At 69.7% G+C, this 57,671-nt stretch carries 44 protein-coding genes (1 of these 44 running past the window's edge); 22 read left to right on the top strand and 22 right to left on the bottom strand.

The features are described 5' to 3' along the window. On the bottom strand, positions 1-1,019 hold the 5' portion of the coding sequence (locus EER30_RS41675; RefSeq protein WP_127507538.1) for a sensor domain-containing diguanylate cyclase. 496 nt of this gene lie to the left of the window's left edge; only the first 1,019 of its 1,515 coding nucleotides appear in the window; it begins with the start codon at positions 1,017-1,019; the stop codon falls past the left edge of the window. A 17-nt stretch (positions 1,020-1,036) separates the two neighbouring features. Next, positions 1,037-3,466: a beta-galactosidase gene (locus tag EER30_RS41670; protein WP_240670650.1), complete on the bottom strand. Its 2,430-nt coding sequence runs from the start codon at positions 3,464-3,466 to the stop codon at positions 1,037-1,039. Between the two features lie 161 nt (positions 3,467-3,627). Here EER30_RS41670 and EER30_RS41665 point away from each other — a divergent pair, with 161 nt between their 5' ends. The 6 genes from EER30_RS41665 to EER30_RS41640 all read left to right on the top strand — a co-directional run bounded on the left by EER30_RS41665 (position 3,628) and on the right by EER30_RS41640 (position 10,741). Continuing rightward, on the top strand, positions 3,628-4,923 hold the full coding sequence (locus tag EER30_RS41665) for an ABC transporter substrate-binding protein (protein ID WP_127507536.1): 1,296 nt from the start codon (positions 3,628-3,630) through the stop codon (positions 4,921-4,923). Positions 4,924-4,925: 2 nt separating this feature from the next. Then, on the top strand, positions 4,926-5,837 hold the full coding sequence (locus EER30_RS41660; RefSeq protein WP_127507534.1) for a carbohydrate ABC transporter permease: 912 nt from the start codon (positions 4,926-4,928) through the stop codon (positions 5,835-5,837). Between the two features lie 2 nt (positions 5,838-5,839). Further along, positions 5,840-6,733: a carbohydrate ABC transporter permease gene (locus EER30_RS41655; RefSeq protein ID WP_127507532.1), complete on the top strand. Its 894-nt coding sequence runs from the start codon at positions 5,840-5,842 to the stop codon at positions 6,731-6,733. Between the two features lie 85 nt (positions 6,734-6,818). Further along, positions 6,819-7,844 (top strand): LacI family DNA-binding transcriptional regulator, encoded by a 1,026-nt coding sequence (locus EER30_RS41650; protein ID WP_240670649.1) that lies wholly within the window; start codon positions 6,819-6,821, stop codon positions 7,842-7,844. Positions 7,845-7,927: 83 nt separating this feature from the next. After that, positions 7,928-9,025 carry a glycoside hydrolase family 53 protein gene (locus EER30_RS41645; RefSeq protein ID WP_127507528.1) on the top strand — a complete coding sequence of 366 codons (1,098 nt, stop codon included), beginning with the start codon at positions 7,928-7,930 and terminating at the stop codon, positions 9,023-9,025. A 294-nt stretch (positions 9,026-9,319) separates the two neighbouring features. Further along, positions 9,320-10,741, top strand: a complete 1,422-nt coding sequence (locus EER30_RS41640) for an NAD(P)/FAD-dependent oxidoreductase (RefSeq protein WP_127507526.1) — start codon at positions 9,320-9,322, stop codon at positions 10,739-10,741. A gap of 74 nt (positions 10,742-10,815) precedes the next feature. On the opposite strand, the gene EER30_RS41635 is transcribed toward EER30_RS41640, so the two are convergent. After that, positions 10,816-15,588: a DUF4011 domain-containing protein gene (locus EER30_RS41635; protein WP_127507524.1), complete on the bottom strand. Its 4,773-nt coding sequence runs from the start codon at positions 15,586-15,588 to the stop codon at positions 10,816-10,818. Between the two features lie 376 nt (positions 15,589-15,964). Here EER30_RS41635 and EER30_RS41630 point away from each other — a divergent pair, with 376 nt between their 5' ends. Next, complete coding sequence (locus tag EER30_RS41630) at positions 15,965-16,531, top strand: Uma2 family endonuclease (RefSeq protein ID WP_127507522.1); 567 nt, start codon at positions 15,965-15,967, stop codon at positions 16,529-16,531. A gap of 66 nt (positions 16,532-16,597) precedes the next feature. Here EER30_RS41630 and EER30_RS41625 read toward each other — a convergent pair whose 3' ends face one another. The 3 genes from EER30_RS41625 to EER30_RS41615 all read right to left on the bottom strand — a co-directional run bounded on the left by EER30_RS41625 (position 16,598) and on the right by EER30_RS41615 (position 20,269). After that, positions 16,598-18,778 (bottom strand): MMPL family transporter, encoded by a 2,181-nt coding sequence (locus tag EER30_RS41625; RefSeq protein ID WP_127507521.1) that lies wholly within the window; start codon positions 18,776-18,778, stop codon positions 16,598-16,600. Between the two features lie 16 nt (positions 18,779-18,794). Next, a complete protein-coding gene (locus EER30_RS41620; protein ID WP_127507519.1) occupies positions 18,795-19,352 on the bottom strand; it encodes a TetR/AcrR family transcriptional regulator in 558 nt (185 codons plus the stop codon). 149 nt (positions 19,353-19,501) lie between these two features. Beyond that, a complete protein-coding gene (locus EER30_RS41615) occupies positions 19,502-20,269 on the bottom strand; it encodes a S1 family peptidase (protein WP_127507516.1) in 768 nt (255 codons plus the stop codon). 238 nt (positions 20,270-20,507) lie between these two features. Between EER30_RS41615 and EER30_RS41610 the strand changes: the two genes are divergently transcribed. Both EER30_RS41610 and EER30_RS41605 read left to right on the top strand, forming a co-directional pair. Continuing rightward, positions 20,508-22,715, top strand: coding sequence for an MMPL family transporter (locus tag EER30_RS41610; protein ID WP_127507514.1), 2,208 nt, complete (start codon positions 20,508-20,510; stop codon positions 22,713-22,715). A gap of 437 nt (positions 22,716-23,152) precedes the next feature. Beyond that, the gene (locus EER30_RS41605) at positions 23,153-25,678 is read left to right on the top strand and encodes an NB-ARC domain-containing protein (RefSeq protein ID WP_164842685.1); all 2,526 of its coding nucleotides are present in this window, start codon (positions 23,153-23,155) and stop codon (positions 25,676-25,678) included. A 203-nt stretch (positions 25,679-25,881) separates the two neighbouring features. Here EER30_RS41605 and EER30_RS41600 read toward each other — a convergent pair whose 3' ends face one another. From EER30_RS41600 to EER30_RS41585, 4 genes are all read right to left on the bottom strand, one after another. Beyond that, positions 25,882-26,706 (bottom strand): PHP domain-containing protein, encoded by an 825-nt coding sequence (locus tag EER30_RS41600; protein WP_205650647.1) that lies wholly within the window; start codon positions 26,704-26,706, stop codon positions 25,882-25,884. 292 nt (positions 26,707-26,998) lie between these two features. Next, entirely contained in the window at positions 26,999-29,062 is a 2,064-nt protein-coding gene (gene ftsH, locus EER30_RS41595) for an ATP-dependent zinc metalloprotease FtsH (protein WP_205650646.1), read from the bottom strand. 163 nt (positions 29,063-29,225) lie between these two features. Further along, positions 29,226-30,194, bottom strand: a complete 969-nt coding sequence (locus EER30_RS41590) for a hypothetical protein (RefSeq protein ID WP_127507509.1) — start codon at positions 30,192-30,194, stop codon at positions 29,226-29,228. Between the two features lie 136 nt (positions 30,195-30,330). Further along, positions 30,331-31,572: an FAD-binding protein gene (locus tag EER30_RS41585; RefSeq protein ID WP_127507507.1), complete on the bottom strand. Its 1,242-nt coding sequence runs from the start codon at positions 31,570-31,572 to the stop codon at positions 30,331-30,333. Between the two features lie 94 nt (positions 31,573-31,666). Between EER30_RS41585 and EER30_RS41580 the strand changes: the two genes are divergently transcribed. Further along, positions 31,667-32,053 (top strand): STAS domain-containing protein, encoded by a 387-nt coding sequence (locus EER30_RS41580; RefSeq protein ID WP_127507505.1) that lies wholly within the window; start codon positions 31,667-31,669, stop codon positions 32,051-32,053. Here EER30_RS41580 and EER30_RS41575 read toward each other — a convergent pair. Next, complete coding sequence (locus EER30_RS41575; protein WP_127507503.1) at positions 31,958-32,926, bottom strand: sigma-70 family RNA polymerase sigma factor; 969 nt, start codon at positions 32,924-32,926, stop codon at positions 31,958-31,960. The two genes, EER30_RS41580 and EER30_RS41575, sit on opposite strands and share 96 nt — an antisense overlap. Before the next feature lie 108 nt (positions 32,927-33,034). Between EER30_RS41575 and EER30_RS41570 the strand changes: the two genes are divergently transcribed. Next, positions 33,035-33,859, top strand: a complete 825-nt coding sequence (locus EER30_RS41570; protein WP_127507498.1) for an alpha/beta fold hydrolase — start codon at positions 33,035-33,037, stop codon at positions 33,857-33,859. 70 nt (positions 33,860-33,929) lie between these two features. On the opposite strand, the gene EER30_RS41565 is transcribed toward EER30_RS41570, so the two are convergent. The 5 genes from EER30_RS41565 to EER30_RS41545 all read right to left on the bottom strand — a co-directional run bounded on the left by EER30_RS41565 (position 33,930) and on the right by EER30_RS41545 (position 38,752). Further along, positions 33,930-34,589 (bottom strand): hypothetical protein, encoded by a 660-nt coding sequence (locus EER30_RS41565; RefSeq protein WP_127507496.1) that lies wholly within the window; start codon positions 34,587-34,589, stop codon positions 33,930-33,932. 7 nt (positions 34,590-34,596) lie between these two features. Beyond that, positions 34,597-35,421, bottom strand: coding sequence for a carbohydrate ABC transporter permease (locus tag EER30_RS41560; protein ID WP_127507494.1), 825 nt, complete (start codon positions 35,419-35,421; stop codon positions 34,597-34,599). Then, on the bottom strand, positions 35,421-36,302 hold the full coding sequence (locus tag EER30_RS41555; RefSeq protein ID WP_240670652.1) for a carbohydrate ABC transporter permease: 882 nt from the start codon (positions 36,300-36,302) through the stop codon (positions 35,421-35,423). Before EER30_RS41555 ends, EER30_RS41560 begins: the two co-directional genes overlap by 1 nt. Before the next feature lie 80 nt (positions 36,303-36,382). Then, on the bottom strand, positions 36,383-37,705 hold the full coding sequence (locus EER30_RS41550; RefSeq protein WP_127507490.1) for an ABC transporter substrate-binding protein: 1,323 nt from the start codon (positions 37,703-37,705) through the stop codon (positions 36,383-36,385). Positions 37,706-37,717: 12 nt separating this feature from the next. Continuing rightward, positions 37,718-38,752, bottom strand: a complete 1,035-nt coding sequence (locus EER30_RS41545) for a LacI family DNA-binding transcriptional regulator (RefSeq protein WP_127507488.1) — start codon at positions 38,750-38,752, stop codon at positions 37,718-37,720. 212 nt (positions 38,753-38,964) lie between these two features. Here EER30_RS41545 and EER30_RS41540 point away from each other — a divergent pair, with 212 nt between their 5' ends. From EER30_RS41540 to EER30_RS41520, 5 genes are all read left to right on the top strand, one after another. Next, complete coding sequence (locus tag EER30_RS41540) at positions 38,965-40,248, top strand: Gfo/Idh/MocA family protein (protein WP_127507486.1); 1,284 nt, start codon at positions 38,965-38,967, stop codon at positions 40,246-40,248. Then, positions 40,248-41,645, top strand: a complete 1,398-nt coding sequence (gene uxaC / locus EER30_RS41535; protein ID WP_240670648.1) for a glucuronate isomerase — start codon at positions 40,248-40,250, stop codon at positions 41,643-41,645. The genes EER30_RS41540 and uxaC overlap by 1 nt, the downstream gene beginning before the upstream one ends. Continuing rightward, positions 41,642-42,928, top strand: a complete 1,287-nt coding sequence (locus EER30_RS41530; protein ID WP_127507482.1) for an enolase C-terminal domain-like protein — start codon at positions 41,642-41,644, stop codon at positions 42,926-42,928. Before uxaC ends, EER30_RS41530 begins: the two co-directional genes overlap by 4 nt. After that, positions 42,919-44,370 carry a mannitol dehydrogenase family protein gene (locus EER30_RS41525; protein WP_127507480.1) on the top strand — a complete coding sequence of 484 codons (1,452 nt, stop codon included), beginning with the start codon at positions 42,919-42,921 and terminating at the stop codon, positions 44,368-44,370. The genes EER30_RS41530 and EER30_RS41525 overlap by 10 nt, the downstream gene beginning before the upstream one ends. 136 nt (positions 44,371-44,506) lie before the next feature. Beyond that, on the top strand, positions 44,507-45,649 hold the full coding sequence (locus EER30_RS41520; RefSeq protein ID WP_127507478.1) for a Gfo/Idh/MocA family protein: 1,143 nt from the start codon (positions 44,507-44,509) through the stop codon (positions 45,647-45,649). Between the two features lie 91 nt (positions 45,650-45,740). Here EER30_RS41520 and EER30_RS41515 read toward each other — a convergent pair whose 3' ends face one another. Both EER30_RS41515 and EER30_RS41510 read right to left on the bottom strand, forming a co-directional pair. After that, on the bottom strand, positions 45,741-46,970 hold the full coding sequence (locus EER30_RS41515; protein ID WP_164842684.1) for an MFS transporter: 1,230 nt from the start codon (positions 46,968-46,970) through the stop codon (positions 45,741-45,743). Positions 46,971-47,023: 53 nt separating this feature from the next. Further along, a complete protein-coding gene (locus tag EER30_RS41510; RefSeq protein ID WP_164842683.1) occupies positions 47,024-48,916 on the bottom strand; it encodes a S41 family peptidase in 1,893 nt (630 codons plus the stop codon). 91 nt (positions 48,917-49,007) lie between these two features. On the opposite strand from EER30_RS41510, the gene EER30_RS41505 reads away from it, so the two are divergent. Together EER30_RS41505 and EER30_RS41500 are read left to right on the top strand one after the other, a co-directional pair. Further along, positions 49,008-49,871, top strand: a complete 864-nt coding sequence (locus EER30_RS41505) for an endonuclease/exonuclease/phosphatase family protein (RefSeq protein WP_127507472.1) — start codon at positions 49,008-49,010, stop codon at positions 49,869-49,871. A gap of 102 nt (positions 49,872-49,973) precedes the next feature. Further along, the gene (locus EER30_RS41500) at positions 49,974-50,645 is read left to right on the top strand and encodes a PilZ domain-containing protein (RefSeq protein ID WP_127507470.1); all 672 of its coding nucleotides are present in this window, start codon (positions 49,974-49,976) and stop codon (positions 50,643-50,645) included. Here EER30_RS41500 and EER30_RS41495 read toward each other — a convergent pair. The 4 genes from EER30_RS41495 to EER30_RS41480 are packed head-to-tail and all read right to left on the bottom strand — an operon-like array spanning position 50,627 to position 54,400. Beyond that, a complete protein-coding gene (locus tag EER30_RS41495; RefSeq protein WP_127507468.1) occupies positions 50,627-51,349 on the bottom strand; it encodes a DUF6807 domain-containing protein in 723 nt (240 codons plus the stop codon). The two genes, EER30_RS41500 and EER30_RS41495, sit on opposite strands and share 19 nt — an antisense overlap. Then, entirely contained in the window at positions 51,346-52,149 is an 804-nt protein-coding gene (locus EER30_RS41490) for a sugar phosphate isomerase/epimerase family protein (RefSeq protein WP_127507466.1), read from the bottom strand. Before EER30_RS41490 ends, EER30_RS41495 begins: the two co-directional genes overlap by 4 nt. Continuing rightward, positions 52,146-53,246, bottom strand: a complete 1,101-nt coding sequence (locus tag EER30_RS41485) for a DUF993 family protein (protein ID WP_127507464.1) — start codon at positions 53,244-53,246, stop codon at positions 52,146-52,148. Before EER30_RS41485 ends, EER30_RS41490 begins: the two co-directional genes overlap by 4 nt. After that, complete coding sequence (locus EER30_RS41480; RefSeq protein ID WP_432417596.1) at positions 53,243-54,400, bottom strand: Gfo/Idh/MocA family protein; 1,158 nt, start codon at positions 54,398-54,400, stop codon at positions 53,243-53,245. Before EER30_RS41480 ends, EER30_RS41485 begins: the two co-directional genes overlap by 4 nt. 125 nt (positions 54,401-54,525) lie before the next feature. Between EER30_RS41480 and EER30_RS41475 the strand changes: the two genes are divergently transcribed. The 4 genes from EER30_RS41475 (at position 54,526) to EER30_RS41460 (ending at position 57,531) form a co-directional block, all read left to right on the top strand. Continuing rightward, the gene (locus EER30_RS41475) at positions 54,526-55,533 is read left to right on the top strand and encodes a LacI family DNA-binding transcriptional regulator (RefSeq protein WP_127507462.1); all 1,008 of its coding nucleotides are present in this window, start codon (positions 54,526-54,528) and stop codon (positions 55,531-55,533) included. A 314-nt stretch (positions 55,534-55,847) separates the two neighbouring features. After that, positions 55,848-56,330: a YfbM family protein gene (locus EER30_RS41470; RefSeq protein WP_164842682.1), complete on the top strand. Its 483-nt coding sequence runs from the start codon at positions 55,848-55,850 to the stop codon at positions 56,328-56,330. Between the two features lie 59 nt (positions 56,331-56,389). Continuing rightward, entirely contained in the window at positions 56,390-56,644 is a 255-nt protein-coding gene (locus tag EER30_RS41465; RefSeq protein WP_127507459.1) for a hypothetical protein, read from the top strand. A 248-nt stretch (positions 56,645-56,892) separates the two neighbouring features. After that, on the top strand, positions 56,893-57,531 hold the full coding sequence (locus EER30_RS41460) for an NADPH-dependent F420 reductase (protein WP_127507457.1): 639 nt from the start codon (positions 56,893-56,895) through the stop codon (positions 57,529-57,531). Positions 57,532-57,671 lie beyond the last annotated feature (140 nt).

Below are 57,671 nucleotides of genomic sequence, written 5' to 3'. Positions count from 1 at the left end.
GTGAGCACGTCGTGAGCGGCCTCGTGCTGCAGCAGGTCCTGGAATTCGCGCCGCTCGGTCACGTCGCGGTGACTGATGACGATGCCGCCGACCGCGGGTTGGCCGGTCAGGTCGCGCATGGTCACGTCGTGCCAGTGCCAGCTTCCGTCGGCGTGGCGCGTGCGGACCTCCGTACGCTGTTCGGACTGGCCGCTGTCGTGGAAGGCGCGGAGGGCATACACGTCGTCGGGGTGGATCAGGTCGTAGTAGTTCGTGCCGGTCAGGTCGTAGGAGTGGTAACCCATCACGGCCTGGACGGCGGGGCTGACCGAGTCGAGGACTCCGTTGCGGTCCACCACGTTGATGACGTCGCACGAGTCCTGCACCAGGGCGCGGTAACGCTCCTCGCGACGGCGCAGCTCGGCGGCCGCCTCCTCCTGCATGCTGTGCATCTCGATCTGCGCGCGGCGGATGAACCGCCAGTAGGCGAGCTGGACCGCGCACATCGCGAGGACGAAACCGGCGTGCAGCAGCGCGAAGAACACCGGGTGCTCCCAGGCCCGGGGGTCGGAGAAGACCAGCCCGGGGATGACCAGACCGACCAGCATGTGGTGGGCCGCGACCAGCGCCACGGACAGCAGCAGGGTCAGCCACTCCTGGTAGAGGCTGATCAGGCCGAGGACGACGAAGAACGCGAAGTGCAGGTCGGTCAGGCCGCCACCCGCGTGGACCAGCGCCCCGGAACCGAGCAGCAGCCCCAGGGACACCACGAGCGAACCGGCCCGCCGCTTTTCGACGAAGGTGGCCACGGCGGCGCAGAAGCCGGTCGCCACCACCATTCCCCACATGACGGCGATGCCGTTGGCGTGCCCGCCGTGCGGCTGACCCAGCAGGACGTCGATCTGGGGCCGGAACGCGGCCACTCCGACGAGCGCCGGGAACAGCAACGACAGGACGACGCGCAGGGTGCGGTGGCGGGCAGCGAACGCCGCCTCCGACAGCCGAATGTCCGGTATCGCCCGGCTGATCCAAGTCGTCACATAAACCTGATCGGCCGCTACGACTGCCGATCTGAGGGGAAAACTTCCCGGTAGGTCGCCCGGGCAAGCAGCCGCACCCTGTCTAGGGCCAGGAGCTGACCGTCGACGGGGTGCAGGCGGTCGTGGGCGTCGGGCGGCAGCGACACCGTGGAGCCGGCGGCCAGGGGCAGCAGGTGCAGGGTCACGTCGGCGCCGGGGTGCCAGCCGGCGTCGCGCAGGTCGACCGTCCAGGCCGAGCCGTCCCAGAACCGGTCGGTGGCGGGGTGGCCGTCGACGCGGAGTTCGCCGACGTCACCGGCCCATTCGATGTGCAGCACCGCGTCGACATCGTCCGGGACCTGGGGGACGGTGATCCGGTAGACCGCGGCCAGCTCGTCGAACGTCGCGGGTGCGGGGGCGGACTGGCGGCCGTCGAATTTCCCGTACGCCACCGGGACCGCTCGGCCGGCGGGGCGCACGAGATCGGTGCGGGCCGTTGACTCGGAACCGGTAGCCGCGCCGGACAGGGGCAACGCGACGAACCCGGCCGCCGGGTTGTAGACGCGCACGTCGGGTGAGCCGGACGTGATCACTTCGATCCGGCCGTCGGCGCCCCAGCGCAGCTCGTCGTCCGAGAGCAACAGGCGACGGGCGGGTCCGTTCTCGACGACCCAGATCGAGTCGGCAACCGACGCGGGCAGCACGAGCAGGTCGAGTGCGTCCGAGATCCGCACCGGCTCCAGGCTCGGCTCGATTCTCGCTACTCGATTATCGATTGCGAAGGTTGCCTCAACACCGGGCGAGGCGACGAGAACCAGGGTGGAAACCGGGGCGGGAGCGGCGGGCGCGGAAACCGGGGCGGGCGCGGAAACCGGGGCGGGAGCAGCGGGCGCGGAAACCGGGGCGGGCGCGGCGGGCATGGAAACCTCGGCGGGCGCAGCGGGCGTGGCGGTCCTGGGCGTGCCGGGCAGGACGGTCAGGGCCGTCGCGGTGGCCCAGTCGAGGCGGGCGCCAGCCACTGTCAGACGCAAGGGCCAGCACGCGATCGTGCCCGGCGGGATGTCGATCGGCTCGGCCGGCAGGGTCAGCTCGGTCGTGCCCAGCGCCACCCGGAAGCGGGCACCGCGATAGGCCGGCAGCGGGAAGTGCGGCTGGTGCCAGGCCACGAAGAGGAAGCCGCTGTCGCCGTCGCTGCGCAGCGCCCACCGCAGGGTGGTCGAATCGTCGACGCCGCCCGGGCGGACCAGCGGGAGGGTCGAGGGCATCTCGGCGAGCCGGTCGCCGAAGGCAGCGAGGAACGCGTGCTGCCTGCGAAGCGAGGCGTGACTGGCGGCGAGCAGCCCGGATTCGCCGATCGGCGCGTGGAAGTCGTAACCGAGGCGAGGGAGGTCGTTCGGGTAGCCGGTGGCGTGCGATTCCTGCATGTCCAGGGCGACATCGCCGTCCGCGCCCGCCCCGGCGGCATGCTGCGGGTTCGTTCCTCCGGCGTACATGTAGTAGCCCTGCCAGGCCGATCCGTTGCCGATTTTGCAATGGGCGATCGTCGCCACGTCGAGGGCCGTGGGCCGGGGCCGCCGGTGGTAGGCCGTGGCCATTCCCCCGCCGAGTTCGCAGGTCGCCGGCGGGAAGAGCGCGGACGGCGTACGGGGCTGGGCCGTGCTCAATCGAGCCTCGTGCAACCGCCGCAGGTCGGCGCCGATGCCGGGGTCGTCCCAGAGGTGCGAGAAGAAGTAGTGGTCGCGAAACGTCGGGTCCCACGGCGCGTCGGCGTCCACCCAGAACCCGTCGCCGTAACCCCCGTAGAGCGGCAGCACCTCCCCCTCGGGCAGGTCGGCCCCGCCCCACGCGGTCGCCGTCCACAGCGGCGCCTCCATCCCGGCCGCCCGGGCCAGCCGCTTGAGCGTGACCAGGTGACCGGGCTGGTCGTAAAGCTCGTTCTCGAGCTGGACGCCGAGCAGGGAGCGGCCGTCGACAGCCCGCCCGAGCTGCCCGAACCACTCCGAGACCAACGCGAGATAGGCCGGATCGTCGGTGCGGTGGACGACCGGCGCCTGCTGCACCCAGTCGGGGAATCCGCCGTTGCGGCTCTCGCCGTGGCACCAGGGCCCGACGCGCAGCACCATGTCGAGACCCGCGCGGTGCACCTCGTCGATGAAGGCGGCGACGTCGAGATTGCCGTCGAAGCGCGCTGCCCCCGGAACCGGCACGTGGTGCAGCCAGAACACATAGCTGGCGACGACGGTGACCCCGCCGGCGCGCATCTGCCGCAGCCGGTCGGCCCAGCGGTCGCGCGGCACCCGGCTGTAGTGCAACTCGCCCGACACCGGGATGACCGGCACCCCGTCGCGCGACAGGTAGCGGCTGGTCAGCGACAGACCCGGCCGCACGTCCTCGTCGTTGCTCATCCGCGGCCGCCGCAGGGGCGAGGACCAGGGACGGTGCGCGACGAACAGCGGATCGACGGTCAACGAGGCCTCCTCGGAACACTGGAGCCGTGACTGTAACCGGTCACAGGCGCCAACACAGCCCTCTTGACTTTAAGGAAAGCGAGGCTCACTGTAACCGGTCACAGGCCTCGTTCGGTGACGTACGTCTCCCTCGGCGGGCCCGATGCGATCAAGGAGGATCGATGAAGAAGGTGTTCGCCGGGGTGCTGGCCGCGGCGCTGCTGATGACTACGGCCGCCTGTTCCGAAGACAAAAGCTCGGAGAGCACGAACGAGAAGGTCGCCCTCACCTACTGGAGCTGGGCGCCGAACATGGACAAGGTCGTCGAGGGCTGGAACGCGACCCATCCGAACATTCAGGTCACCGTGAACAAGCAGGACGGCGGCGACCCCGCGGTGGCCAAGCTGCTCACCGCGATCAAGGCCGGCAGCGGCGCCCCCGACGTCATGCAGGCCGAATACCAGAAGATCCCGACCCTGGTCGCGGCCGACGCCGTCGCCGACATCGCCAAGGAGGCCGGCGACCTCAAGGCCAAGTTCCCCGAGTCGGCCTGGAACGCGGTCACCCTGGGCTCCGAGGCCGTCTACGGCGTCCCGCAGGACTCCGGCCCGATGATGTTCTTCTACCGCGCCGACATCTTCGAAAAGGCGGGCGTGCAGGTTCCCAAGACCTGGTCCGAGTACGCCGAGGCGGCCCGGAAGATCCACAAGGCGAACCCGAAGCAGTACCTCGGCACGTTCTCGTCCAACGACCCCGGCTGGTTCGCGGGCCTCGCCCAGCAGGCCGGCGCCTCGTGGTGGGGCGTGCAGGGCGAGTCGTGGACCGTCGCCGTGAACGACGCCGCCACGAAGAAGGTCGCCGACTACTGGGGCGGTCTCGTTCAGGAGGGCGTCATCAACAACAAGCCGATGTACACGCCCGAGTGGAACGCCGCGCTGAACGACGGCACCCAGGTCGGCTGGCTCGGCGCGGTCTGGGGTCCGGGCGTACTCGAGGGGAACGCGGCCTCGACGAAGGGCAAGTGGAAGACCACGCTGCTGCCCAACTGGGACGCCGCGGCGCCCGCGAACGGCAACTGGGGCGGCTCGGCCACCAGCGTCACCTCGCAGACCAAGCACAAGGCCCAGGCCGCCGAGTTCGTGAAGTGGCTGAACACCGACCCGGCCGCGATCAAGGCGCTCGCCGGCACGGCCAACGTCTACCCGGCCGCGAACGACGCCACCAGTGTCGCGCTGACCGAACCGCCGGCGTTCTTCGGCGACCAGAAGGACTTCTATACGATCGCCGCCGAGGCCGGGAAGATCACCAAGCCGTTCACCTACGGCCCGAACGTGAACGTCGCCTACAGCGCCTACAACGACGCGTTCGGCAAGGCGGCCGAGGGCAGGAAGGCGGCCGCGTTCGGCGCCGCACTCGACACGATCCAGCAGGCCACGGTCGGTGACCTGAAGAACGCCGGATTCACGGTCGCCGGCTGATCATGGCGTCGACCTCCAGGCGGCGTGCGGGGGCGCCCTACCTGTTCCTGACCCCGGCGCTGGTGCTCTTCGCCGCGTTCCTGGCCGCCCCGATCGGGTACGCCGTCTACCTGAGCCTGCGCCGGGTCAGGGTCAGCGGGCTCGGGCTGGGCAAGGGCGCGCGCACCGAGGTCTGGGCGGGACTGACCAACTACGCACGCTCGCTCACCGACCCCGAGTTCGTGCCGAGCGTGCTGCGCGTGGGGGCGTACGGGCTGATCGTGGTTCCGGTGATGCTCGGCCTCGCGCTGGTGCTGGCCCTGCTGCTCGACGCGGGGCGCACGCGGGTGGGCACCTTCACCCGCACCGCGATCTTCCTTCCGTACGCCGTGCCGGCCGTGATCGCCTCACTGCTGTGGGGCTTTCTCTACCTGCCGAGGGTCAGCCCGATCGTGGACGTGCTCGGCGGCGTGGGGATCACCGCGCCCGACGCGCTGAGCTCGTCCTGGGTGCTCTACGCGGTCGCGAACATCGCGATCTGGGGCGGAACCGGTTTCAACATGATCGTGCTTTATACCGCGCTGCGGGCGATCCCGACCGACCTGTTCGAGGCGGCCCGCATCGACGGCGCCTCCGACATCCAGATCGCGCTGCGCATCAAGGTGCCGGTGATCGGGCCGTCGCTGGTCATGACGTTCCTGTTCTCGCTCATCGCGACGTTGCAGGTCTTCGCCGAGCCGATGACGTTGCGACCGCTCAGCAACACGATCTCGACGACGTGGACGCCGCTGATGAAGGTCTACCGGGACGCGTTCGTACGCAACGACATCTACGCGGCCGCGGCGACCTCCGTGATCATCGCGGCGGCGACGTTCGTCCTCTCCTACGGCTTCCTCAAGCTCGTCGGCTCGCGGGCCTTCAGTCAGGAGAACTGATCATGGCCGTCACCACCGTTCCCGTCGCCGCACCACCAGCGGCACCGGCCGAGCGCGAACGGCCGCGACGCCGCACCAGCCCCACCGCGACCGTGCTTCTGCTGCTCGGAGCGGCGTACTGTCTGCTGCCGGTTCTCTGGGTCGTGATCGCGTCGACCAAGAGCGCGAGCGAGCTGTTCAACACGTTCACGTTCACGCCGAGCGTGCACCTGTTCGACAACATCGCGTTCCTCAGCGACTATCGCGACGGCCTCTACTGGCGCTGGATGGTCAACTCGGGCATCTTCGCCGGGGTGGGCGCGGCCGCCTCGACGCTGGTGTCGGCGATGGCGGGTTTCGCGCTGGCCAAGTACGACTTCCGGGGCAAGGCGCTGGCCTTCAACCTCGTACTGGCCGGGGTGCTCGTGCCGTCGGTGATCCTGGCCGTGCCGCAATACCTGCTGCTGGCCAAGGTCGGGATGACGAACACCTACTGGTCGGTGCTCCTGCCCAGCATGATCAGCCCGTACGGGATCTATCTGTGCCGGATCTTCGCGGCGGCGACGGTGCCGAACGAGGTGCTGGAGGCGGCCCGCATGGACGGCGCCGGTGATTGGCGCGCGTTCGTGCGGGTGGCGCTGCCGATGATGCGCTCGGGGCTCGTCACCGTGTTCCTGTTCCAGTTCGTGGCCATCTGGAACAACTACATGCTGCCGTTCATCATGCTCGGCGACGACAGGCTCTTCCCCGTGACCGTCGGGCTGAGCGGCCTGCTGAACCAGGGCGCGACGCAACCGGCCATGTACACGTCGGTCGTGACGGGGGCGCTGCTGTCCATCGTGCCGCTCGTGGTCCTGTTCCTCACGCTGCAACGCTATTGGCGGGTGGACCTCGGCGCGGGAGCGGTGAAGGCATGAGCGACTGCACCGGAGTGAGCGAAGCGGTCGTAGGGCCAGGAGGGCATGCCGCTGGAGGCTCAGCGTGACGACTATGCTGCCAATCGTGCCTTCACCTGGGCGTAAGCGGCCCACTATTCGCGACGTCGCGCGCGAGGCCGGGGTCTCCTACGCCACCGTCTCCCGCGTCCTCAACGGTCGCGAATGGGTGAGCCCCGAAGCCGTCCGGTCAGTGCGAGAAGCCATCTCCCGTACGGGTTACACGGCCAACCCGCACGCCCGGTCGCTCGCCACCGGCCGTTCCGGGTCGATCGCCGTGCTGCTCACCGAGCCGCAGCACCTGCTCTTCGAGGACCCGAACTTCTCGGTGCTGCTGCGCGGCTTCGCCCAGGCCCTCTCCGACCGCGAGCTGACCCTGATCCTGATGATCGCGTCGACCCCCGAGGAGCGCAGCCGCACCATCGCCTACCTGTCCGGCGGCCACGTCGACGGGGTGCTGCTGGTCTCGCCGCACTTCGGCGACCCGCTGCTCAGCCAGCTCGTCAAGGCCGAGGTGCCGATCGTGGCGTGCGGGCGGGTGCTCGGGTTCGAACAGCTCATCAGCTCGGTCATGGCCGACGATCGCAACGGCGGCCGCGCGGCGGTCGAACATCTCATCGAGGCCGGCTGCACCCGGATCGCGACGATCGCCGGCCCGCAGGACATGGTCGGCGGCGTCGAGCGGCTCCAGGGCTACCACGACGCGCTGATCGCCCACGGCCGCACGATCGAACCCGCGCTGATCGTGAACGGCGACTGGAGCCGGGCGTCGGGAGCGGCGGCGATGCGCACTCTCCTGGACCAGGCACCCGACCTCGACGCGGTTTTCGCCGCCTCCGACGCGATGGCCGACGGGGCGTTGCGCGTGCTGCGCGAGGCGGGCCGCGACGTGCCGGGCGACGTGCGCGTGGTCGGCGCCGACGACTCGGGCCTGGCCGCCACCACCGAACCGCCGCTGACCACCATCCGCAACCCCCTCGACCGCATCGGCGAAGAGATGGTCCGCCTCCTCACCGAGCTGATCGCCGGTCGCACTCCCCTGTCCATCACGGTCCCGATGGCTCTCGTCGTGCGCGGCTCCTCCCCCGCCTGACCCGCTCCTCTCTTCCGCTCCACGGCACCAATCCGGCGTCGCCACCGGCGCCGGTACCCCCTTCGTCCGTGAAGGAGCGATACATGAAACGGTCCCTGCCCGCCGCGGTGGTCGTCGCCGTCCTGACCGCTGCCCTGACCACCCCCGCCCACGCCGCCAACACGCTGTCCATGCGCGGCGCCGACGTCTCGTCGCTGCAGCGCACGCTCGACCTCGGAGGCAAGTACTACAACGCCTCCGGCTCGGCCGCCGACCCGTACGACATCCTGAAGTCGGCCGGCGTCAACTACGCTCGCCTGCGCGTGTGGAACAACCCGGCCAGCGGCTACAACAACAAGGCCAAAGTGCTCCAGCAGGCCCGCGCGATCAAAGCCAAGGGCCTCAAGCTGCTGATCGACTTCCACTACTCCGACACGTGGGCCGACCCGGGCAAGCAGTTCCCGCCCGCGGCCTGGGCGTCGCATTCGCTCGCTCAGCTTCAGACCGATGTCTACAACCACACATACGACGTCTGCTCTGCCCTGAAGGCGCAGGGCGCGACACCGGACAGCATCCAGATCGGCAACGAGATCAACGTCGGCATGCTGTGGCCTCGTGGACAGGTCGTGAACAACGACTTCGCGCCGCTGGCCTCGCTGCTCAAGCAGGGTCACCGCGCGGTGAAGGCCTGCAACAGCGCGACCCAGGTGTGGATCCACGTAGCCGACGCCGACAGCATGGCCAACGCCCGCTGGTTCTACGACGGCATCCGTGACCAGGGTGTCGCGTGGGACGTGACCGCGCTGTCGTACTACTGCATGTGGCACGGCACGCTGGCCAACCTCTACAACGTCATCACCGACGTCCGCTCCCGGTACGGCAAGCCGGTCGTCATCGCCGAGACGGCGTACCAGTTCACCACGGCCGACGCCGACGACGAACCGAACTCCATCCCCGGCACCGTCCTGTGCGACAACATCCCCGCCACCTGGGCCGGCCAGGCGCAACAGTTCACCTGGGTGCAGAACACGGCCCGCAACGCCGGCGCGGTCGGTGTCTTCTACTGGGAGCCCACCTGGTACGCCATCCGAGGCAACGGCTGGGACCCGGCCGACATCAACGGCACCGGCGACGGCTGGGACAACATGGCCGTCTTCGACTGGGGCGGCCGGGTGAACCCGCACATCCGCTGGACCGCCTGACCGGCGGACGGCCATGCCCCGATCGGCCGACCGTCGCGCTGGTCAGGTTGCCGATCGGGGTGCCGCGGGCGCTGTAACGCCGAGGTCGCGGGCCCCGCCGATCCCTGACGGTAACGCCTGGCCGTGGGGCATGATGGCCCTATCCGGTTTCCCTTCGTGCCGGGCGGGGCAAAGAAACCCTGGTCAAGTGCCCTGCGCAGGGTCGCGCGGGGCTCCACAGTGTTGATACTCACGGCATATTCTGCCTGGTCAGGGTGCTCTACTAGTGGGTAACCGAGCACCGAGGGAGTGGTAATGCAACGGCATCGGGTGGCAGTCATCGGCGCCGGCTTCGGGGGGCTGTTCGCGATCAGGGCGCTGCGTCACGCGCCGGTCGACGTCACGCTCATCAACGGAACGGCGTACCACCTGTTCCAGCCCCTGCTCTACCAGGTGGCGACCGGCGTGCTCTCGGAGGGCGAGATCGCCCCGCCGATCCGCGAGGTCCTCAAGAAACAGGACAACGTCGACGTCAAGCTCGGCTGGGCGCAGCACGTCGACACCGAAAACAAGATCATCTCTGTGTCCGGGCCGGGCATCGACTACACCGTCGAATACGACACGCTCATCGTGGCGGCCGGCGCCTCCCAGTCGTACTTCGGCAACGATCACTTCAACGACTACGCGCCCGGCATGAAGAGCATCGACGACGCTCTTGAACTGCGGGCCAAGATCTTCGGCGCGTTCGAGATCGCCGACCTGCAGACCGATCCCGAGGCTCAGGAACGCTGGCTGACCTTCGTGGTCGTCGGGGCCGGGCCGACCGGTGTCGAGATGGCCGGTCAGATCGCCGAGCTCGCCCACCGCAACCTGGTCGGGCAGTACAAGCACATCGACCCGCGCAAGGCCCGCATCATCCTGGTCGACGCGGTCGGGGCCGTCCTCAACACCTTCGGCGACCACCTCTCGACCCGGGCGCTGCGCCAGCTGCACCTGATGGGCGTCGAGGTCGAGCTGAACACCAAGGTGGTCGGCGTCGACCTGACCGGCATCGAGGTCGAGTCGGAGCGCGGCCACCAGCGCATCCCGTCGATGACGAAGGTGTGGGCGGCCGGCGTGTCCGCGCCGCCGCTGGCCCGGCAGCTCGCCGAGTCGGCCGGGGCCGAGACCGACCGGGCCGGGCGCGTCATGGTCAACCCCGACCTGACCGTCCCGGGGCACCCCGAGATCTTCGTGCTGGGCGACATGATGCACCTCAAGGGACCCGACGGGGCGCCGCTGCCCGGGGTCGCCCAGGTGGCCATCCAGGGTGGCACCTACGCGGCCGACGTCATCAAGCGCCGGCTGCGCAACAAGCCGGAACGCAAGCCGTTCAAGTATTTCGACAAGGGCAGCATGGCCACGATCTCGCGGTTCTCCGCGGTGGCCAGCATCGGCAAGCTGCGCCTGGCCGGTTTCATCGCCTGGATGATCTGGCTCGCGGTGCACGTGTTCTATCTGGTCGGCTTCAAGAACAGGTTCACCACGGTGCTGCACTGGGCGGTCAGCTTCGTCGGGCGCGGCCGCTCCGAGCGGGTGGCCACCGAGCAGCAGGCCTTCGCCCGCCGCGCGATGAAGAACTACGGCGACCCCTACCAGTTCGTACGGGCCGCCGAGGAGGCCGACGCGCTCAAGGCAGCGCCGGTCCCGGTCGAGAAGCACCCGGCCGAGAAGGCGAAGGCGGCCGTCGGCAAGTAACCCGCAGGGACTGAGCAGCCGGGGCGATCCACGTCGCCCCGGCTTTCAGCGGTCCGGGGCGTCGCTCGCTCGGATCAGCTGTTCGGGGCCTGGCTCGTCTCCGGGGGCAGCAGCTCCCCTGAGATCGCGCGGTAGGGCGGCCACTCCGGCACGGCGAGCTGGTCGACACCGACCGGGTCGGCCAGCGCCCGGTCGATCGCGGCGCGCAGCCGGTTCTGCTCCTCGGCCGGGTTCTGGTACCAGGCCACCGACCACACCCGGTACATGTGCCAGCCCAGCGAGCGCAGCTCCTCGTCGCGCAGCCGGTCGCGGTCGCGGGTCGACGGGATCGACTGGTACGCCGGCCCGTCGAACTCGATGCCGATGGCGAACACGTCGTCGTCCTGGTCGGGGTGCAGCACGGCCAGGTCGATGTTGTGCCCGGCCGCGCCGACCCGGCGCCGTACGCGATGACCCCACGACTCCAGGGCGGTGACCACTGCCTCCTCGAAGGGCGTGGCCCCTTCGTGGTCGTCGGCCCGCCGGCCCAGGGTGGCCGCGGCCCTCTCGGCGTACTCGAGGTAGGCCTTGAGGTGACGGACGCTCTCGTTGCCCATGTCGGGCACGTCGCCGGCGCGGATGGACGAGACCACCTCGACGCGGCGGGTCGCGCGGGTGATGGCGACGTTGAGGCGGCGCCAGCCTCCGGGCCGGTTGAGCGAGCCGAAATTCGTACTGATCTTGTCGTTCTCGTCGTAGCCGTAGCCGATCGACAGGATGATCACGTCGCGGGCGTCGCCCTGCACGGCCTCGAGGCTCTTGCAGAAGAAGCCGGTGAGCCGGTTCTCGTCGTCGAGGTGGTGCTCGAGGTCGGGGCGTTCGGCGATGGCCCGGCGTACGGCCTCGTCGACCGCGTCGGCCTGGGCCACCGACAGCGTGACCACCCCCAGCGTCTGGCCCGGACGGCTCGCGTAGTGGTGCAGCACCCGTTCGGCGACCGCGTCCGCCTCGATCGGATTGTCCGAGGTGGTCTGCCGCCGGTAGACGCCCTCGACGGCGAACAGCTCGACGCCGTGGTCGGGTTCCTGCGGATAGCAACGGGTCAGCCCGACCAGCCGGCCGTGGTAGTAGGCCAGGTTGGCGAAGGCGAACAGCGCCTCGTGCCGGCTGCGGTGGTGCCAGCCCAGGTGCAGGGTCGGGAACGTCTCGCGGGCCAGGTCGAGAATGGACGGGAAGTCGGCGACGTCGTCCTCGACCCGGTCGTAGAAGCTGGTCGGCGGGAGCTGGCGGTCGTCGCCCGAGACGACCAGGGCCTCGCCGCGATAGATGCAGTTGATCGCGTCGGCCGTCGTCACCTGGGACGCCTCGTCGATGATGACGGTGTCGAACTCCATCTCGGGCGGCAGGTAGCGGCTCACCGCGAGCGGCGACATCAGCAGACACGGCTTGAGACCCTGGGCCGCGTGCCGGGCCTGGGCCAGCAGCTCCTGCACCGGCAGGTGACCGGACTGCTTGTTGCCCTCGCGCCGGATCACGCCGGGCTCGCCGCCGGCCGAGGCCGAGGGCCGCCGTGCCTCGACGGCGTATACGATGTCGGCCAGCGCCGCGCTGGTCAGCTCGTGGTCGAGCAGCCGGTAGACGTCGACCAGGTGGGTGCGGTCCTCGGCCGAGACGGGTTCCAGGCCCGGGTCGTCGCGGATGATCACGTCGGCCCAGCCGCGCAGCAGGGCTCGTTCCAGCACCGGCCACACCTGCTCGACCGGAATCTCCTCGTCGGCGCAGAACTCGAGCGCCTCGGCCAGGCCGTGCTCGACCAGCACCGAGCGGGCGTCCTCGTGCCGGAACCACTCCTGCTGCCCCTCGGGGTCGTGCAGCAGCTCGACGAGCACGTCGCGGGCGTTGTCGTAGTCGCCGAGCCGCTCGATCAGCTCGGGGTGCCGCGCCGGGCTGAACGCGCCGAGCACCTGGCCGCGGGCCGACTCCCAGTCGGCCACCGCCTCGGAGAGCCCCTCGGTCGGGTGGGCCGTCATCAGCGCGTGGGCCTGCTCGCGGGTCATCGCCGCGTCCTCGCCGGTCATCAGCCGACGGGCCTGCACCGTCCACGCGACGACCTCGTTCATCGTCTCGTCGTCGGTTTTCGCGCCGCGGTAGACCGAACCGAGCACCGCGGCGTGCGCGGCGGCGTCGGCCCAGATGGCCGCCTCGGCGTCGGTCGCCGCCTTACGCTGCTCGGCGATCTCCTTGGTCTCGGCCAGGTTGAGGTCCCGGCCGGTCGGCCCGCTGTAGGAGCGGATCATCTCGGCCGCGCTCTGCAACGGCGCGATGTGGGCGCGCAGCCAGGTGACGGCGTCGGCGATCGCGCCCTCCCCCAGCTCGGGCCGGGGCGCGCGGGCGGGTGACGGCCGCAGCGTCGTCCGGAATCGGGTGAACTCGTCGCGGGCCTCGCCGACGATGCGCAGCAGCGCGCCGTTGGGCCGGGGCGCGCAGACGTGCACGGTGACCGCGGGCAGCGCCTCGGCCGGCACCTCGCGGATCACCTCGTCCGCGGTGTGCAACGCCTCCTGCACGGCGTGGAAGTCGGTGTCGACGCCCTGCCAGTGCCGTCCGAGCAGCTCGGCGTGCTCGGCCTCGGCCTCGGCCAGGTCCTGCAGGGCCTGCTTCCAGGCGGCCGCGTCCTCGACGTTGGCGATCGCCTCGGCCGGCTTGACGTCGGGCAGCGCCGCCTCGGCCGCCGCCCGCTTGTCCCGCCGGTAGGGCCGCAGCAGCTTGCGCGGGCCCCGCTGACGGGACAGCCGGTCGGCCATCTCGGTGATCGGCTCCTCGAGCACGGCCTCGTCGAAGTGGCGGCGGGCGTGCGACTCGGTCTCCCGTACGCGCTCAATGGCCAGACGCAGGGCGCGGACGGCGGCGTGGGCGGCCGGCATGCCACCGGTCTCGAACCAGGCCGGCTCGGGCTTGTGCTCGCGGTTGATCAGGTCGGCGATCGTGATGACGCGGGCCGAGTCGGGGAAAGTGACCACGTTGGGCAGGCCCAGCCGGGCGGTGACCCGGTCGAGGCTCTCCTGACGGCTCTCGAGGCGGTCGGCCTCCTCGGCGAACTTGTTGGCCAGGTGATCGGCCTGCGCCGCGTTCAACGGCTTGAGGTCGACGGCCTCGGGTACGAGGTGCGACAGGTCGGGAATGCCGGTCAGCTCGTCGGCCGAGGGCAGGTCGGTCCACGGGATGCCGCCGTAGCGCAGGGCGGCCAGGTGATGGGTGAGGTCGGTGGCCGCCTTCTGCACCGGCTGGATGCTGTCGATCGTCAGCCAGTCCTCCTCGACCTTGGGCGGCCGCTTGCCGGCGTGCGCCGAGAGCGCGGCCAGGCTGGCCGCACCGGACGGCTCGTGCAGGTCGAACGAGTCGGCCAGGGTCGAGTTGGCGATCACCGTCTCGGCCAGCTTGCCGAGCGAGGTCATGGCCAGCCGCAACCGGGCGTCGAGCGGCTCCCGGTCGATCGCCTCGCGCCACAGGTAGCTCTCGCTGCGCACCCGCCCCAGACGGGTCACGGCGTCCCGCAGCCGATGAACGGCGTCCCCGGTGAGATCCTTCGGCGCGACGTCGGCCACCGGCGCGGCGGGCACGTCGAGCAGCTGGGCGCAGAGCCCGAGCACCTCGAACAGGCTCCGGTCGAGCGGTTGCCGCACCCGATTCAGAGCTTCCGCGTACGCGGTCAGGCGCTCGCGCCGCTCCCGGACCGCCCGCCGGTCGATCGGATCCATCGCCGCGAGCTGCACCGGATCGGTCTCGAGCGACTCGGCCAGCAGACCCGCCACCTCGCGCCGCCCGACCAGATCGCTGTGCAGGGCGAGCAGGTAGTTGCCGAGCCCCGCCTCGGTGAGCCGCTGCTGCACGGTGTCGAGCGCGGCCGCCTTCTCCGAGACGACCAGCACCCGCTTGCCGGCGTGCAGCAGCCCGCCGACCATGTTCGCGATCGTCTGCGACTTGCCGGTGCCGGGCGGCCCGTCGAGCACGAAACTGCGCCCGGCCACCGCGGCGGCGATCGCGACCCGCTGCGTGGCGTCGGCGTCCAGGATCAGCGGCGTGTCCTCGGGCGGGGCCACGACGTCGATCCGCTCGACCGGGGTGGGCTCGAAAGCGAACGTGCGGTCGGCGTCGCGCGTGGCCAGCGCGCGCACGACCGGATGCTCGACGATGTGCGGCTCGTTCTCGTAAAGGTCGTAGTACATGGCCTCGCGGCACACGCTGAGACAGCTCAGGGTCACGGTCTCGTCGGCGTACCAGCCGCGCCGCTCCCCGATGGCCACGTCGACCTTGGCCCAGAGCACTGTCACGTCGAGCTCGGCCAGCGAGTTGACCTCGGGAATCTCGATGTCGACCTCGCCCATCCGCACGACCAGCGCCGGGTTGACGATCGGGTCCTCGGGTCGCGCGATCAGCCGAGGGCCGGCCGGATCGATGTCCACGGGCACGAGCAGGATCGGGCTCTCGTACGGAGACCCGTCGTCGTCCGACCAGTGCAGCATGCCCAGACCGAGGTAGAGGGGCGAGACCCCGCGGTCGACCAGCTCGAGGCGCGATCGCCGCCAGAAGTGGTGCAGCAGGGCCCCGAGCTGCTCCTCGGCCAGTTCGGTGCGCAGGACGTGGGAGTTGGCCTCCCCGTCGTCGTGGAAGGCGTAGCCGCCGCCCTCCTGAAGCACCTTGATGATCGTCTTCGGAGACGGCCCGATGATCTCGACCGACCCCGAGGGCACGCGGGCGAAGTTGAGCAGAGGGTTCGAACCGGTCAGGTCGACCAGCCCCGAGCGCCACTGCTCCAGCGCCGACCTGACCTCGGCACCACTCTCGCCCGCGACCTCATCCGCCCACATGCCCCAATTCCAGCAAGTCGGACGCTAGTTACGCTGGGGATTCGGCTACGTGCTTACGGATATTTCCGGCATACCGGCCCGGACGCCCCGAACGACGCCGCCGCGAAGCTGCCGGACCAGGGGTGGGCGGTCGCCGAGTCACGGTGGGGCCTCCGGTAGCCAGGGCCGGCCGGGTTCCCGGGTCAGGCCGCTCAGCCGGGAGGCACCTCGGGCTCCAGCGCGGGCCGGCGCCGCCGTCTGTCTCACCGCCCGGACCGGCCCGTGGACGGCCCAACCCAAGATCACCAGATGGCGCGCTGAGATCACGTCTCAGCGCTGTTGACCGCAGCCACGGTATGTTGGGACTCGCTGCCGATCCGATGTTCAGGAGGTGGGTATGACCGTCGAGATGGTCGCGCCGGCCTGGATGCATGAGCAGGTCACGGCCGAGCAGTACGCGACCTGGACCGAAGAGCAGTGCGCGGGCGTCGAGATCGTGGATGGGATGGTTCTCGTGAGTCCGAGCGCGTCCAAGCGGCACAACCGCCTGGCCCGGCTTCTGGCGAACGCCTTGGATGCCGCCGCGGGCCCGGGCTGGAACGCGGACACCGACTTCGATGTGCGGCTTCAAGATGTGCCGTTGAACAACCGCCGACCTGATGTGACGGTGTATCGGGCGGACACCATCGACGTCACCCCGACACGACCCGAGCATGTGCTTCTGGTCGTCGAGGTGGTCTCGCCCGGATCGGAGACGACCGACCGGATCGTCAAGGCTGATCAGTACGCGAAGGCCGGCATTCAGTTCTATTGGCGTGTCGAGCAGGCGGCAACCGGTGCGCCGCTCGTCTATACCTACGTTCTGGACCCGGCGACCCGCCGCTATCGCGACGGCGAAATCTTCACCGGCGTCATGAAGCTGACCGCGCCCTTCCTCGTCGAGATCGACCTCGGACAACTCTGAGGCCGCCTGGGCGCCCTGTACGAAAAGGCCTCGGCTCTCAACAATGAGAGCCGAGGCCGCCTCGTCTTAAGCAGCGTGCGCGTGCTCCTCGACGTCGTGCGCGCGTTCCGGCGCCTCGCGCTCCAGCGCCGCCCCCTCCACGTCAACCGCCGGCAGCCAGGCCAGCCACTTCGGCAGCCACCACGCCGAGCGGCCCAGCAGGGCGATCGCCGCCGGCACGATGATCATGCGGACCACGATGGCGTCGAAGAGGATACCCAGGGCCAGGGCGAAGGCGATCGGCTTGATCGTGTCGTTGCCCTCGGGGACGAAGCCCGCGAAGACCGAGAACATGATCGTCGCCGCGGCCACCACGACCGGGGCGGCCTGCTTGAAGCCGGTCACCACGGCATCGCGCGGCGAGGCCCCGTGAGCGTGCGCCTCGTGCATCCGTGACACCAGGAACACCTGGTAGTCCATCGCCAGGCCGAACAGGATGCCGACGATGATGATCGGCGCGAGCGAGAGCAGCGGGCCGGTCGTCTGGGCGTTGACCAGCCCGGACAGCCATCCCCACTGGAAGACCGCGGTCGTGGCCCCCAGCGCCGCCCCGATCGTCAGCAGGAAGCCGACCACGCCGACCACCGGCACCAGCAGCGAGCGGAACACCAGCACCAGCAGCACGAACGCGAGCCCGACGACCAGCACCAGATAGATCGGCAGCGCCTCGTCGAGCTTCTGCGACACGTCGATGCTGACGGCGGTCTGCCCGGTGACGAAGACCTGCGCGGACGGCCCGTCGGCGACGTCGTCCCGGATCGCGTGGACGAGGTCGAGCGTGGCCGTGTCCTCGGGTCCCGACTTCGGGATGATCGTGATCAGGGCCGCGTTCCCGGCCTGGTTCGGCTGCGGCGGCGCCACGAACGCCACGTCGGGAAGAGCGGCAACCTTTTCCCGTACGGTCGCCGCGTACGCCGGAGCCCCGGAGCCGTCGACCAGCACGAGCAGCGGGCCCGCGAAGCCCGGCCCGAAGCGCTGGGCGATGATCTCGTCGGCCTTGGCCGCGCTGCTGCCCTCGGCCGGCTTCTGGATGAGGGTCGTCTGCATCGAGAAGAACGGGATCGCGATGACGGCGAGCGCCGCGACGGCGACGATCAGGCTGAGCAGCCGCTGGTGCGTCACCATGCGCGCCCAGCCGCTGAAGAACCCGCGGTCACGGGCCGGCGTCGCCGCCGGGTTGCCGCGGGCCTTCTTGGGCAGCGCCCGCAGGCCGATCGCGCCCAGGAACGCGGGCACCAGGGTGATCGCGACGAGCACGGCGATGACGATGGTGCCGGCGGCCGCGAGGCCCATCTCGGTCAGGAACGGGATGCCGGCGACGGAGAGGCCGGCGAGCGCGATCACGACGGTGAGACCGGCGGTGACCACGGCGGAGCCGGCCGTGCCGACCGCCAGGGCGACCGCCTCGGGCACCGGTAGGCCGCGCCTCAGCTCCTGACGGAAGCGGGTGACGATGAACAGCGCGTAGTCGATGCCCACGGCGAGGCCGAGCATGATCGCGAGGATCGGGGTGGTCGACTGGAGCTCGGTGAAGCCGCTCAGCGTGGTGATGCCGAGCGCGCCGATCGCGACGCCGGCCAGGGCGGTGAGCAGGTTCATGCCGGCCAGCACGAGCGAGCCGTAGGTGATGGCCAGCACGACCAGGGCCACGACGACGCCGAGGATCTCGCCGGTGCCGCCGATGTCAGCCCCGGACTCCTGCGTGGCCTCGCCCCTCGCCTCGATGATCAACCCGCCCGTACGGGAGGAGTCGACCACGGCGGTCAGGGCCTCGCGTTCCTCGGGCGTGATCTCCGGCGCCTCCACGCCGTAGGTGACCGTGCTGTACGCGGCGGTCTGGTCCTGCGACACCGTCGGCGCCTGAGGGTTCAGCGGGTTGCTGGCCGCGACGACGCCGGGCAGCTTCTGGAGCTGGCCGACGACGGTCGCGACCTGAGCGGCGTACGCCGGGTCGGTGATCTTGCTGCCGGCCGGGGCCTCGAACACGACCTGGCCGGTCGCGCCCGCCGAAGCCGCGCCGAACCGTTCGCGGATGAGCTCGAGCGCCTTGGTCGACTCCTGCCCCGGGATCGAGAAGGAGTTGACGAGCGTGCCGGACAGCGTCGCGGCACCGGCGCCGAGCGCGATCACCGCCACCAGCCAGGCGACCATGACCAGTGCCTTGTGCCGGACGGCGCCCAGTCCTAGGCGGTGAAGCAACGTTGCCATGAGGGAGATCCCTTGCTCATTGAGGGGTAGGGCGCTCGTGGCCGAGCGCGTCGTAGCTGACGTCGATGAGGTCGCCGACGGAGATGGCGAGTGGCTTCTCGCGCAGGGCGACGCCCGCGACCGCGAGGGCGCCCAGCGCGCCGATGACGCGGACCGCGCGGATCGGGTCGGTCTCGGGGTCGGCGCCGAAGATCTCGAACACGACCGCACCGATGCTCTCGAGCGCGGCGGCCATGTCACTGCCGGCCAGACCGGCGAGCAGCAGGGACACGATGCCGGGGCAGTCGATCGCGAGCCGGGCGATGCTGGTGATCGCGGCGCGGTCGCGGGCGGGGCCGTGCGGCAGGGCGGCGACCTCGTCGGCGACCTCGCGGATGCCGCGCAGGCCCCGCTCGACGACCGCCTGCTCCAGCGACTCCTTGGTCGGGTAGCGGTGCAGCAGGCCCGTCTTCGAATAGCCCACCGCGTCGGCGATGCGCTGGATCGAGGTCTCCTTGAAGCCGTGCCGGGCGAAGAGCGTCGCGGCGGTTTCGAGGATCTCGTCGTCGATCTGTTGCTTGGTCGGCCGCGGCATGCGGACCACCTTAGTCGGATAGGGACCAACCCGGTCGGTTACCGACCGTGGCGGTCCTCACAGTTGGCCGGGGCACCTTTCCACCCTCGCGCATGGAAAACGGCCGGTTACGGGTTTTCCCCGTAACCGGCCGTCGAACCTCGATGTGATCAGTGAGTCACTTCGGCGACCCAGTCCGCGATGTTGTCCACGCGCGCCGCGCTCTCGATCGAGCTGTGCGGGCAGGACGGTCCGTTGCTCACCACGGCGACCAGGGCCGGGCCCTTGCGGCCGCGCTCGACGAAGAACGGACCACCCGAGTCGTACGGGCACGGGGTGGTGTCGGCCTGCGGGGCGTGCCCCTTGACCTGCGTGACCGTGGCGGTCAAGCCGACCACCTCGAGCTGCCCGGTGCGCAGCCACGTGACCGGCGCCGGGTTCGAGCTGGTCGTGGAGCCGTAGCCGGTGAGCCGCAGCACGGTGCCCACCTCGGGTGCCGTGCCGCTGACCTTGATCGGGCGGATGTCGCGTACCGGCTCGGCGAGCTTGGCCAGCGACACGTCCGCGGTCGGCGACTGACGCACCTCGACGATCTCGAGGTCGTGCCCCTTCGTGGTGTCGGTGAGATCCGTACGCCCGATGGTCGCGACCGTCGAGTCGGCGACCGGGCGCTCCACCCGTACGCCGTTCGCGTCCCGGAAGCAGTGCCCCGCCGTGATGATCCACTGCGAGGACACCAGCGCGCCGGAACAGGCGCTGTTGCGTTTGCCGCCGTCCGCGGTCGGGATGCCGGTCATGGTCAGCTTGACCGAGAAGGCATAACGACCCGGCTTGACCGGGTCTCCGTTCGCGATCGCGTTCGCCGGGCTCGCGAGCCCCAGCAGCGCGACCGCGACGATGCCGACACCGGCGGTAATCGACGCTCTTCGCTGTCTCATCCGGACAAGGTAGCCATGTCGATCAACAGCCGCGAATCGGGGGAATCCCCGGGGCTTCCCTGAGTGTCGCGGTGGCTTTTGCGGTCCGGCGTGGCATTTCCGGGTGTCCGCTGTCGCCGATCCGACGTTCACCGGACCTCGGGGCCTCCGGGTCCGACCGGGGTTCGGCCCGGATGCTCCCAGCTCCCACGCTGCCTAATTTCAGCTTGGACACAGAACTCTCTGGGGGGAGCAAGCGATGGGCAGGCGACCGGTGACGGTGCGCATGGCGCGGTGGAGCGCCGAACATCCGTGGCGCGCGATCGCGCTCTGGGTGGTCTTCGTGGCGGTGTGCTTCGTGGGCGGAAACGCGGCCGGCCTCAACGAGGCGACCGCGCAGGACGACGCGATCGGCGAGGCCGGCCGCGCGTACGTGATGATCGAGGAGGGTGGGTTCGCCGACGAGCCCGCCGTCGACAACGTGCTGATCACCGCCCGGTCGGGCCGGCTCGACTCCGCGGCCGCCGGGAAGGCCGCCGATGACGCGGCCGCCAAACTCCGTACGGTCACCGGCGTCGCCGAGGTCGGTAAGCCGATCCCGGCCCGTGACGGCTCCGCGCTGCTCGTGCCGATCACGATGGCCGGCGACCCGGAGACTGCCTCGGATCGGGTCGAACCGCTGCGGGCGGCCACCGCCGAGGTGCAGCAGGCCCATCCCGACCTGCGCGTCGAACAGGTCGGCGGGCCGTCCATCGGCAAGGCGCTCGACGACACCCTGGGCGGCGACTTCAAGCGGGCCGAGCTGCTCAGCCTGCCGGTCACGCTGGCGATCCTCATCGTCGTGTTCGGCGCGCTGATCGCCGCGGGCGTGCCGTTGCTGCTGGCACTGTCGTCGGTGATCGCCGCGATGGGGCTCTCCACCCTGGCCTCGCACCTGGTGCCCTCGACCGACGTGACCTCGAGCGTGATCCTGCTGATCGGCATGGCGGTCGGCGTCGACTACTCCCTGTTCTACGTACGAAGAGAGCGCGAGGAACGCAAGAAGGGACGCGGCCACGTCGACGCGGTCGAGATCGCCGCCGAGACGTCCGGGCACGCGGTCGTGGTCAGCGGCACGGCGGTCGTCATCGCGATGGCCGGGCTCTTCCTGGCCGGCGACACCACGTTCTCGTCCCTCGCGGTGGGCTCGATCCTGGTGGTCACGGTGGCCGTGCTCGGCTCGCTGACCGTGCTGCCCGCGCTGCTGGCCAAGCTGGGCCGCTGGGTCGACCGCCCGCGGGTGCCGTTCCTGTGGCGCCTCACCGCCCGCACCTCGACCGGTGGTTTCTGGCGGCGCGTACTGCACCCGGCGCTGCGCTGGCCGGCCGTCACGCTGCTGGTGAGCGTGCTCGCCCTGCTCGCGCTGGCCGCTCCCGCGCTCGGCATGAAGCTCAAGTTCCCCGGCACCGAAGACCTTCCCCGCACCACACCCGCGATGCAGGCGTACGACCGTTTGGCCGCCTCATATCCGAGCAACGGCACCACGCACGAGGTCGTCGTTCAGGCGCCCGCCTCGTCAGCCGCTTCCGTACGCGGCGCTCTTGAGAACCTCGCGCAGAAGACGCAGGGCAACCGGCTGTTCGCCCCGCTGGAGGAGTCCGGCCCCGACATCGAGGTCTCGCCCGACCAGACCGTGACCGTGCTGCACATCGCGACCCCGTTCACGTCGCGCAGTGACGAGGCGGCCGACTCGCTGCACGAACTGCGCTCCGAGCTCGTGCCGGCCGCGCTGGGCGGGATCGGCGGGGCGTCGTACGCGGTCGGTGGTGGGGTCGCCGACAGCGAGGACTATGCCGAACACATCTGGAAGAAGCTGCCGATCGTGGCCGGCTTCGTGCTGATCCTGACGTTCCTCGTGATGGCGTGGACGTTCCGCTCGGTCATCGTCGCGCTGACCGCGATCGGACTGAACCTGCTGTCCGTCAGCGCCGCGTACGGCCTGCTGGTGCTGGTCTTCCAGGGCAACTGGGCCGAGGGCCTGCTCGGCTTCACCTCGATGGACGCGATCGTGAGCTGGCTGCCGCTGTTCCTGTTCGTCGTGCTGTTCGGCCTGTCGATGGACTACCACGTCTTCGTGGTCTCCAGAATCCGCGAGGCGGTCCAACGCGGCGTCCCGACCCGCGAGGCCGTCGCCGAGGGCATCACCGGCTCGGCCGGCACGGTGAGCAGCGCGGCCCTGGTGATGGTCGCCGTCTTCTCGATCTTCGCCACCCTGTCCACGATCGACATGAAACAGCTCGGCATCGGCCTGGCCGCCGCGATCCTGCTGGACGCGACGATCATCCGAGCAGTCGTGCTGCCGTCGGCGATGACGCTGCTGGGCAAGGCGAACTGGTGGGCCCCACGGTTCATGCGGCCCCGAGGCCGGCACGCGGCCCCGGTCGTCGCCCCGCCAGCCCCGGAGCCCGAACTAGTCGGACGTCACTGAACCCACTCAACAACGGAAGCCTGACGTGGTCACGCAGCGTCGCGTGGCCACATCGGCTCAGCGAGGTTCAACGCACAAGCCGCCGACAACTGTATTTGCGGACAAACTCCATCGCAGAAGATCCCACGCTGGAGCGTTTTAGTCGACTGCATGCGGGCCGCCGTTCATGTCACGAAGGTGACCCTCATCTACGAATAGCCGAGCGCGGGTCGTTCGATCATCGGATCACCCATCAGCCGTTGGGCTGCTCCTCGGCGCATGTTAATCGGAGGCCATCTATCGCGTACAGGCGGATAGTCTCTGATTTGCGATGCTGGCATCGTCGCCCCACCGGGCTCCATCAGTTTGAGACACCCGGCATCTGCTGTGCGGCGACTAAACCACCAGTGGGGGTAGGTATGGCTATCAGCGCCTCTCGCTTAACAATGTACGCGATCTTGAGCGCCATCGAAGAAGATCTACGGGCGGTCGCTATAACTTACCTACCCGACATGGATCCGGAGTTCGCGCTTGATGGTGCCTACCAGGTGGCATCAGACCGACTTCTCAGGCAAGTCGGAGCATTGCAGGGAGGGCCTAAGCTGGCGGACCTTCTTCCGTACCTGGACTTCGCAGAGTCGTGGCAGCTATTGACTCGACACGATTCTGAGCTTCCCACCCCTCTGGCCGATCATGTAAAGCATGTTACATCAAAGCTGAGCGCGCTGGTGCCTGTCCGTAATCGAGTGGCACACAGCCGACCTCTTGACTACGAGGACTTTTCGCTCACCTTCGACTTGGCAAAGGAGCTTGCGGGATCGAGGGATTTTCCGTGGCTGAACCTGAGGGAAGTCAGTGAAAGACTATCCAACGACCCTGGGTATGTTCTTGGCCTAGACGTGCAGTTTCCGAGTCTCGCCGAAGAGCCGGGTAGGCATAACCTTCCTACGCCCGAGTACGACGAGACAGGATTTGTTGGTCGTAAGGAAATCGTGGCAAACTTACGACGCCTTCTCGTAAAAGGACCTTATCCGGTCGTTTCTGTTGTCGGAGACGGTGGAATCGGCAAGACCAGCTTGGCACTGAAGGTTGCATACGAAGTTATTGATGCAGATCCCTGCCCATTTGATGCCGTAGTGTGGGTGACGGCAAAGACCTCGCTCTTGACAGCATCTGAGGTGACCCGTATCGAGGGGGCAATCAGTGATTCTCTGGGCCTTCTGGCGGCAGTGGCTCATGAGGTCGGCGGCGAGAGTGCCTTGGCCGACCCGATCAATGAGGTCCTGGGCTACTTGGAACATTTCAAGATCCTTCTTATCCTCGACAATCTTGAGACGGTTCTCGATCAACGTCTCCGCGATTTCCTCGCGAACCTGCCCAGCGGGAGCAAAGTACTAATCACCTCTCGTATCGGCGTGGGGGCGTATGAGCACCCCGTTCGGTTGGGTCCGCTGGAACGGACGGAAGGATTGTCCCTGTTCCGCGCCTTGACCAGGATGCGTCAAGTCGCCTCCCTGCAGCGCCTAGGAAACGATGTCATTGCAGGCCTTGTCGACAAAATGGGCGGTCGTCCTTTATACCTTCGTTGGTTTGTTTCTGCCGTTGAAGCTGGCGCGAGACCAGAGGAAGTTTTGGCGAACAGTGACCTGCTACTTGACTTCTGCATGTCAAACGTCTACGACTATCTGCACGACGACAGTCATGCCGTCCTTCGTTCAATGCAAGCCCTTCCCGGCCTGCACAGCCAAGCAGAGTTGGCATTTCTGAACGATATGCAACCCGAGCTTCTTCAGCCGGCCTTACTTCAACTCGCTAATACCTATTTCGTTTCTCTGCAAACCAGCGGCGGAGGCGGATCTCTGGAGACGCAGTATGATCTCACGGACTTCGGACGCAAGTACCTCGATCGCCAACATCCAGTAAGCGGCGACGAGCGGACTTGGCTCATCCGACGCCACGAGCAGTTAACGTCGTCCGGCAGACGCCTTCAGTCGCAATATCAAGCCAACCCGTTCAGCTCTACAACGCTTGACACCCGCGGCGTGAGCGATTTCAGTGTCGCGAGCACGCTGCACAATGCAATTAGCCTAATCGTTAGAGAACACCTCCCTGAAGCCTACGAACTCATCACACGAAGCAAGGAACTTGCGCCGGGCTATCATGAGGTGCACCGAGTAGAAGGTGACTGGCATGCCGCCAGCTTTGACTATATAAACGCCCGCGAAGCTTACGAGCGCGCGGTCGAGCTAGGACCCACAGCCATCCCCCTGCGCTACCTTTTCGCAAAGTTCCTTTGTGGACACGGAGGCGACCCCGAGGAAGGTCTCCGACAGCTGCAAGCAGGCGCTTTGATGAGCCCCGATGAGCCGCGGCTTGCTCTTGAAATCGGCCGAACTCACCTCCAGTTAGGCCACCTCGATGAGGCAAAGGACATTGGTCTCGCGCTATACGAGAATGAGGGGCTAAGTCACGATCTTCGACACGAGGCAGCACGACTGGCTCTTGAGGGATCCGTGGGCCAGGCGCAACGCGCAGCCGACGAAGACGACTGGGCAAGTTGCGTCGCCGCCCTGCAGGAATTGCTGCGCGCCCTTACTGAAATTACGTCTGGACTTGTGAATAATCGATCGCGCGCCCTCCTCGACCAAGCGCGAGTCCTAGCCCATCTCGCACAACGCAATACGTCCGACGCCTATGTCGGACGCATCGCTGTAGATGTCATGGCTGCCCTCGCAGGAGCGACGGTCGACAGCCTGGCTGACTTTGAGGCACGAAGCTATGGCCGTGTGGTTCGCCTGGTTGCCGAGCGCGGCTTCGGGTTCATCCGAGAGACCGGAACGGGCGAAGAGTTTTTCTTCCACATGTCACATCTGCGAAAGCGCGCCGACTGGCAATCATGTGCGGTGGGCTCATCGGTAAGTTTCGTGCCGGGGCAATACGATAAGGGACTTCGAGCCGAGAAAATCATTCTCTTAAGGAATTAGTCCCTGCGGCTGAGACAATCACCGCTGACCAGGCCAGTATCTGCACCCATTCGCCAACCTCACTCGTGGGTGGGTCGAGATACCGGGTACCGGTGCACCGGCCCATTCGTTCCGTCGTACTCGGATGCTGTGGAGCATCCGATCCGAACGTCCACATCGAGCAATCGCGCGACCCAGATCAGTTGGAGTAGGCGGCGGTCGTTTTAGAGCGTCCAGAAGTCGTACGGCAGCCGGCCCGGGCGGAAGCCGTGGGACTCGACCATGTGGGTGGCCTCCTGGAAGCCGTTCGCCAGGACGGCCGGCAGGTGGGCGTCGCTGCCGAAGGACACTGTGGTGCCTCCTTCCTCGCGCCACCAGCGGACGATCCGCGGGTGGAGCGGCAGGCAGGTGTTGACCTCCAGGGTGCGGCCGCCCTCGGCTATCGCTCGCAGGGCCAGCCGGAACTCGTCCTCGTAGTCGTCGGGGTCGAAGGGTTCCGCGTCGTCGGGGAGGTAGCGGATCGGATAGTCGATGTGGGCGAAGACCTCGAAGTCGTCGCTGCAGGCCACGACCGTGGGGACCTCGGCCAGGTAGTCGCGGATGACGCGGTCGGCCTCGTGGCGTTCGAACAGGCCCGCTGGTTCGCAGAAGCCGCCGCCGTCGACGGGCAGGCAGTGCAGGGAGCCGAGCACTCGGTCGAACGGGCCGGTGGCCAGCACGGCGGCGACTTGGGCGGGATGCCGGTGGGGTTCGCCGACTTCAAGGCCGCTCAGGACGTGCAGGGCGGGGAAGCGGTCACGGCACCGCTCGATCGCCGCCAGGTAGCCCTCGGCATCGAACGCCGGCGGGTGGATCACGCCGTCCGCGCCGGCGTAGGCGGCGAGCACGGGCGGCGGGTCGGTGGCGGTCCAGGCGGTGTGGTCGAGGTGTTCGGTGAACGCCAGGGCGGGCAACCCGATCTCGACGGCGCGGGCACAGGTCGCCTCCATGTCACCCACCGCGGCGTCCCATGACCATTCGCTGTGCACGTGACTGTCAGCCGGGAGCATCAAACCACGGTATCGGTGAAGAACGTGGCCAGCTCGTCGACGGCCGGGCCCACGTACTCGGGCTTGTCGTAGGTCGACGTGGCTCGCGCCTTCGATCCAGTGCAGGCGTTTGGGGCCGGTGGCGCGCTGGAACGCCTCGATCGCCATCCACGCGGTGACGGCGCGGCGGCCGACGATCATCAGCAGGGGGCGGTCGCCGATCAGCGGGATCGCGGCCCGGGCAAGTTTCTTCCCTGTCTGAATGCGGCGCGGCCGCCACCGGCGAGGGGTGACGGCCGCGTTCGAGCGGTTCTCAGGGCGTGGCGGGTTCGTGAACTGTCGAATCCGCAGCGACCGAGTGCGGGATCCCCGGCGCCGGCGACGTGCCGGGTGCCTCGCCGCGGGCCACGGCGCCGGGCGCCTCGGACGGGTCGATGCCCGCGGCGGCGTACGCGTCGGCCTCGTCCAGGGTCTCGGTCTGCAGCAGGCGGTGGGCGAGGTTGTCGAGCTGCGGCCGGTGCGAGCGCAGGAGCGACAGGGCTTCCGCGTACGCCTCCTCGACGATCTTGTGGACTTCGGAGTCGATCAGCTCCTTCATCGCCGGGGCGACGCCGTCGTTGCCGAACGGCGACTCCTGCCCGGGCGGCGGCAGCACGGTGACCGGGCCGATCGCGTCGGACATGCCCCAGCGGCCGACCATCTGGCGGGCGATGCTGCTGACCTGGTCGAGGTCGCTCTCCGCGCCGGTGGTCATGTCGCCGAAGACGACCTCCTCGGCGGCCCGGCCGCCCAGCGCGCCGATGATGCGGCCCTTCAGGTATTCCTTCGAGTAGCCGTAGCGGTCGCTCGACGGGCTCTGGAACGTGACGCCCAGGGCCTGACCGCGCGGGATGATCGAGATCTTGCGGACCGGGTCGGCGCCGGGCGTGAGCATGCCCAGCAGCGCGTGACCCGACTCGTGGAAGGCCGTGCGCTCCTTCTCGCCGGGGGTCAGCATGAGACCCCGTACGGTGCCCAGGAGGACCTTCTCCAGCGAGTCGGTGAAATCGCTGTTCTCGACCTTGTCGTGCCCGCGCCGGGCGGCCAGCAGGGCGGCCTCGTTGACCAGGTTCTTCAGGTCGGCGCCGACCATGCCCGGGGTCGAGGCGGCGATGCCGTCCAGGTCGACGCCCGAGTCGAGCGGGACACCCCGGGTGTGCACGGCCAGGATGGCGCGGCGGCCGGCCAGGTCGGGCGGGCTCACCACGACGCGGCGGTCGAAGCGGCCGGGACGCAGCAGCGCCTGGTCGAGGATCTCGGCGCGGTTGGTCGCGGCCAGCACGACCACGCCCTCACTGCCGTTGAAGCCGTCCATCTCGGTGAGGATCTGGTTGAGTGTCTGATCCCGCTCGTCGTTGCCGCCGAACGACTGCGCGCCGCCCCGGGAACGCCCGATCGCGTCGAGCTCGTCGATGAAGATGATCGACGGAGCGACCTTCTTGGCCTGATCGAACAGATCCCGTACGCGGCTCGCGCCCACGCCGACGATCGCCTCGATGAACTCCGACGCCGAGATCGAGAAGAACGGCACCCGTGCCTCGCCGGCGACCGCGCGGGCCAGCAGCGTCTTACCCGTCCCGGGCGGGCCGGACAGCAGAACACCGTGCGGGATCTGCGCGCCGAGCTTGCGGTACTTCTCCGGCTCGCGCAGGAAGTCGACGATCTCGGTGACCTCCTGCTCGACCGACTCGATGCCGGCGACGTCGGCGAACGTCGTCCGCGGGCCGCCCTCGGGCTGGTAGAGCTTCGCGCGGGACTTGCCGAAACCGCCCAGCGCGCCCCCGGCCCCGCCACCACCGGCGGCAGCTCGGCGATAGATCCAGTAGAAGAGCCCGACCAGCAGGATCGTGGGACCGAACCCGACCAGCAGCTGCTGCCAGACCGGCGCCGGGGCGTCCGGCGGGTTGGCGTTGACCGGCACGTTGCCGGACTGCAGCATCGCGAACAGGTTGTCCTCGGCGAACGAAGGCCGCTGCGTGGTGAACCGCTCGACCTGCTCGGACTTCGTCTCGCCGGTCGGCGTGTAGGCCGTCTCCTTCTTGAACTGGCCCTCGATCGTGTCCCCGGTCGAGGTGATCTCGGCGACGTTGCCCGCCTGCACCTGGCTGACGAAGAACGTGTACGACACCGGCTCGCGCTGGGGCGGCGACAGCAGGAACGACGAGATGATCCAGTTGAACGCGAGCAGGATGACGAGGAACCCGCCGAAGCGGAGCCAGGTGGAACGCGGCCGATTCGGGCCACCGGCGGGGCTGTTGTTATCGGGCGGCGGCGCTCCCTCCACCCTCCACGGGTGGGGGCGCTGCGGCTGCTTCGCATTCGGGGCATCGGCGGGCATGGCGCGAAGCTACCCGCGCCGTGTCCGGTGAATGCGTGACCGTGACGCGCGCTACTCATGCCAATCCTCACCAAGATCGACGTGAACCACCCCGTCAAGACCAGCCCGTACGCCGTGACGCGCGCCCGGGTGGGGTCCGGGCGCGCGCCTGGTGCGGGAGCGGTCAGCCGGCGAGCACGCAGGGGGCGAGGCCCTCGGCGTCGAGGTCGGGCTTCGCGGCGTTGCGGCCGATCGCGGTCTCGATGCGGTTGATCGTGGCGAAGCGCTTGTCCTCGAGCGGGCCGAGAACGGCGTTCTGGATGAAGTTCGGGCCGCCCTGACCCAGCGAGGACGCGATTCGGGCATTCGCCTCGGTGATCTGGGTGTTCAGGAGTTCCAGGTTGCGCTGCACCTCGGCCTGCGCCTGGGCCGGCACGGCGGGCAGACCGGTCAGATCCGGGCAACTCACGGCGGGCAGGGCCGCGTCGCCGCCGGCGCCGTTGTCGTCCCCGGCGTCGCCGCCGTTGTTCGCGCCGCCGTTGTTCGCGCCGCCGTTGTTCGCGCCGCCGCCGTTGTTCGCGCCGCCGCCGTTGTTTCCGGCGTTGCCGCCGCCGGCGTTGCCGTTGCCGCCAGTGCTGTTGCCGGCGCCGTCGTCCCCGCTGTTGCCGGCGCCGCTGTTGGAGTTGTCGGCGCCCGCGCCCGGCACGTCGGTCGGCTGTTGGGCCGAGGCGCCGCCTTCTTCATTCAGCGCACAACCCGACAAACCCTCAGCATTCAAGTTCGGCTTCGGGGCATCGCGGCCGATCGCGGTCTCGATGCGGTTGATCGTGGCGAAGCGCTTGTCCGCCAGCGGGCCCAGGATCGCGTTGCGGATGAAGTTCGCACCTCCCTGGCCGACCGACGTGCGGAGGCGGTTGTCGGCCTCGGCGATCTGGGTGTTCAGCAGTTCCAGGTTGCGTTTCACCTCGGCTTGCGCCCGCGCGGGCACCGCCGGAAGCGCCTTGAGCTGTGGACAGTTCACGGTCGGCACGGTCTCGGCCGCCGAGGCTACGCCCAGACCGACGCCGACCAGGGCCACCGCGACTCCCGCGACCACGCCCACCTGCCAGCGGCGCACGTTCTTGCGGGATTTGAGGAACCGAGCTCTGTACATTGGGCTGAGCCTTCCGGGAAGGGGGACCGAATGTCGCTACGGCCCCCCATACGGGAGCGCTCCCACCCACGGATCAGCTTCTAACCATTTCTTAAGACGGGAACCAAGCGCTCGATGTGGCCGTGACGCCCGGCCCTCAGAAGCCCAGCAGGTCGACCAGCCACGGGTTGCGGAACGTGCCCGCCGGGTCGTACCGGCGTACGAGGTCTTGGAAGTCGGCGAAGTGGTCGTAGGCCTGGCGGATCGTCTCGGGTGACTGGGTGAAGACCTTGCCGAGGTGGGCTCGCGGGGACAGCGGCGCCAGGCTCTGCTCGAGCTCGGTCACCACGGGCAGCACGGCGTCGGTGTCGGCGATCCAGGTGAAGTGCAGCGCGATGCTGTCGCGCCGGTAGTTCGGGCTCAGCCACAGCTCGTCGCCCTTGATCGTGCGGATCTCGCAGACCTGCAGCACCGGGGCGACCCGCTCGCGGATGGAGGCGACGGCGTCGATCGCGGCCAGGCCGTCCTCGCGGGCCACGTGATATTCCGACTGCAGTTCCTCGCCGCTCGACGGGGTGAACTCCATGCGGAAGTGCGGCAGCCGCTGCTGCCACGGACCGGGGACGCCGCCCTGCTCGGTGCTGTTGGTGGCGGGCATGCCGGGCACGGGGTGGCGCGGGCCGTCGGCCGGGTGGGCGCCGAACCAGTCGCCGCTCATCGGCTCGACCCGCTTGAGCCAGGCGTGACTGACGTCGAGCCCGGTCCAGTTGGTGAAGAGGCTGACGCTGTAGCCGTCGGCCAGCATCTCGTGCAGATGCTGCTCGACCGAGGCGCGGGGCACGTTGTCGTACACGTATTGCCGCAGCTCGAACGACGGCACGACGTCGAGGGTGAGCGCGGTGACGATGCCGATCGCGCCGAGGCCGACGACGGCGCCCGGGAAGTCGGCGTCGCCGCGGCTGAGCGTCACGTTATTGCCCGAACCGTCGACGAACTCGATCGACGAGACGGCGGTGGCCAGGTTGCGGTTGCGCACGCCGGAGCCGTGGGTGGCCGTGGCGACCGCGCCGGCCACCGAGATGTGCGGCAGAGAGGCGGTGTTGTGCAGGGCCAGCCCGTTCTCGTAAAGATAGGCGGCGAGCTCGCCGTAGCGGATGCCGCCGTCGACCCGCACCGAGGACCGGTCGGCGCTGATCTCGGTGACCCGTGGCAGCCCGGCGAGCGAGACCAGCGTGCCGTCGGTGTCAGCCATGCGGTTGAAGGAGTGCCCGCTGCCCAGCGCCCGGATCGGCCCCCCGGCGGCGACGATCTCCTGCACCTCGCCCACCGTCACCGGCCGCCGCACCGCCCGCGCGTTGAAGACGATGTTGCCGGCCCAGTTGGTCAATCGCTCGCTCATCGTCCCACCCTAGAGCTTCCCCCCGTACGCCGTTCAGCCGTGCTCGCCGCAGGCCGACCGATGAGTACGGCGCCCCCGGCCAGTCATACGTGGCATGACGGTTTGGCTCGCGGTCGGCGCGGCGCTGACCCGCGCGGACATCCCCTGTCTGTGCGCAGGCCTCGCCGACCAGCTGCGCGCCCGCCCCGGACCGGGCGACGTCGTCTGTGACGCCTCCGCAGCGCGCCCCGACGTCGTCACCGTCGAGGCGCTGGCCCGTCTGCGCCTGACCGCCGGACGCCACGGCCGGCGGTTCATCGTGCACGACGCCCCGCCCGAACTGGTGAGCCTGTTCGGGCTGATGGGGCTGGGCGGCTTCCTCGCCGCCGCGGAACACGCCCGGCGATCAGTCCTGCGGGTCGAGCCGGGCGGGCAGGCCGAAGACCGGGAAGAGCCGCTCGGTGTCGAGGAAGTTGTTGATCCCGGCGATCCGGCCGTCTGAGATCTCCAGGACGATCAGCGCCCACGGCACGTGCCCCGGGCCCTCGGTATCGCGCCGGTATTGGGCGAAAGCCGGCAGCCCGTTCGCCACGACGGGGACGAGACGCGAGCCCTCGCAGTGGCGCCCGGTGCCGGCCATCCAGGCGGTGATGTCGTCGTGCCCACGCAGCCACAGCGCGAACGGCGGCATCGACAGAGTCGCGTCCTCGTGGAGCAGGGCCGTCAGGGCGCTGAGATCGTACGCCTCGAAGGCCTGGACATAACGGGCGAGAAGCTTGCGCTGATCCTCGTCGTCGGGCTCGTGGACCTCGGCCGACCTGTCCGTCGCGGCGATCGTGGCGCGAGCGCGCTGCAGGGCGCTGTTGACGCTCGGGACCGACGTGTCGAGCAGGTCGGCCACCTCTTGCGCCGACCAGGCGAGCACCTCACGCAGGATCAGCACCGCCCGCTGCTTGGCCGGCAGGTGCTGCAGCGCGGCGACGAACGCCAGCCGGATCGACTCACGGTCGGCGATCACCTGGGCCGGGTCGAGCACCCGCGCGTCAGGCACCGGGCCGACCCAGATCTCCTCGGGGCGCGGCTCACCCGGATGGGTCGCGTGGCCGGAACCGGCCGGACCCAGATCCATCGGGCGGGCCCGCCGCTGGGCGCTGCCGAGCATCGTCAGGCACACATTGGTGGCGATGCGGTAGACCCAGGACCGCAGCGCCGCGCGGCCCTCGAAGTTGTCGTACGACTTCCAGGCGCGCACGAGCGTTTCCTGCACCGCGTCTTCCGCCTCGAAGGCGGAGCCGAGCATGCGGTAGCAGTAACCAGTCAGCTCGCCTCGGAAGGTCTCGAGCTGTGTCTCGATCGGGGTAGCCACGTCGCTCACCTGTCTGAAGCTAGTACAGGGGTACGACAGAAAAAAACCGTCCGCGCACCGATGAGTCGCCGCGAGTGCCCCGGTCTTACCGGCAACACACGAGAAACGGGAGCCGAAATGACGAACTGGACCGCCGACGACCTGGGCAACGGCGAGTACGCCGAGGTGAACGGGATCAACCTCTACTACGAGTCGCACGGCGACGGCCGGCCGTTGATCCTGCTGCACGGCGGGCTCGGCTCCGGCGAGATGTTCGCGCCGATCATCCCGCGGTTCGCCGCGAACCACCGGGTCATCCTGGTCGACCTGCAGGGCCACGGCCGCACCGCCGACATCGACCGGCCGCTCGACATCAAATTCATGGCCGACGACGTGGCCGCCCTCATCGACCATCTGGGCCTCGAGAAACCCGACGTGGTCGGCTACTCGCTCGGCGGCGGCGTCGCCCTGCTGCTCGCCATCCGCCACCCGCAGAAGGTCGGCCGCCTGGTCGCCGCGTCGGCGGGCATCCGGCGCAGCGCGACCTACCCCGAGATCCTCGAACAGCAGGGCCAGGTCGGCGCGGCGGCGGCCGAGTTCATGAAAGAGACCCCGATGTACGAGCTGTACCAGCGGGTCGCACCCCGCCCGGAGGACTTCCCCCGGCTGCTCGACAAGATCGGGCAGGCGATGCAGCAGGACTTCGACTACACCGAAGAGGTCCGCGATCTGCAAGTGCCGACGCTGGTCGTGGCCGCGGACGCCGACATGTGCCCGCCAAGCCACTTCGTGGAGGTGTTCGCGCTGCTCGACGGGGGGCAGCGCGACGGCGGCTGGATGGGCGAGGGCCGGCCCAAGGGCGGGCACGCCCTCGCCATCCTGCCGGGTTTGACGCACTACAACCTGTTCATGTCGCCGCTGTTCGCGACGGCGGCGGTGGACTTCATCGACGCGACCGAATAGGTCCGGAGGTCAAGGCCGTCCACAGTTCGGGGTTGTCCACAGCCCGCCCGCCCAAGATCCCGTCATCGCGTCAGACTGACGAACGGGGGTTCCCCCTTGGGAGGGCGGGCTCTGGGCTGGCAGGCTCTCGACTCGCGGGCTCTCGACTCGCGGACTCGAGCGCCGACGGCATCCGCGACGATTTGCGGAGCAGCACCACATGCACCGCGAAGAGCGCATACCCCACCAGCACCGGCAACAACGCCGGATGCACGAGTGCCGCCAGCGCCGCCGCGATCAGCACCACCCCGGTCGTGGCGACCAACGCCGACGGCCGCAGCGCCACCAACGCCCGCGCCCGCCGCACGGCCCCGGGCCCCGCGGCCAGCCCGGCGACCAATGCCGCGAACCCCGCCGCCGCTGCCGCCGCGAGGAGCACCGCCGCGATCATCACCGTCCCGCCCGGCACCGCCCCGCGCCGCAGCGCGATCACGTCCAGCGCCACCAGCCACGCCGCCGCGAGCACCAGCGGCCCGGCGAGCGCCCCCGGCACCAGCCGCGTACGGAAGGACGCCCAGCACTCGGCGGCCGTCGACCACCGCCCGATCGTCAGCAGTCGCTCCAACGACGCGCTGCCCGCGGAGAACGCCGCCCCCGCCGTCACGATCGGCACCGACGCCAGGGTCACGAGGATCCCCAGCAGCGCCAGGTCCGCCGCCAGCCGCAGTGTGTCGCGCCAGTCGTAGCGCATCAGAGTTTCACCCCTTCAGACCGCTCGTGTTGATGCCCTCGACCAGCAGCCGTTGGAAGGCGACGAAGAACAGGAACACCGGGATCAGCGACAGCAGCGACATCGCGAACATCGGCCCGACCGCGCTTTCGCTGGTCGAGTCGATGAACAGGGTCAGCGCCACCGGAGCCGTGTAGTCCTTCAGCTCCGACAGGAACACGAGCTGCCGGAAGAAGTCGTTCCACGTCCAGATGAACGAGAAGATCGCCGTCGTCACCAGCGCCGGGCGGGACAGCGGCAGAACCACATGCCTGAAGATCCCGTACGGGGATGCGCCGTCGATCACAGCGGCCTCGTCGAGCTCGCGGGGGATGCCGCGCATGAACTGCACGATCAGGAAGACGAAGAACGCTTCTGTGGCGAGGAACGCCGGTACGAGCAGCGGCAGGTAGGGCCAGTCCCCGCCGACCCAGCCGAGGCTGCGGAACAGGATGTACTGCGGGATGATCAGCACGTGGCCGGGCAGCAGCAGCGTGCCGATCATGACGGCGAACCACACACCGCGCAGCCGGAACCGCAGACGACCCAGGGCGTACGCGGCCAGGAGGCAACTGATCGTGTTGCCCGCCACGGTCAGCAGGGAGACGAGCGCGCTGTTGAGGAAGAAGCGCCCGAAGCTCACGTCGAACTTGGACCAGCCCTCGGCGAAGTTGCCGGGCGTGAACTCGCGCGGGATCAGCCCGATGTTGCTGACGATCTCCTGCGGCGACTTGAGCGATGTGCCGACCATCCACACCAGCGGGTAGAGCACGACCGCGAGGATGATCACCAGGATCAGGAGGCGAAGGCGCATCACCGCTCCTCGTTGTCGGAGTAGTGCACCCAGAACCGTCCGGTCGTGAACAGGACGACCGTGATCGCGCCGATCACGATCAGGAAGACCCACGCCATCGCCGACGCGTAGCCCATCTCGAGCTCACTGAAGCCCTTGATGTAGAGGTTCAGCGTGTACATCAGCGTGGAGTCGACCGGCCCGCCGGTGCCGTTGGAGAGCACGAAGGCGGACGTGAAGCCCTGGAAGCCGTTGATCGTCTCGAGCACCAGGTTGAAGAAGATGACCGGCGACAGCATCGGCAGCGTGATGTGCACGAATTTGCGCCACGCGCTGGCCCCGTCGACCGACGCCGCCTCGTACAGCTCGACCGGGACCTGTTTGAGGCCGGCCAGGAAGATCACCATCGGGGCGCCGAACTGCCAGATCGCCAGCAGGATCAACGTGTACAGAGCCCAGTCGGGGTCGCTGACCCAGGGCAGTCCCTCGATGCCGAAGAGGGCGAGGAACGAGTTGAAGGCGCCGTCGCGGTTGAACATGCTGACCCAGACGATGGCCAGCGCGACACTGCCGCCGAGCAGCGACGGCAGATAGAACAGGCCCCGGAAGACCGAGATGCCGCGCATCGTGCGGTTGAGCAGCATCGCGACGCCGAGCGCGGCGGCCAGTTTCAGCGGCACGGCGACCAGCGCGAACGTGATGGTCACGGTCACCGAGTGCCAGTAGGACTGGTCCGCGGTGAACATGCGGCGGTAGTTGTCGAGGCCGACCCACTCGGCGTCGCCGAGCGAGATGAGCGGGCTGTAGTCGGTGAAGCTGAGGTAGAGCGAGATCAGCATCGGGACCGCGGTGATGCCGAGCAGGCCCAGCAGCCACGGGGAGAGGAAGACGTAGCCGGCCAGGTTCTCCCGGCGCCGGCGGACCCGCCGCCCCGGCCGCGGGGCGGCGGGGGCGACGGGTTCAGCGAAAACGGTCGAGGCGGTCACGAGGCGCCGATCGCCGCCTTGGCCGCCGCGACGTAGGCGGCAGCCGCTTGCGCCGGGGTCTGCCGGCCGTAAACGACCTCCTCGGCCACCCGCACCAGCTCGGAGCGCACCTTGCTGTGGCCTTTGGGCGGCACGGTCGGCGGGTTCGGCCCGAACTTCGCGCCGAGCTCGTCCTGCACCGCGATCGTCTGCTTCATGTTCGGGTCGGTCACGGTCGAAGCGACCTGCTTGCGGATGTCGAGGTTGGGCGGCAGTCCGCGGTCGGTGCCGAGGATCTTGGCGGCCTCCGGGTCGTTGGCCAGGAAGTTGATCACGTCGACCGCGGTGTCCTTGTGCTTGCTGCCGCGGAACGCCGAGAAGTACAGCGACGCGCGCGCCCACTGCACGCTCGGGTCACCCGGGTAGGCCATCAGACCCAGCTCGGCCTCGGTGTTCTTCTTCAGCTCGGGCATCTGGTTGGTCCACACCCACGACGTGCCGGCCTTGCCGGTGACGATCAGCTGTTTGCTGACGTCGCTGGCGTTGCCCTCGTGGATGACGTCGGGCGTCGGCGTGGCCCCCTTGGCGCGGGCGTCCTTCCACAGCGTGAACCACTTGGTCATGTCCGCCTCGTCGAAGCCGAGCTCCTTGCCGGCGTACAGGTCCTTGCCGTTCTGCCGCAGGAAGACCCAGAGCGCCTGGTAGACCGCGCTCGCGTCCTGCGTACCGGGAAGCTTGGCGGTCTTGGAGACGCCCGCGGCCCACGTGATGAACTCGTCCCAGCTCATGCCGGTCTTCGGCTCGGGCAGGTTGTGCTTGGCGAGCAGGGTCTTGTTGTAGACCAGGCCCTGGGTGTTCTCGCCCATCGCGACCCCGGCGAGCTTGCCGTCGACCTCGCCGTATTTGCGCAGGCTCTCCGGGAACTTGCTCACGTCGAGCTTGCCGCTTTCCGTGTACGGGGTGAGGTCGAGCGTCACGCCGCGGCCGGCGTACTCGGAGATGTAGTTGTCGTCGATCTGGAAGATGTCCGGCGCGTTGCCACCGGCCGTCAGCGTGGCGAGCTTGTCGAAGTAGCCCTGGTTTCCCTGCCAGGTCTTCTTGAACGTGACGTTCGGGTTCTTCTGCGTGTAGAGCGCGAGCGCCTGCTCGGTCAGTTCGGCGCGTTTCTCGGCGCCCCACCAGAAGACCGACAGTTCGACCTTGTCGGAGGCGCCACCGGACTTGTCGTCACCACCGCACGCGGCGGCGCCGAGCAGAAGGGGCACGGTCAGGGCAGCGGCCAGCAGTCGGCGGCGGGTAGTACGTTGAGCGGGCGTGTTGCCCCGCGTGATGGGCTCCATGACGCTTCTCCTTCAGGAAGCGACACCTCCGGGGGCGTTCACGTCGCCCGGGTCCGCAGGGCTGTGCGGACCCGGGCCCCGCCCCGTCGAGTCGCGTATGACCAGTTCGGTCTGCAGATGGACGTGTGCGGTGGTGCGACGGTCGTCGCCATGCGCGAGCAGCATGTCGACGGCCGCCCGACCGGCGGCGGCGGTGGGGGTCGCCACCGTGGTCAGCTTCGGGCGGGTGAGCCGGCTGAGCATGATGTCGTCGATCCCGACGACGCTGACGTCGCGGGGCACCTCGGCCCCGGCGGCCAGCAGACCCTCGATGAGCCCGATCGCCATGAGGTCGTTGTAGGCGAGCACGGCGGTGGCGCCGGCTCGCAGCACGTCCTCGGCGACCGTGAGACCGCCGACCTCGGTCGGCGGGTTGGGGCCGATGATGGTGAGCTCGGCCCCGGCGGTGCGGGCGGTCGCCGACGCCGAGCGCCGGATCTCGCGGCTGGTCCACGACCCGCGCGGGCCGGCGACCAGGGCGAGCCGGTGATGCCCGAGCGCCGTCAGGTGCTCGATCGCGGTGCGGGCGCCGCGGGCGACGTCCATGACCACGGCCGGGATGCCGGCGACCTGCCGGTTGACCACGACCATCGGCACCTCGCGGCTGAGCTGCTCGATCAGCGCGTTGCTCATCCGCGGGCTGACCAGCAGCACGCCGTCGACCTGCTTGGCCAGGGCGCGCACCACCTCCTCCTCGAGCGCCGCGTCCTCGTTGGTGTCGGCGACGAAGATGTGGTGGTCGTGCTTGCGGGCCTGGGCCTCCGCCGCTTTGATCAGCGGCGGGAAGAACGGGTTGGCGATGTCGGCGACGATCAGGCCGATGTTGTAGGTGCGGCCGGTGATCAGCGCCCGGGCGGCCCGGTTCGGGCGATAGCCGAGCTGCTCGGCGCAGGCCAGGACGCGGCTGCGCGTGTTCGGGTTCACCAGGTGAGGCGCCGAGAACGTGCGCGACACGGTGGAGATGTGCACGCCGCAAGCCCGGGCCACGTCGCGAATGGTGACAGCCACGTTCACCCTCCTTTGTGTCCCGGGTCACTACGATGACGCCCATTAATGCAAGCGGTTGCACTCGTGTCAATGGCGTTCCGTTACGAGAACATTGCGAAGGCACACTCCCAGGCCGTCAAAATGGGACAATACCGGGCAGGTCATTGACGCCAACTAATTGATCTGCGTAACTTCGCTGCAAACCTTTGCCGCCCGGAGCCCCGGGAGTTGCCATGGAAAGAACGAGACGCCGGATCGCCCTCGTCGGCGCCGGCTCGCGAGCCGAGATGTTCCTGCGCGCGGTCACCGAGGACCACGCCGACACCGCCGAACTGGTCGCCCTGGCCGACGTGAACCAGTCCCGCATGGACACCCACAACGGCTGGCTCAAGAACCCGGTGCCCACCTACCGGGCCACCGACCTGACCACCATGCTCGACCGCGAACGGGTCGACGAGCTGATCGTGACCAGCGTGGACAGCACGCACGCCGGGCACATCGTCACCGCCCTCGAGGCCGGCTGCGACGTCATCACCGAGAAGCCGATGACGGTCGACGCGGCGAGCAGCGACCGCATCCTCGACGCCGCCGAACGCACCGGCGGCCGTGTGCGGGTCGCCTTCAACTACCGGTTCAACCCCGTGCACGAGGTGGTGCGCACCCTGCTGGCCGGGGGCGAGATCGGCGAGATCGGCTCGGTGCACTTCGAGTGGCTGCTCGACGTGCGGCACGGTGCCGACTATTTCCGTCGCTGGCACCGCGAGAAGGCGAACAGCGGCGGTCTCCTCGTCCACAAATCCGGTCATCACTTCGATCTCGTCAACTGGTGGCTCAGTGCCGCGCCGGTCGAGGTCTTCGCGTCGGGGCGGCTCTTCTTCTACGGCGATCAAGGGCAGCGGCACGGGTACGCCCGTGAGTACGACCGGGCGCACGGAAGCGACGCCGCCCGCGACGACCCGTTCGCCCTCGACCTGGCCGCCGACCCCAAGCTGCGGGCGCTCTACCTGGACGCCGAGGCCGAGGACGGGTATCACCGCGACCGCAACGTGTTCGCCCCCGGCATCACCATCGAGGACGACCTGGCCGTGCTGGTCAGGTATGACACCGGCGCCACGATGAGCTACCACCTCACCGCGTACGCCCCCTGGGAGGGCTATCGCCTGATGGTGAACGGCAGCCGGGGCCGCCTCGAGCTCGAGGTCATCGAGAGCGACCACGTCTCGCCGCAGGCCGCGGGCCTGGTGAAACAGGGAGCGAGCCCCGAGTCGGGATCGGTGACGCTGACCATCCGCCCGTTCTGGTCACCGCCGTACGCGATCGAGCTTCAACCCGTCGACCGGGCCGGGCACGGTGGCGCCGATCGCCGCATGACCGCCGTGCTGCTGGGCGGGCAGACCGACCCGATGCGCCGCTCGGCGACCGCCCGCGACGGCGCGCTGGCCCTGCTCACCGGCCTGGCCGCCAACGAGAGCCTGCGCACCGGGCTGCCGGTGCCGACCGATGAGGTGACCAGATAGTGCCCGACCCCCTCCTGACGACCGGGCTCGCCCGCGACCTCTACGCCGTCGCCCGCGACCTGCCGCTGATCAGCCCGCACGGCCACGTCGACCCGGCGCTGCTCGCCGACGACCAGCCGTTCCCCGACCCGGCGCGGCTGCTGATCGTCCCCGACCACTACGTCACCCGCATGCTGCTCAGCCAGGGCATCCCACCCGACCGCCTGGGCGTGCCGCGACGCGACGGAGGACCGGTCGAGACCGACCCCCGTACGATCTGGCGCCTGCTCGCCGCGAACTGGCATCTGTTCCGCGGCACGCCGTCGCGACTGTGGCTCGAACAGACCTTCCGTACGGTGTTCGGGGTCTCCACGCCGCTGAGCCGGGACACCGCCGACGAGGTGTACGACGCGATCGCGGCCCGGCTGGCCGAGCCGGCGTTCCGGCCGCGGGCGCTGTTCGAGCGCTTCGGCATCGAGGTCCTCGCGACGACCGAGTCGCCGACCGACGAGCTGGTGCACCACGCGAAGCTGGCCGCCGACGGCTGGTTCGGGCGGGTGATCAGCACCTTCCGTCCGGACAACGTGGTCGACCTCGAACACGGGGACTGGGCGTCGAACGTGGCGCGGATGGGCGAGCTGGCCGGCGAGGACACGGGCACGTACGCCGGCTATCTGAACGCCCTGCGCCGCCGCCGGGAGGCGTTCATCGAGGCCGGCACGACGTCGTCGGATCATGGGCACCCGACGGCCCGTACGGTCGCACTCTCCCCCGCCGAAGCCGCGCGGCTCTACGACCGGGCGCTGCGGGGCGACATCTCGCCGGCCGACGCGGAGACGTTCCGCGGGCACATGATCCTCGAGTTCGCGCGGATGTCGATCGACGACGGCCTCGTCCTGCAGCTGCACCCCGGCGCGTCCCGCGACCACAACCGCGTCCTCCTCGCGGCGCACGGGCGGGACGTGGGCGGCGACATCCCGCAGGCAACCGATTACGTCCACGCGTTGCGTCCGCTTCTGGACGCGTACGGGATGGATTCTCGCCTGCGGGTTGTGCTCTACACGCTGGACGAGACCGCGTTCAGCCGTGAACTGGCCCCGCTGGCCGGTGGCTATCCGGCGCTGTTCCTGGGCGCGCCGTGGTGGTTCCTGGACACTCCCGACGCGATGCGCCGCTTCCGCGAGGCGGTCACCGACGCGGCGGGCTTCTACAACACGGCGGGATTCGTCGACGACACGCGCGCCTTCTGTTCCATTCCCGTACGCCATGACATCGCTCGCCGCGTCGACGCGTCCTGTCTCGCCGCGCTCGTCGAACAGGACCGCCTGCCGCTCGCCGAGGCCGAGGAGACGATGGCCGACCTGGCCTACCACCTTCCGAAGCGCATCTTCAAGCTCGACAAGGGGCTGAGCTCATGACCACGATCACCGGTGTCCAGGTGCACGATGTGCGGTTCCCGACGGCGGCGGCCGGGGACGGCTCCGACTCGATCAACCGCGGCGACTACTCGGCGACCTATGTCGAGCTGTCCACCGACAACACGCTGACCGGGGCCGGATTCACGTTCACCAACGGACGCGGCAACGAGATCACCTGCGCGGCCGTGCGGGCTCTTGCTCCCCACGTCGTCGGCAAGGAGCTCACCTCCCTGTTCGCCGAGCCCCTCGACTTCCTGCGTTCGCTGACCGCCGACCCGCAACTCCGTTGGCTCGGGCCCGAGAAGGGCGCGCTGCACATGGCGACCGGCGCGCTCGTCAACGCCGTGTGGGACCTGCGCGCCAAGGCCGCCGGCAAGCCCATGTGGAAACTGCTCGCCTCGCTGCCCACCGCCGAACTCGTGGCCTGCGTGGACTTCCGGCACATCGACGACGCTCTCACTCCTTCGGAAGCCGCCGCGATTCTCGACAAGGGCCTCGACGGCCTCGCCGATCGCCTATCGATTATCGAGCAGCAGGGCTTCCCGTCGTACACGACCAGCGTCGGCTGGCTCGGCTATCCCGACGAGAAAGTCCGGGACCTGACCAGAGCCGCGTACGCCGAGGGCTGGCGCGCGATGAAGATGAAGGTCGGCGGCCCGATCGAGGACGACGTGCGGCGTGCCGCGATCATCCGCGCCGAGATCGGCCCGGACGCCCTGCTCATGATGGATGCCAACCAGATCTGGGGCGTCGACGAGGCGATCGCCAACATGGCCCGGCTGGCCGAGTTCGACCCCTACTGGATCGAGGAGCCGACGCATCCCGACGACGTGCTCGGTCACGCGCGCATCCAGCGGGCGGTCGCCCCGATCCGGGTCGCGACCGGCGAGGTCGCCGCCAACCGGGTCATCTTCAAACAGTTGCTGCAGGCCGAGGCGATCGGGGTCGTGCAGGTCGACGCGTGCCGGGTCGCGGGCATCCCCGAAGTGCTGGCCGAACTGCTGCTGGCCGCCAAGTTCGGGGTGCCGGTCTGCCCGCACGCCGGCGGGGTCGGCCTGTGCGAACTCGTTCAGCACCTATCGATTTTCGATTATCTGCGCGTCGGCACGTCGCTGGAGGGCCGCATGATCGAATACGTCGACCACCTGCACGAACACTTCACCGACCCGGTACGCACCCGCGACGGCCGCTACCTGCTGCCGGCCCGGCCCGGCTACAGCTCCGACCTGCGGCCCGCGTCGATGGCCGAGTTCTCCTTCCCGGACGGCCCGGCATGGAGCTGAACCGCGCCACCCTCGACCGCGTGCCGACGGAATCGCGTCCGCGTATCACCGCTCCCGCCCCGGGGATCGTCCACCTCGGCCTCGGCGCCTTCCACCGCGCCCACCAGGCCGTCTTCACCGAGGACGCGATGGCCGCGGCCGGCGGCGACTGGGGCATCGTCGGCGTCGCGCCACGTTCACCGCAGATCGCCGACGCGATGCGCGCCCAGGACGGCCTGTTCAGCGTCGTGTCGCTCGCCGCCGCGGGCAGCAGCACCCGGGTGATCGGCTCGTCGGCCGGCCAGCTGCTCGCCGCCGCCGACCCGAACGCCGTCGTGAAGTGGCTCGCCGACCCGGCGATCCGCGTGGTCACGCTGACCGTGACCGAGAAGGCGTACCGGCTCGACCCGGCCACCGGCCGCCTGCTGCTCGACGACGAGTTGCGCGCCGACCTCGAGACCGACCGCCCGCCGCGTACGATCCCCGGCCTGCTGCTGCGCGGCCTGTGCGCCCGCCGCCGGGCCGACGCGGGCCCGATCGCCCTGGTCAGCTGCGACAACCTGCCGTCCAACGGGCACCGGCTGCGCGGCCTGGTCGACCAGCTCGCGACGGCCACCGCGATAGCCCCGTGGGTGCGCGCCAACGCGAGCTTCCCCGGCACGATGGTCGACCGCATCGTCCCCGCGACGACCGACGCGTTACTGACAGCGGCGGCGACAGCCCTGGGCGTACGGGACCGGGCCGCAGTCGGTGCCGAACCGTACTCCGCGTGGATCATCGAGGACGCCTTCCCCGGCGGCCGGCCGGCGTGGGAGCAGGCGGGCGCCGTTCTCACCGACGACCCCCGCCCGTGGGAGACGCTGAAGTTGCGCGCCCTCAACGGCGTGCACTCGGCGATCGCCTACCTCGGCGCGGTCGCGGGCCGGTCGACCATCGCCGACGCGCTCGAGATCCCCGGCCTGCACGCGGTGCTGCGGCGCCTGATCGCCGAGGACATCACCCCCGGCCTGACCCCGCCGTCCGGCGTCGACACCATCGCGTACGGCGACGAGGCGCTGGCCCGCTTCGCCAACCCGGCCATCGTCCACCGGACCGTGCAGGTAGCGATGGACGGCTCCCAGAAGCTCCCCCAACGAGTCCTGCACACGATCAAAGCCCGTCGCGACGCCGGCGCCGTCCCCCGCTGGGCGGCCCTGGTGGTGGCCGCCTGGATGCGCTACGTGCAGGGCGTCACCGACGACGGCCGGTCGCTCCCCCTCGACGACCCGCTGGCCGACCGCATCCGCGCCCGCCTGGCCGACGCCCCCGCGACCCCCGAAGGTGTGGTCGACGCCCTGCTGAGCCTCGACACCGTCTTCACCCCCGACCTGGCCGACGACCCCGAACTGCGCACCACCCTGATCGACTGGCTGACCGCCCTGGAAAAGCACGGCGTCGAACCAACCCTGGCCGGCGCCGCATGACCCCACCCGCTCGCCACATGCCCCCAACCCCGCCCCCACCCCACCGCACCACTCCTCCCGACCTGCGAAGCGCAACCGGCCGGTCGACAAGCGATTGCTGCGGAGTGCAGCGAGAGATGCTGATCGGCGATTGGCGGTGACGGCGCGCGTGGCGTTGATCGGCGCCAACGGGCACGGGCGCTGGCATCGGCGGCGCATTGCCGAGCTGCGGGCGGCCGGAATCGCGGAGTTGGTGGCGCTCGCGGACGTCCAGCCGATCGATCCCGCACCGGACGTGCCATCGTTCATCGATTATCGAGAGCTGCTGAAGTCGGTCCGCCCCGATGTCGTGGTGATCTGCACGCCACCGCACACCCACCTGCCGATCGCGCTCGACGCGCTGGCCGCCGGCTGCGACCTGCTGCTCGAAAAACCGCCGGTCACCTCGCTCGCCGCGCACCACACCCTCGCCGCCGCGGTAGCCTCCGCCGGCCGGGCCTGCCAGGTCGGCTTCCAGGCCCTCGGCTCGCTCGCCTGGTCCCGCTTCCACGCCTATCTGACCTCCTCGTCTTCGATCACCGGCCTGTCCGCGGTGGCCTCGTGGAAGCGCGACGACGCGTATTACGCCCGGTCCTCCTGGGCGGGGCGCCGCCACCTTGGCGGGCGGCCGGTGGTCGACGGCGCGCTGGTCAACCCGCTCGCCCACGCGGTCATGCAGGCCCTTTCCGCGGGCCGGGCCGCCGGCGCCGGGCGGCCCCGGCAGCTCGAGGTCGAGCGCTACCGGGTGCGACCGATCGAGGTGGAGGACACCGCGTTCGCCCGCATCACGTTCGACAGCGGCCTCCCCCTGCTCATCGCGGTGACGCTCGCCGGCGAGGACTTCATCGCGGGCGAGATCGAGGCACGCGGAACAGCCGGCCGGGCCGTGCTCGAATATCCGACCGATCGGCTCGCCCTGCCCGGCGATGCACGAACCGAACCCGACGAGGACCGGCCCGAACCGGCGCTGGTCGAGGGCCGCACCGACCTGTTGACGAACCTGCTCGCGCGCCGCGCCGACGGCACGCCGTTGCTGGTGCCGCTCGACGCGACCGAGGACTTCACGGTCGTACTGGAGGCTCTGACTCTGCCGGACGCTCCGACGCCACACCTTGTTCAATCGATTATCGACGGGCCGCATCGCACGATCCCGGGGATCAACGCGTTGCTGCGCCGGGCGGCGGCCACGCTGAAGCTGCCGTCGGAGCTGGGTGTGCCGTGGGCTCAGACACCGGACAAACGGCGACTACCGGCAAACTGACAATTCGTCCTGCGGCGTCGACCAACAGCGTCGTGTCCGCCGCCCGCCTGGGAAGCACCCCGCCGCAGAAAGCGGATATCCGCACCCCGCTCTAAACCGGAACGGGAACGGCGCCGTTGCGCGGGGTCCGCTCGATCCAGGCGACGATCGGCCCGGCGACCACGGCGGCGACCACGAAGATGCTCGCGATCAGCCACCACCCCCAGCCGCCCGTGTGGATGGCAAAGAACGTCAGCGCGGCCGGCCCGACCATCCGGCCCACGCCGCCGACCGACTTGCTCGCTCCCATGTAGGCGCCGCGCTGGTCAGCCGGCGGAACCTCGGTCTGCAGGTACCACTGAGCCCCGGACATCCACAGCTCGGTCGCCGTCAGCAGCACGATCGTCAACGCCAGCAGCCCGATCGTGACCCATCCGTGCGTCGACCCGCTCAACGCCACCACGGGGCACGCCACGACGCTGGCCAGGGCCGCCCACCGCAGCAGCCGCACCGACCCGGCCAGGCTGTCCGCCCCGCGGGTGGCCCGCACCTGCAAAGCCACCGCCATCACCGTGTTGATCGCGAACAGCACCCCCAGCAGCGGTTTCGGCGCGTCGGTCATGGTGATCGCCCACAGCGGCACCACCTCGCCGAAGAGCGTGCCGTGCAGCCACAGCACCCCGAAAAGCCCGGCCAGGGCCGTGTACGGGTGGTCGCGCAGCACACCCCACGGACTGGGTCGCGGTCCCGGCGCGGCGACGGCGGCGACGGCGGGCATCCGCGCGACGAAGAACGCGTTGAACAGCAGCCCGGCCGCGTTGGCCAGCACCAGCACCAGCAGGCCGGTCCGCGAGTTCAGGGCCAGGGCCGCCGCCCCCAGCCCCGACCCGATCGTGAAGCCGACGTTCAGGTAGGCCCGCACGAACGCCATCGTGCGCACCCGGTCCTCCTTGGCTACCGCGGCCGCCGTGTAGACCATGCGTCCGGAGTTGGCCAGTGTGTCGGCGGCCGCCTCGACGACCATCAGCACGATGAACGACCAGAACCCGCCGGCCAGCGGATAGGTCGCGAAGGCCGCCGCTCCGCCCAGCGCCCCGAGCACCCAGGCCCGCCGTCCGCCGATCCGGTCGGCCAGGTGACCGAGCGGCAGGGAGCCGACCAGGCCGACGAGCCCGGCGACCGAGAACCCGATGCCGACCTGCAGCGGCGTCAGTCCGACGTAGAGCGTGAAGAACACGACGCTGCCGGTGAGGTAGGTTCCGCCGCCGATGCCGAGCAGCGCGGACTGGGTTGCCAGCCGTCGCGCCAGCCCGACCGGGGGCAGGATCGGAGAGAGCCGCATGGGGTCGCATCGCATCATGATCAACGAATGCGATGCAACCCCGTTCAGCGCGGTCAGTCGGCTAGGGTCTCCAGTTGTTGCAGCTCACCGCCCCTGCGAACGAAAGTTCGAAGCGCGACCAATTCATCGTCGTCGAAGCCCAGCACGCGCACCTCGCGGGCGCGGGCGCCGCCGGCCACCTCGATCGGGCCCGGGTTGCCGCCCAGATCGGCGCTGAGGCGTGGACGGCCGTCCACTTCGATGTCGGCGCGGTCGACGCCGAGCACGCCGAAGCTCGCGGTCAGCGCTTCGCCGGCCTCCGACAGCGTGACGTCGAAGCGGCGTTGTGGGGCCTTGTCGAGCAGGCCGGCCGCCGCGGTCATCAGGTCGGCGTCGTCCTGCAGGATGTCGCGGCGCGTGGTGTGGTGGCGCTGGTCGGGCACGACGCCGTAGTCCTCCAGCGGCGTGCCCGCGTTCGCCCCGACCCGCAGCACCCGGCGGATCACCAGCGACAGGCCCGCGCCCAGCGGCAGCGACTTGAACGGCACGTCGGCCTGGCCGGAGAGCGCCCCGATCAGGTCGGTGATCTGCCAGACGTTGCCGCCGCCCGCACCGGTGTTGTTGTCGGTGCCCAGCACCGGGCCGATGCGGTTGTCCTGGAAGCCGGCCGCGAAGATGTCGGTGGCCGAGTAGCAGCGGGCGTCGGTGAGCAGCACGACCGGCCCGAAGTAGCTCTGCGGGATCGCCGCGAACCATTCCTTCTCGGTGAACGGGATGCCGGCCGTGTAGACCGCGCCGCTCTCGAGCGACTGCTCCATCGACTTGAGCCAGGGCTGCAGGTTGTCGTTCGTGCGGCACAGGCGCAGGTTGAGCGCGGTCGCCGAGAACTGGGCCGGTTCGGGTTCGACCCGGCGGGCGGTGAGCGCCTGCAGGCACAGCTCCGAGGCGACGACCGCGCCGCCGCCGTTGCCGCGCACGTCGAGCACGAGCCCGTCGGGCGGCAGCACGCTCAGCAGCCGGGCGAACTCACGCACGAATCCGACCACCCCGCTCGCGGTCGGCATGAACGTGCGGATGCGCAGGTGCCCGACGACGCGGCCGCCGACGCTGACCCGGCGGGCCTCGAAGACCGTCGCCAGCTCGGCGGTGACCGCGACACTGTCGGGCCCGGCGGCGGCCACCCGGCCGGTCCGCGCGGTGGCCGCGACCGCCTTGGGCGCGAACAGTTCGGCCCGCAGCTGGGCGAGCTGGGCGCCCTCGACGTCGACCCCGATCGGGGTGTCGGCCGGTTCGGCCGCGACGGCGGTGACGATCGGCGTGGCCGTCCACACCAGGCGCACCTCGCGGGCCTGCTCCTGGCCGTCCAGGAAGCCGAGGGTGATCCATTCCTCGTCCGGCGGAGCCGCGAACGCGAGGGATCGTACGGTGAACATCTGCAGTGCCCGGGCGTGCCGCGCGTCGGGGTTGGCGCCGGGCATGCGCTCGGCGAACCGCTCGATCGCGCGCTCGATCGGCACACCGTTCCAGTGGGTCACCTCGACGCCGAAGCGGAAGCCCTCGGCGTCCAGCTCCGGCTGGTTGTCCTGGCGGCGGCTGACCAGGTAGCGCCGGCGGCCGTCCTCGGTGAACTCCTTGAGCAGGAACGGCAGCGACACGCCGACGCCGTTGAACGGCCGCGGCAGCGTGTAGCGCGTGTGCAGGTCGCGCAGCGAGTTGAAGACGTCGAGCAGTTCGCGGTGCATGACCCACTCGAGCTCGGGGTCGCCGTCGCGGCCGAGTCGCTGGGCCAGCAACCGCAGGCGCTGCAACGGGTTGATGCCGTAGCGGGCCACCTTGAACGGCAGCAGCGCGTAGTTCTGCTCGAGCAGAAGCAGCGCCTGCTCGACGATCAGCCGGCGCTGCGCGGGCGTGAGCCGGCCGACCTCCGTGGTCCCGAGAAAATCGGTGAGCGACACCGGTTGAGTCATGAACCTGAGCGTAGGGCCGTGAGCAGGCGATCGTTCCTGTCTGATCAAGGACCCATCGAACGGGTTGCCCGGCCCTGCGAAGATCCACGAAATGGTCGTCGTCGCCGCGGTTCTGATCACCGCCCTGTTGATCGTCCCCTGTGGCAGTCTCGTGGCAACGGTCCTGCCGTGGCTGGGGCTCGGCATCCCGCTGCTGGCCGCGCTGTCCTGGCGCCGATGGACCGCGTTGTCCCTGCTCCTGCCGCTGGTCACCTGGCTCGTCCTGTTCGGCCCGGCGCTGCTGCCCGGCGACGGCCGTGACGACCTGATCGCCGTCCAGCACAACGCCAGCGACGAGAACCCCGACATCCCCGGCACCGTCCGCGAGCTTCTGCGCGTGTCACCCGATCTGGTGGCGCTCTGCGAGGTCCTCCCCGAGACCCTTCCCGCGTACGACACCGCGTTCGGACCCGGATATCCCCATCGAGCCCGGCACGGCACCGTGGCGTTGTGGTCGCGCTACCCGCTGGCCGACGACCGCCCCGTCGACATCCGGCCGCGCGAGTTCGGCGCCGACTGGAACCGAGGGCTGCGCGCCGTGGCCCGCTCGCCGCACGGTGACATCGCGGTTTACGTCGCGCACCTGCCCTCCGTACGCCTGGGTCTGACCGGTCTGGGAACTGACCCGCGCAACGAGAGCGCGACCCGGCTCGGCGCCGCGCTGGACGCCGAACCGCTCGACCGGGTGCTGCTGCTCGGCGACCTCAACGGCACGGTCGAAGACCGTGGCCTGCGCCCGATCACACAACGGCTGAGCACGGCCGACGCGTTCGCTTTCAGCTGGCCGGCCCGCGCCCCGGTGGCCCGCATCGACCAGATCCTGGCCCACGGCATGACCGTCACGTCGCTGTGGTCGCTGCCCCGCACCGGCAGTGACCACCTGCCGGTCGCCGCCCGGATATCCCGGTCCGGCTGAGCGCCGGGAAAGCGCGGCCGAAGTCCTCACGTCCGGTCGTCGCCGGCCGAAGACGCAGGGGTCGAGATTTTCCCCCAGGCATGAAGGACGCAGACGTCGATCATGATTGAGACAACCGGTTCGGAAGCAGTCTCCGGGAGCGCACGCGAAGCCGCGAGGAAGCTGCCGGACGTCGACAGCCCCGTCCATCTGCTCGTGGCGGGCGAGAGCCGGCCGTCCCGGGTGGTGTCCGCCGGCGACGGCACGGTCACGGTGACCGCGCCCGCCGACGGCCCCGTCCCCGCGGCTGGTGAGGATATCGACGTCTACTGGGCGGTGCCCGGCAGCCGGATCGTGCTGCCCTGCCGCCTGACCGAGATCTCCGGCGAGACGCCCGGGCGGTGGACGCTCACGCCCACGGCGGCCGCCCGTCACGACGATCGCCGCAGGTCCGCCCGGGGCGGGGCGCTCACCACGGTCGATCTGCACGCGGAGCGGGACGGCGCGACGGCCAAGGCAGCCCTCATCGACATCAGCGAGGGCGGCCTGCGCTGCTGGATCGACGACGGGTCGCTGCCGGTGACGGCCGGGGACCCGGTCCGGATCGGCGTCCGGCTGGGCACCGGCGAGGCCCGGTTGAACGCCCTGGTCCACTCGGTCCGCGAGCTTCCCCGGTCCTACTCGGGGCAGCACATCGTCCTCACCTTCGAGGCCGAGCACGAGACCGCGACGCTGATCCAGCGGTACGTCATCGCCGGGGAGACCGGCGAGCGGCGTCAGGCGACGACGTCCTGAACGAGCACCCGCACATGCCGCGAAAGGGTGTCGCCGGGTGGGATGACCAGCGGCTTCTCGTAGGCCAGGGCGGCGCACACGCCGATGTACTCGTCGGTGCGCACGAACCAGCGGTCGTCGCCGGCCAGGCCCCGGAACGTCAGGGTGTAGCTGTCGTCGACGGTCAACGCGAGTGACGGGTCGGCGCTTCCCAGCGCGGCACTCGTCACCGCACGGCCGGGCGGGCAGCGCCAGAAGAAACCGCCATAACCCGCTCCCCCCGTACGCCCATTGGTCGCCGGGCTGCCCAGCACGACCTCGGAGTCCCCGGCCGTCAACGCGTATCGGAACGACAGCTCCCATCCCCCGCCGGCCGGGGCCGCGCTCAGCCGCCGCCGTTCGGTCAGGACTGTGTTCTCCTCGCCGTCGCGCCAGAGCAGCGTCTCCGGGCCCACGTGGCGGATCGTGCCGTGGTCCTCGAGCCACGTGTAGCCGCGATCGCGCACGTAGGTGCGGCCGCCCCAGAAGTTCCACCCGTTGACGTCGGCCAGCGTGACCGAGGCCCCGAGGTGCCACGGGTGGTCGAAGCAGAGTTCGTCCGTCACGACCGTGCCGGCGAGGGTTCGTACGGGATGAAGGTAGGGCCGGGGAGCCAGGCGCACATCCAACGGCGGGTCGACCACGTAGGTCGCGACCTCGACGCCGCCTACCGTCAACGACGTCACGAGACCGCGGCCTCGTAGCCGGACAGCGCCTCGGCCAGCACCTCGGCGCCCGGCCGCGACCACACCTCCTCGTGGAACACCTCGACCTCGACGTGACCGTCGTAGCCGGCTTCCCGCACGGCCCGCGCGAATCGGCGCATGTCGACCGAGCCGGTCCCCGGCAACCCCCGGCCCAGCAACACGCCGGAGGGGAGCGGGGTGATCCAGTCGGCCAGCTGGAACGACGCGATGCGGCCCTCCCGCCCGGCCCGCGCGATCCCGTCCCACACCGTGTCGTCCCACCACAGGTGATACGTGTCGATCACGACGCCGACGGCCGACGCCGGATAGGGCGCCGCGATGTCCAGCGCCTGCCCCAGCGTGGCCACGACGCAGCGATCCGAGCAGAACATCGGATGCAACGGCTCGATGGCCAGCCGTACGCCCGCCGCCTGCGCGTCGGGCACGAGAGCGCCGATCGCGTCGCCGACGTGACGCCGGGCGCCGTCGAGGTCGCGGCTCTTCCCGGGCAGCCCCCCGCTGACCAGCACGAGCGTGTCGGTGCCGAGCGCGGCCGCCTGCTCGATCGCCCGGCGGTTCTCGTCGTACCAGTCGGCCTCGTGGAAAAAGCCACCCCGGCACAACGACGAGACCGTCAACCCCGCATCCCGTACGAGGGAACCCGCCTTCTCGGTGCCGTAGTCGGTCACCTCCTCGCGCCACAGCCCCACGGCCGTCACCCCGGCGTCGACGCAGCCGGCCACCAGGTCGTCGAGCGGCCAGTGCTTGGTCGTGGCCTGGTTGAGCGAGAAGCCCCTCATCGGTCCATCCCCACCGTCGTCAGCCACGCGTTCGCGCGGTGCTCGGCCAGGGAGGCGTCCGGCAGCAGCCCTGCCTCGTCGGCCAGCCGCATGAGGGTCAGCAGGTGGCGTGGCGAACGGCCCGACTGCGCGCCGTTGACCATCGTGAAGTGGTCCTGATGCCCGGCGAGCCAGTTCAGGAACACGATGCCGGTCTTGTAGTGGTAGGTCGGCGCCGCGAACAGGTGCCGAGCCAGCGGCAGCGTCGGGCCGAGAATCCTTTCGTACGACACCACGTCGCCCTCGTCGAGCGCCCGCAACGCCGCCGCGGCCGGCGGCGCGATGACGGCCAGCACCCCGAGCAGAGCGTCCGAGTGTCCCTGCTCGTCACCGAGTATCAACGACGGATAGTTGAAATCGTCCCCGGTATACATCCGTACGCCGGCAGGCAGCCGGCGGCGCAGCTCGACCTCGTAGTCGGCGTCGAGCAACGACAGCTTGATGCCGTCGACCCGCTCCCGGTGCGCAGCGATGATCTCGAGGACGGCCTCGCGGTTCCCCCAGTAGCCCGCGAGCGCCGGATCGAACGCCTCGCCGAGCCAGTGCAGCAAGACCGGTTTGTCGGACTGCGACAGCAACTCGCCGTAGACGCGCTTGTAGTCGTCGGCGTCGCGGGCCGCCGCGGCCAGGTGACGGCTGCACATCAGCACCGGGGTCGCGCCGGCATCACGGACGTCGGAAAGCTGTTCCACGTACGCCTTGGTGATCTCGTCGATCGTCGCCGGGCCCGGCGGCAGCTGGTCAGTGCCGACGCCCGCGACGATCGCGCCGCCGACCGCTCGCGCCTCGGTCGCGCTGCGCCGGATCAGCTCGCGGGTGGCCGGATAGTCGAGGCCCGCGCCGCGCTGCGCGGTGTCCATCGCCTCGGCGACCCCGAAGCCGTGCGACCACAGGTGATGCCGGAAGCGCAACGTCGTGTCCCAGTCGAGCGCGGCCGGGGCGCCCGGGATGTTCTCGGCCTCCGCGTCGGCCGTGACAGGCGCGGCGGCGTACGCGATGCGGCTCTGGAACGGTTTCCCCCCGGCCACGAATTGCGCGCCGTTGCCGCTGAAGTTCATCGCTCCAGCTCCGGGAGCTCCAGGCGGCGCCCCTCCTGCGACGACCGCAAACCGAGCTCGGCCACCTGCACACCGCGGGCGCCGGCCCACAGGTCGCCGGTGTAGGGGCCGTCCTCGGCGACGTAGCGCAGGAACTGCTCCCACTGGGCGCGGAAGCCGTTGACGAAGACCTCGTTGTCGGGCACCTCCTGCCACTGCTCGCGGAAGCGCTGCGCGGTCGGCACGTCGGGATCCCAGACCGGCTTCGGGGTGGCGGCGCGCGGCTGGATGCGGCAGTGGTGCAGACCGGCGACCGCGCTGCCGTGCGTGCCGTCGACCTGGAACTCGACCAGCTCGTCACGATTCACCCGCACGGCCCAGCTCGAGTTGATCTGCGCGATGATGCCGCCGTCGATCTCGAACCATCCGTACGTGGCGTCGTCGGCGGTCGCGTCGTAGGGCTCGCCGTCCTCGTCCCAGCGGCGGTCGATGTGGGTGACGCTGCGCGCGGTCACCGAACGCACCGGGCCGAAGATCTGCTCGAGCACGTAGTGCCAGTGCGGGAACATGTCGAGCGTGATGCCACCGCCGTCGGCCGCGCGATAGTTCCACGACGGACGCTGCGCCCCCTGCCAGTCCCCCTCGAAAACCCAGTAACCGAATTCCCCGCGTACGGACAACACGCGCCCGAAGAATCCGCCACGCACCAACCGGTGGAGTTTCTGCAGGCCGGGCAGGAACAGTTTGTCCTGGACGACACCGTGCTTGACGCCGGCCGCGTCCGCCTCCCGCGCGAGCTCGACCGCCTCGGTGAGGCTCTCGGCGACCGGCTTCTCGGTGTAGATGTGCTTGCCGGCCTCGATGGCGGCCCGCAACGCCTTGACCCGGGCCGAGGTGACCTGGGCGTCGAAGTAGACCTGCACGTCGGGGCGGGCGAGCGCGGCGGTGAGGTCGGTGGTCCAGTCGGTGAGGCCGTGGCGCTCGGCGAGGGCGCGCAGCTTGCTCTCGCTGCGGCCGACCAGCACCGGCTCGGGCCACAGGACGGTGCCGTCGCGCAGGGGAAGGCCGCCGTCCTCGCGGATGGCGAGGATCGAGCGGATCAGATGCTGGCGCAGGCCCATCCGGCCGGTGACACCGTTGAGGATGATGCCGAGAGGTTTTCTGTCCAGATCCATGCCGGGGGTGCCTCCGGATTCGCCTTAGGTAAGCGCTTTCCTGATACCGTACGGGGCATGCCGCCGGACGGGCAAGACCGTCGGCGGTATCCTCCTTTCCTACGTTTGAAAGTGCGGGGGTGGGCGTGGCTACCTTGGCCGACGTGGCGCGCCGCGCCGGGGTGTCCACGGCGACCGCCTCGCGCATCATCAACGGCAGCCCGAAACCGGTCACCGAAGAGCTGCGCACCCGGGTGCTGGCCGCGGTCGCCGAACTGCGCTACGTGCCGAACGCGCACGCCCAGATGCTGGCCCGCAACAACCGCAACGCCGTCGGCGTGCTGGTCCACGACGTCTCCGACCCCTACTTCGCCGAGATCACCCGCGGCCTGCAACGCGTCGCGACCGCCCACGGCCGGCTGGTCATCATCTGCAACACGTTCCGCGAGCCGGCACGCGAACTCGAATACATCGACCTGCTGCACGCCCACCAGGTCGCCGCGATCGTCGTCGCCGGCTCCGGCTACCTGTCCTCCGACGCCGAAACCGAACTGCACGACCGCATGCTCGCCTTCGAAGCCACCGGCGGCCGCATCGCGGTGATCGGCCGCCACCACCACAGCTCCGACGCCGTGGTGCCGGCCAACGAGGAGGGCGGCTACCTGGCCGGCGCCCACCTGTTCGAGCTCGGCCACACGGCGGTCGCGGTGATCGCCGGCCCCGCCGCCCTGACCACCACCGCCGACCGCCTGGCCGGCCTGCAACGGGCCGCCACCGCCTTCGGCCGCACACTCCACATAGTTCACTCCGACTTCACCCGGGACGGCGGCGCCACCGCGGCGGCCGATTTGCTGGCCGTCGACCCGGGGCTGACCGCGATCGCCGCCCTGAACGACTCCATGGCCGTGGGCGCCCTGGCCGCCATGCGAGCCGCCGGGCGCCGGCTGAGCATCATCGGCTTCGACGACATGCCCATCGCCCGCGACGTGACCCCCGCCCTGACATCCGTGCGGCTGCCGTTGACCGAGCTGGGCGAGCGCGCGATGGAACTGGCCCTGAACCCGCCTCCGCCCAACGCACCCCCACGCACCGAACACATCCCCGCCGAACTGGTGATCCGCGACAGCACGTGGCCCCTGAAGCCCGCCACCTGACAAGACCCGCGGCGCGGCTCGCTCCCCGCATTCAACACCGGAACGGCCCCGGTTCCCCGCGGAACGACATGGGGACCGCCGCCGTCTGGAGAGACTTCGGGGTCGATAGCTGTCCGCGCATACTCGGCACAGGCATCCGGCCCGAACGACCGGTCACCGGGTCGCGCAACCTTCCCGGGCGGCCTGGAGGCGGACAAACCCAGCAACAGCCACACGAAACGGCCGCCGGCCCGCGAACGCTTCGGCGCCGGAGCTCAACGGCGAAAGCTCCACGGCGAGACCCTCTCTGGCGCCGGCCTCATATGATCAGCGGCGTGTTGGGGGTTCATTTCGCTGTCACGGCCGATCAGGAGCGCTCGCTCCTCGCGGCCGAGGACGACAACGACGACGTCGGCATGCTCCTCGAGGAGCTCGAGGAGAGCTGGAGTGACGACCGGTTGAAGGTCGACACTGACAAAGCGTGGGACGCCATCCACCGCTGCCTGACCGACGGAACCCTCGACCCTGATGCCGGCGAGTTCCCGCTGTCCCTCGCCGTGCTCGGCGGCCGGCACCTGCACGACGACTACTACGTCGTCCACATCACGGCAGCCGAGGTCGTCGAGGTGTCGAACGCCCTGCGGCCGATCACCCAGGGCTGGCTCCGCGAACGCTTCGACGCCATTGCGGACCCCGACTACGACGGCGCTCTCGACGACGAGGACTTCGGCTACACCTGGACGAACTTCGTCGACGTTCGCGTCTTTTTCGAGGAGGCCGTGGCCGCCGGGCGCGCCGTGATCTTCACCGCCACCTGAGCGTGAGCGGGTGTCACCACCTGCTCCACGGTCGAGACCTACTACGGCGAGGAAACGACGTGCCCACGATTGACCTCGACTTTCACGACCGGGACGGGCCGAGCCGGATTCGCCCGCGGATTTCTCGTCTTCCGCTGGTGTTCGCGGTCGGGGTGCTTGTCCTGAGCGTTCCGGGGGAGCCCGCCGGCCCGCGGGCGTTCTGTGAACCCCACGCCGTTGCCCAGGCCGGTACGAGCCCCTACAGCCGGCAGGCGGTCGTCGTGGACGTTGATTCGGGCGCGATTCTGCGGACGGTCGACTGCCGCCCGCGCTGAACCAGCCGCCGGCCACGGGCTGACGGGTCGTCCACAGCCGAGAAGGGCGGTGCTCGTGTGGAGAGAGTCGCTTGTTGTGGCTGTGGGGCCGGGCCCGCCCGGATGGCGGCGTGCGGAGGGTGACCACCCACTGAGCGGGACTGCTGGGCAGCACACGTTGGAGAATCCCGTATTTATGCGATTTTCGGGGGTTGTGTAAATTATTCGTTCTGTACTCGCCGGGGGACGGCAGGCGGCACGCTGGGATCATGCACATCGGGGTGATCGGGGCAGGAGAGCTCGGCGCGACGCTCGCCGAGTGGTGTGCGGAAAGCGGCCATGACGTGGCGGTCGCCTCGCGGCATCCGGAGCGGCTGGGGAATGTGGTCGATCATCTCGGTGGGCACGGGGCGGCGATGCCGGTGCCCGAGGCGGTGACGTTCGCCGATGTGGTGCTGTTCGCGCCCAACTGGGAGACGGCGCCGGAGGCGATCGAGCTGGCCGGGACGACGCTCGACGGGAAAATCGTGATCGATGCGACGAATCCGACCGGGACCGATCTGATGGGGGCGCCGAGCGGCTTCGAGATGCTGCTGCGGATGGCGCCGCGGGCGCACTGGGCCAAGGCGCTGAACACACTCTCGACCGACGTGCTGCAGCGGCGGCGCGGGCATGATCCGTTGCTGGCCGAGTTCGTCTGCACCGATCTCAGCGACGCGCGGCGGGCGGCGTCGATGGTGATCCGGGACATGGGGTTCGCTCCGTACTACGCCGGCGGCGTCGAGGCGGCCTGGCTGACCGAGACCGGCGGGCCGCTGCAGCAGACCGAGGTCGACGTCTTCCACGCCAAGGACGCGCTGGCCGAGGCGTTGATGACGACCCCGCACGGTGATCTGCGGGGTCGATGACTCACCCTTTACGTGACTAGACCTGGACTTCGCACATGGTGTTGGACTGCCGTTATAGCCAGCGGGGTCGGGTGGGGTCGACTTTGAGGTGGGTGAGGAGTTGGGCTTGGAGCCATCCGGGGGTGGGGATTTTGGGTGGT

The organism is Actinoplanes solisilvae (assembly GCF_003999975.1).
Lineage (GTDB): Bacteria > Actinomycetota > Actinomycetes > Mycobacteriales > Micromonosporaceae > Actinoplanes > Actinoplanes solisilvae.
This window is presented reverse-complemented; position numbering and strand designations above follow the sequence as displayed.

Bases quoted from the DNA above. Each gene is read 5' to 3' on its own strand.
- EER30_RS41665 (WP_127507536.1), top strand. From the start codon at position 3,628: ATGAAGAAGGTGTTCGCCGGGGTGCTGGCCGCGGCGCTGCTGATGACT.
- EER30_RS41660 (WP_127507534.1), top strand. From the start codon at position 4,926: ATGGCGTCGACCTCCAGGCGGCGTGCGGGGGCGCCCTACCTGTTCCTG.
- EER30_RS41655 (WP_127507532.1), top strand. From the start codon at position 5,840: ATGGCCGTCACCACCGTTCCCGTCGCCGCACCACCAGCGGCACCGGCC.
- EER30_RS41645 (WP_127507528.1), top strand. From the start codon at position 7,928: ATGAAACGGTCCCTGCCCGCCGCGGTGGTCGTCGCCGTCCTGACCGCT.
- EER30_RS41640 (WP_127507526.1), top strand. From the start codon at position 9,320: ATGCAACGGCATCGGGTGGCAGTCATCGGCGCCGGCTTCGGGGGGCTG.
- EER30_RS41635 (WP_127507524.1), bottom strand. From the start codon at position 15,588: ATGTGGGCGGATGAGGTCGCGGGCGAGAGTGGTGCCGAGGTCAGGTCG.
- EER30_RS41630 (WP_127507522.1), top strand. From the start codon at position 15,965: ATGACCGTCGAGATGGTCGCGCCGGCCTGGATGCATGAGCAGGTCACG.
- EER30_RS41625 (WP_127507521.1), bottom strand. From the start codon at position 18,778: ATGGCAACGTTGCTTCACCGCCTAGGACTGGGCGCCGTCCGGCACAAG.
- EER30_RS41620 (WP_127507519.1), bottom strand. From the start codon at position 19,352: ATGCCGCGGCCGACCAAGCAACAGATCGACGACGAGATCCTCGAAACC.
- EER30_RS41615 (WP_127507516.1), bottom strand. From the start codon at position 20,269: ATGAGACAGCGAAGAGCGTCGATTACCGCCGGTGTCGGCATCGTCGCG.
- EER30_RS41610 (WP_127507514.1), top strand. From the start codon at position 20,508: ATGGGCAGGCGACCGGTGACGGTGCGCATGGCGCGGTGGAGCGCCGAA.
- EER30_RS41600 (WP_205650647.1), bottom strand. From the start codon at position 26,706: ATGCTCCCGGCTGACAGTCACGTGCACAGCGAATGGTCATGGGACGCC.
- ftsH (WP_205650646.1), bottom strand. From the start codon at position 29,062: ATGCCCGCCGATGCCCCGAATGCGAAGCAGCCGCAGCGCCCCCACCCG.
- EER30_RS41590 (WP_127507509.1), bottom strand. From the start codon at position 30,194: ATGTACAGAGCTCGGTTCCTCAAATCCCGCAAGAACGTGCGCCGCTGG.
- EER30_RS41585 (WP_127507507.1), bottom strand. From the start codon at position 31,572: ATGAGCGAGCGATTGACCAACTGGGCCGGCAACATCGTCTTCAACGCG.
- EER30_RS41580 (WP_127507505.1), top strand. From the start codon at position 31,667: ATGACGGTTTGGCTCGCGGTCGGCGCGGCGCTGACCCGCGCGGACATC.
- EER30_RS41570 (WP_127507498.1), top strand. From the start codon at position 33,035: ATGACGAACTGGACCGCCGACGACCTGGGCAACGGCGAGTACGCCGAG.
- EER30_RS41565 (WP_127507496.1), bottom strand. From the start codon at position 34,589: ATGCGCTACGACTGGCGCGACACACTGCGGCTGGCGGCGGACCTGGCG.
- EER30_RS41560 (WP_127507494.1), bottom strand. From the start codon at position 35,421: ATGCGCCTTCGCCTCCTGATCCTGGTGATCATCCTCGCGGTCGTGCTC.
- EER30_RS41550 (WP_127507490.1), bottom strand. From the start codon at position 37,705: ATGGAGCCCATCACGCGGGGCAACACGCCCGCTCAACGTACTACCCGC.
- EER30_RS41540 (WP_127507486.1), top strand. From the start codon at position 38,965: ATGGAAAGAACGAGACGCCGGATCGCCCTCGTCGGCGCCGGCTCGCGA.
- EER30_RS41530 (WP_127507482.1), top strand. From the start codon at position 41,642: ATGACCACGATCACCGGTGTCCAGGTGCACGATGTGCGGTTCCCGACG.
- EER30_RS41525 (WP_127507480.1), top strand. From the start codon at position 42,919: ATGGAGCTGAACCGCGCCACCCTCGACCGCGTGCCGACGGAATCGCGT.
- EER30_RS41515 (WP_164842684.1), bottom strand. From the start codon at position 46,970: ATGCGGCTCTCTCCGATCCTGCCCCCGGTCGGGCTGGCGCGACGGCTG.
- EER30_RS41510 (WP_164842683.1), bottom strand. From the start codon at position 48,916: ATGACTCAACCGGTGTCGCTCACCGATTTTCTCGGGACCACGGAGGTC.
- EER30_RS41505 (WP_127507472.1), top strand. From the start codon at position 49,008: ATGGTCGTCGTCGCCGCGGTTCTGATCACCGCCCTGTTGATCGTCCCC.
- EER30_RS41500 (WP_127507470.1), top strand. From the start codon at position 49,974: ATGATTGAGACAACCGGTTCGGAAGCAGTCTCCGGGAGCGCACGCGAA.
- EER30_RS41490 (WP_127507466.1), bottom strand. From the start codon at position 52,149: ATGAGGGGCTTCTCGCTCAACCAGGCCACGACCAAGCACTGGCCGCTC.
- EER30_RS41485 (WP_127507464.1), bottom strand. From the start codon at position 53,246: ATGAACTTCAGCGGCAACGGCGCGCAATTCGTGGCCGGGGGGAAACCG.
- EER30_RS41480 (WP_432417596.1), bottom strand. From the start codon at position 54,400: ATGGATCTGGACAGAAAACCTCTCGGCATCATCCTCAACGGTGTCACC.
- EER30_RS41460 (WP_127507457.1), top strand. From the start codon at position 56,893: ATGCACATCGGGGTGATCGGGGCAGGAGAGCTCGGCGCGACGCTCGCC.